The sequence below is a fragment of the Deltaproteobacteria bacterium genome (genome assembly GCA_017302835.1).
Lineage (GTDB): Bacteria > Bdellovibrionota > Bdellovibrionia > Bdellovibrionales > Bdellovibrionaceae > UBA2316.
In genome coordinates this window covers 1-57,671 of the sequence record JAFLCC010000008.1, presented here as the reverse complement: position 1 = coordinate 57,671, position 57,671 = coordinate 1, and the positions used below count along the sequence as shown (strand labels likewise).

Below are 57,671 nucleotides of genomic sequence, written 5' to 3'. Positions count from 1 at the left end.
AGACGAACCAACTACAGGCTTGGACCCCCAATCCAGGCTTTGGTTATGGAATTTTATTAAACAAATAAAAGAGACTAAAGGAACGATATTCTTAACAACTCACTATATAGACGAAGCGGAAGAGCTCTGTGATCGAGTCGCCATCATGGATCATGGTAAAATTTTATGTCTTGATCAGCCAAAAAACTTAATTAAACAACATATTGGCCATGAAATTGTGGAATTTTATGCAAAACCCACCGATCTAAATTATTACCTTAACCGCCTAAAAGAACACCAATTTGAGTATCAAGTTTATCATAATATGGTATTGGTTTTTCTGAAGCTAGGTCAGGAATCAAAAGTTATTTTTGACATTATTAAGAGTGAAAAAGTAACCATCAGAAAACCCACTTTAAATGATGTTTTTTTAAAATTTGCAGGCTACAATTTAAGAGATGAATGAAAATATAAAAATTCTATTAACCTTTCCAAAGATGGGTGATAGCTACAGATTTATCTGGTTCAGAAACTTCCTTCAGTTTAAAAGAACTATTCTAGTTAGTTTATTTTGGGTCATTCTTGAACCTTTAATGTATCTTGGTGCCATTGGTTTTGGAGTTGGATCCTATATTAATAATATTAACGGGCAAAACTATGTTGATTTTTTCTTCCCAGGACTTTTATGTTCGACAGCCATGATGGTTCCTTTTTTTGAAGGTACTTACACCAATTACACGAAACTTACTTATCAAAAGCTCTACAGTCACATGCTTCTAACAAAAATGACCCCCCAAGAAATCGTCCTTGGAGAAATTTTGTGGTCCACAAGTAAGGGTTTTTTTGGAATTATTGGTTTATCCTTTGTTGCCTTAATTATGGGCCTTGTCCAAGACTGGAAATTTATTTTTGTTCTATGGGTCTTGCTCTTAACGAGTTTTCTCTTTAGCAGTGTCGCTATGTTAATTACTTCTTTAGCAAAAAACTATGACTCTTTTATTTACGCCACTAGTGGCTTTATTATTCCAATGACCCTAATCTCTGGCATCTATTTTCCTGTTTCTCAGCAACCTTTTATTTTGCAAATTCTCGCCTATTTGCTCCCACTGTCTCACAGTGTGGAATTATGTCGAACAATTTTATCTGGAAAAATCAATCTTGTTTTTTATCTTCATTTATTTTACTTGATGTTTACTTCTTATGCTTTTTTAAATCTAAGCATCTATAAAATTTCAAAAAAAATATTAAAGTAAGTCAGCGTCCTCATCTGATTTGTTTTCAGAATCCGATTCAACTTCTGAATCTAGTTTAGAGTCAGAATCCGTATCTGATAAAAATGTTTCTAAACGACTCATAGCAATTTGATATTCTTGCTCTTCAATCCGTTGATAATTATATAAATTTTCAATAATGGTTTTAACTCGTGCGTAGGCAAATGGTGTTAATTGATTATTTTTAAATGACTTCGAATATTTTATTGGATTTGGCAGCAACATTGCCAAAAATGAACTCTCTATGACATCAAGTTCAGATGGCTTCTTATTAAAATAATATTCTGCCGCGGCCTTGATTCCATATATGTTTTTTCCAAACTCTATCACATTGAGATATTTTTCTAATATTTCTTTTTTGGTGAGATTCTTTTCAATTTGTAAAGTGATAAATGCTTCCGCTAACTTTCTAATTAGAGACTTCTCTTTCGTTAAATATAGATTTTTTGCTAATTGTTGGGTGATCGTCGATCCCCCTCTTTTAATTTTACCTTTTGTTAAATTTTCCTTAGCTGATTTTTCTATGGATTGCCAATCAAACCCTTTATGCTGATAGAACAGGGAATCTTCAGAAAGGATGATTGCCTTTTGCACGTATTTTGAAATTTGAGAGAGGGGCACATAATTTAATGATCCAGGACACAACCTAACTTCATACATCTTGGTTGTAAAACAGCTCATCAAATCTTTACGACTGGGAATTAGTGAAATGACCCAAAAAGTAAAAAATGTTAGAGTCATACCGCCAGCAATAAGAATGATTAATACAAACTTTATTTTTTTCATATCCAGTGTTGATCTCTCATCCAATCGACACTTTGTTTAATGCCGTAATCAGCGCCCTTGAACTTGATCCCCAATTCTTTTTTAGCCTTCTCATTACTAAACCAGTGAAATAGCGTGGCAGACCATGCGTTTTCACGGCTTATCGTATCCTTAAACCCTAATGAACTTAATTGGTCTCCTACAAAACCCAGAGAATGCACAACACAGTCAGGAAGAAAATACTTTGGCGGAGAAACCTTGGCAAAGGCGGCAATTTTTTCAAATAAAGACTTTATAGTGATATTATCTCCAGAAAGAATATATCTTTCTCCATTTCGCCCCTTCCGCATTCCTTGATAAATTCCCTCAATAACATCTTCAACGGAAATAATACTTACCCCTCCAGAGGTATAAAATTTAAATTTTCCTTTGGCTACTTTAAGCTGAGTTTTTCGGCTTCCTTTTTTAGCGTCAGCTGAGCCATAGATTGTAGATGGATTAAGAATAACACTCTCAATCTGATTTAATTTTGTTTTCTCTTTAACCAAAAATTCTGCTTTTCTTTTGGTTTCAAAATAACCTAAATCCAAGTGAGTTAGATTGTACTCAGATTCCTCATTTAGAATTTCATCTTTTGTAAAACCAGCTCCAACAGCAACAACAGAAGAAACATGAATTATTTTTCTTATATTATTTTTAATCATTGAATCTAATAAATTTTGCGTTCCCTGAACATTGACCTTTTCCATAAGATCTCTTTCAGATTTTTTATACCCCACATACCCAGCTAAATGAAAAATTATTTCTGGTTTGAGTTCAGCCAAAGCCCTATCCAAACTTTCTTGGTCAGTTACATCACCTCTCAAAAATTGCATTTCGTTATTCTTTTTTAAATCGGAGAGGTCACTCGTATTTCGTATGAGTCCACAAACCTGCATTTGTTCTTGAATTAACTTATGGCATAAATGAGCACCCAAAAAACCGTTGGCACCAGTTACTAACACCTTCATTCAATCACCTTTTTTGAATAAAAAATCCACTTTTTAAGAATTAAAATATAAACCGAAGCCATGGCTAACCCTAAAATAGCTCCTAAAATCACATCCGATGGATAATGAACACCATTGTAGACTCGACTAAATGCGATCAGAACGGCTAATAAATAAAATAAAACTCTTCCTACCGGAAATAAAAAACTCATAGCCAAAGCAAAAGCAAACATATTTGCGGCATGGTTTGAAACAAAACTGTAACCTCCGTATGGGGATCGTACATGGACTTGAATTGAGGTATTGTCTCCGGGTCTGGCTCTTTGAAATTGTTTTTTGAATACCCAATTCCCCACTAAATCTGTCGTGCCTAGGGTTAAAATAAAACATAAAAAAATGAGCAGGCCTTTTTTCTTAAACTTCCATAGAAAGGCAAACAGGACCAAAGGATAGACCGTAATCATAAAATAAATACTCTTGTGTAAATCCGTAATAAAAGGAAAAAAAATATCAAAATAATTATTTGATAGAGAACTATTTATAAAATGAAATAGACCAAGGTCCATTTGCCATATCCAATCCAACATCGGATCTACAATAGTTGAGTTTTAGTCATTTCACAAGACTCGAGTTTTATAATTGATGATTGTCAGGCCTGTTTATGACACACTTTTAAGTATGGAATTAAGTACCCTTATCGGGTTAATCATTGGCATTGGTGGCATATTCATAGGCAACCTTTTAGAAGGTGGTCACACCAATTCTTTAATGCAATTTACAGCTGGTTTTATCGTCCTTACGGGCACCCTCGGTGCCACAATGGTGTCATCAAAACAAAGTCATTTTAAATTGGGATTTCTTTTATTGGCAGAACTCTTCAAAGACTCTTCAAAGTCAGACTTTGAATTTAAAGAGACTTTGCAAGAGATTGTTGACTGCACAAAAATTGCTAAACGTGATTCCCTTATGGCCTTAGAATCCAAGGTCGGAAAAGTCAAAAATCCCTTTTTTAAAAAAATTTTGAGCAATGTGGTCGATGGTATCGATATTCAAATTACCCGTGACACCTTTTATGCAGAAATCGATAGCGAAGAAGAAACCTTACTTGCTGGCGCCAAAATCTGGCAGGATGCTGGAGGATTTGCTCCAACAATAGGTATACTTGGCGCGGTGCTCGGTTTGATTCATGTGATGGGAAATTTATCCGATACAGCAAAACTGGGTGAAGGAATCGCCGTTGCTTTTGTGGCAACAATTTATGGGGTAGGTTTTGCCAACCTTGTATTCCTCCCTTTTGCAAATAAACTCAAAAATTATATCCACGAACGAATTAACAATAAAAAAATAGTCTTAGAAGGAGCCCTACTTATCTCCTCTGGCCTCAGCTCCACGATTGTCGATCAAAGACTTAAGGCCTATGTGAATGGAAAATCAATGTCCCTATGATAAGAAAGAATCCCAGGCAAGATCATCATGAAAATAGTGAACGATGGTTGATTTCCTATGCTGATTTTATCACTCTCTTGTTTGCTTTTTTTGTTGTTATGTATGCCACGTCTACAAATAATATAGAGAAGCAAAAAGAATTTGAGAGTTCTGTTCGGGACAATCTTCACCTTGCACAAAAAACTAATCCTTCAGAGTCTGGAAGCGCTTCAACAATTTCAGAATCACTTCATGAACTAAATCATCCCATTGATAATTTTCCAAATAATGGAAGTCCAAGGGAAATTAAAGATTATCTACAAAGAAAAATCGACAATTCAAGTGATAAGCTAATCAAAAACAGTCTGACGTCCTTAAAACATGAATGGTTTGGCGTCCGAATGAGTCTTGCCTCCTCTTCATTTTTTACTCCTGGTTCTTATAAGCTAAAGATGTCTTCCTTAAAACTCATTGATGAAATTGTAAAAAATTTAGAAAAATCCAAACATAAAATTATTATCGAAGGACACACCGACAATATTCCTATCATCAACAGCATGATCGAAAGTAACTGGGAACTTTCCAGCCTGAGGGCCACCACCGTGGTAAGATACTTGCTCAAATATCACCACATGGATCCAACTCAACTAACTGCGGCCGCCTATGCTGACACTAGACCTTTGGTACCAAATGACTCTGAAGAAAACAGGTCTAAGAACAGAAGGATCGATTTTTTAGTCATTTCCGATGAGAAAATCAACAAACAGGGTTTTTGACCTTCTACAACCGCTATTTCGTTCATAACAATTGATTTATGCTGATTTTTTATAATACATCTTTATAACTTCGGCTGTTTTTAAGGCACGTTTTCGAATCATTTCATGTGGATGTTTACAATAGAACTCAATTTTTTTAATTGAAAGATCTAGTTTGTGAATCTCTGGAGGTAAATGGCTCTTATAAAACTCAATGAGCTGCCCAACAATATATATCCCGCTAGAAATAAAAAAAGGATTAGGAGATTTTAAAAATTCTTCAATTTTTATAATTAATGAATCGGTAAGATGTTTTTTAGATTCCACAATGATGGCTTCGGCTGCAATACGATTATACTTTGAATTTATGTTCTCTTTAAACAATTCAGAGTTTGGATCAAATTCACCAAAAGCCGTAATGGTGTTCGCTTTGACTCTGACATCAGGCAAATGATAACACTCATCTAAAATCGAAAACAATTCTTCATCAAACTGATCCACTTGAATTAAATAATAGCTCAATGAAATAATGGAAGAAAGAATAGAATTAAAATTTCTATCTTGATTAAACAAATAGATAGCTCTCTTAAGCAAATCTTTATAATACTGAACCATTCCAGGTGTTGTTTGATCAATCGTTAAGTTTCTTATCTGATAATACTTTGAAAAGAAATGCTCTTTGCTTTTCTCTTCCATAGAGTGCTTTAATAAATCCAGCAAACTGTTTACTAACACTTCATTTGTATTCATAATTGACTATTCGGAATTTAACTCAAAACTTAAATGTCTTTTTAAAAAATTATTTCTCGAAATGATACACTATCGAACAAAAGCAAGGATTGCATCTATGTCTCAAATCGAGGCCGCAGGAGGGAGACGACTGAGGCCTGGCAAAGCCAAGTCGCAGGGAGTCCAACCGACGAGAACGAAGAGTTGATTCATATGTGTAATCCCTGACATCAAAAAGACTATTGACGCTATTTGAGGTTGCAGTTAAGACTATATTAGACACTTTTATTGAAAATTCTAAGAGCGTGTTTAAGAAGTCTTAGGGATAAATAGGACAGGAGTTAACATGGAAATTAAAGATATACTAATGATCGCAGCTATGGGCCTTGCCATTATTACCAAATTCATCTTGCTGATTGTTGGCGGCGCCATGACGATAAGTTTAGTTGCAAGTCTCATTCATCTAGCCTACTAAAGAGCCTGCTCCCAAAAGCGCAGAACGGCCTGAGGTTACTCTTAAAACTAGCTTTGCAAATGATAGAATTTAGTGAACTGGTTTTCATTTTTAACAAGTTCACTAAAGTTTCCCTGTTCAACAATATTTCCATTTTGTATCACATAGATACAATCACAGTTCTGTATGGTTGATAATCGGTGAGCAACAACGATGCTCGTTCTTCCCTTCATCAGCTCATCAATTCCTTTTTGTACTTCTTTTTCACTTGAAGAGTCCAGGGCACTCGTTGCCTCATCCAAAATTAAAATAGAGGCATTTTTAAAGAAGGCTCTCGCCAAACTCACACGTTGTTTTTCTCCACCTGATAAGAGAGCCCCTCGATCTCCGGCTGCGCTTTGATATCCCATTGGCATTTTCATTATAAAATCATGAGCATTTGCATGTTTGGCTTTACTTTCAATCTCCAACTTAGCTTTAGTAAAATCACCAGAATGAATATTGTTTTCAATGGTGTCACTGAACAAAAATACCTCCTGGGAAACAAGAGCTATATTCGCTCTTAAATCTTTTAAATCAAAGTCATTGATATTTATATTATCAATAAAAATTTGACCTTCCGAAGGGTCATAAAACCTTTCAAGCAAATTTACAATTGTTGATTTCCCACTCCCACTTTCACCCACAAAGGCAATAGACTGCCCTCTTTCAATCTCTAAATTGATATTTTTTAACACCAATTCCTTGCCATATTTAAACGAGACATTTTTATAGATGATTTTTTTCCAATCACTTGGAAACGGTTTAGGGCTTTTGGCTTCGACAACTGTATGGGTGTTATCTAAAATTTCAAATACTCTATCTGCCGCAACCACAGTTTCTTGAATTCGAACATAGCTTTCCTGCAGTTTTTTTATGGGTTGATTAATCATCAGCAAAGAAGTGATGTAAGCAAGCACTGCCCCCGTTGTTGTATTTCCTTTTGCCACCTCAATACTAAAATAAAAGAAAATGGATAAAATCAAGGCCGTAGCCACTAGCTCTGTGACCGGCCCCATGATCTCAATTCTTGAATGAACTTTTTTTCTGATTTCTAAGTATTCATTTGTTTGAGTCTGCAATTTATCTGACATTGTTTTTTCAAGATTGAAACTTTGAATGATTCTAACACCATCTAAGGATTCTTTGATAATTGAGGTTATTTTTTCTAAATTTTCTTGGCCAAAAATGACATATTTTCTTAAACTCTTAGAAATTTGTTTTAAGAAAACAAGAATAAAAGGCAACAATGTTAAAATAATAAGAGTTAATTTCCAATTTAAATAAAACAGATTTCCTAATAACAAGATAGCTAACAAAGGTTCGCGAAATAAATCAGCTACCATTCTTAATCCATCTTGAATCACCTTGATATCATTGATAATACGACTAAGTAAGCCACCAGACCCAGATCCATATTGGCCATGAAAAGAAAGACTCAATTGCATGAATTTTTTTTGCAACTTTAACCGAAAAACATTTGTAATTATTTCAGCAACATAGTTCATTGTAAAAATATGAATATATCTGCTCACAGCAACGATAATCGCCATAGAAATAGCAATCAATCCAATTTCAGCGACTCGATGTTGATTTCCAGATTGAAAACTATCATTGATATCTTTTAGAATGAGTGCCAGCCTTGCATACACAGCCGAATAGAGAATTCCAGTGAAGGCAATAACTAGTAACTTTTTTTTATGAGGTTTTATTTCCGATAAAATACGAAGCAGTGTTGGGTACATAGGGATAATGTCTACTTCGTCACGAATCCAGAGTCTAAGTATTTTTTCAAATATTGCCCTGTAAGGCTGTTTTTTTCATTGATAATTTGTTCCAAAGTACCTTGAATAACGACTTTCCCACCCTGTTCTCCAGCATCAGGCCCCAGATCAATAATGTGGTCGGCATTACGTATCACATCTAGATTATGTTCGACAACGAGGACACTCCCCCCAGAGTCAACAAGTTGGTTAAGCACCTTCATTAAAAGGTCAATTTCTCTAAAATGTAAGCCTGTTGTCGGCTCATCTAATATATATAAAGTGGCTTTTTGATTTACTTCAGCTAGTTCTTTGGCAATTTTTAATCTTTGTGATTCTCCACCGCTTAAACTACTGGAAGGCTGCCCTAGTCTTAAATAATCAAGACCTACCTCTTTAAGAACGGATAAAGATTTCCTTATGTTTGGATGAGCCACGAAAAAATCCATACCTTCGGCAACCGTCATACTTAAGACATCATGAATGTTTTTACCTTTATATAATATTTCTAGAATTTCTTGCCGGAATTTTTTGCCATCACAAACATCACAGGGGATAATGACATTATCCATAAACTGCATATCAATTTCTTCATATCCAGTTCCCTTGCAGGCGGGACAGCGTCCTCCATCAACATTAAGACTGAAGGTCCCAGGAGTATAGCCGCGAAACTTTGCTTCTTGTATTTGCGAGAATAAAGTCCGAATCGTATCAAAGGATTTAATATAGGTAATTGGCGAGCTTCTTGCCGACTTTCCTATAGACGATTGGTCTATTAAAATGACGTTTTTTAAATTTTCAGTTCCTTCGATGGAATCACAGTCTTGGGCGTTTAAAAACTCGATATCTAAATTTCTAGCAAGAAGAGGATACAGGGTTTTAGAAATTAATGTCGACTTACCCGAACCACTGACTCCAGTCACGACAACGAGACGATTAAGGGGAATGGTGACATTTATATTTTTTAAGTTATTTCCTCTGGCCCCTTTCAAAGTCAATTTGTACTTTATGGAATCTATTTGTATAGGTCGTTTTTGTGTTGATTCTGATATTTTTTTATCAGGATTTACATAAACTGCAGTTACAGATTCAGGAAAATTAAAAAAATCTTTGGTCTCGCCTGAATACAAAACTTTCCCACCTTGGAATCCCGATCCAGGGCCCATTTCAATGATATAATCACTGTTCTGAATCACATCATGATCATGCTCTACTATGACTAAGGTATTACCTAAGTTTTTTAAGTCTTTTAGAATAGAAATCAATCGATCATTATCTCTGGGATGAAGACCCACTGTCGGCTCATCCAATACATACAAAGTCTGAGACAATCCTGACCCTAATTGATTGGCCAACATAAGCCTTTGATACTCACCTCCAGACAAGGTTCGCGTTTCACGATTTAATGTCAAATAATGAACTCCGACTCTCATTAAATAATCAAGTCTTGATTGAATTTGTTTAAATGCTTCTTGAACGATTTCAAATTCGAAACTAGTTAACTCTAAGCTTTTAAAAAACTTAAATAAGTTTTCAATAGTCATTTTTGAAAAATCGTTAATATTTTTACCTTTAAAAAAAATATGCTGGACTTCCTTTCGTAACCTGGCCCCACCGCATTCAGAACAGAGAGAGGGCGATCGGTATCTAGAGATAAAGACTCTCACATGCATTTTATATTTTATACTTTCAAGCATTTTAAAAAGACCTTCAACTCCCATAAAATCAGAAGTTCCTTGCCAAATTAAACTTTGATGATCACTAGAAAGTGATTCCCAAGGTTGATTTAGAGGGATCTTTTTTTTCTTACAAAATAATAATAATTCTTTGCGGTCACTAGAAGCACTTGGCATTGTAAAGGGATGTAAGGCCCCATCTTGAATTGACAGCTTTGGATTGGGAATCACTTTGGCCCTATCTAGTTTTAAAATATTTCCAAAACCCTTACAGGTGGGACAGGCCCCGACCGGAGAATTAAAACTAAACAATCTGGATTGCAATGGTGGTGGCGTGTACCCGCAAACCCCACAACAAGACTCTTCACTTAAATTTAAGATCTTACCCTCCGTCGTGACCACTTTGGCTCGCTTGTAGGGACCATAATTATTAAGTTTAGAATAAGACTCATAGGCTTGAGTTAAAGAATCGGCAAGTCTTGCTTTTTCTGCATTCACAAATTCCATTCGATCAATGACAACATAAAAGGTTTTACTGGGAATACCTTTTTTAATCACCACAGGATCTGATAAGTCGACAATTTTTCCTAAAAAAGATTCTGAAGAATGAGGAGATATCTTTTTATTATCTTTAGTTTCCGGAATAAAAATTCTAAGGAATCCTTCCTTCAATAAAAAAGAATGCAGTTTCTTTCCTTCGAGAGCGCGATGGGCGCTATCCATTTCGGTAAGAACATAACCCCTTTGTCCCGCAAACTTATTTAAAACAAGGTCTGTCGCCTGAGACACACTTTGCTTTTCTGTTGGAATGAGGTGGGTTGGGCAATAAGGGTTTCCTAGTTTTTCAAAAAGGAGTCTGAAATAATCCACCAATTCAGTCGTGGTTCCCACCGTAGACCTACTGTTTTTAACTGAATTTTTTTGTTCAATACAAATTGCTGGTGGAATATTATTGATTCCCTCAATATCAGGCTTTGGGGCTTTATTTAAAAACTGTTTAGTATAATTGGACATGCTCTCAATAAAACGTCTTTGTCCTTCTGCAAACAAAGTTTCAAAAGCTAAGGAGCTTTTTCCTGAACCGGATGGCCCACAAACAACAGTTAACTTGCCGAGGGGAATCTTAACCTCAATATTTTTGAGGTTGTTTTGTTTGATTCCCCAAATATGGATGAATTTCATGGTGGCCTATTCTGTCATCTCTTGCTTTAAGAAATCAACAGTTTCATCACCTTTGCTACTAGCGGTCGTTGGCTCGGTCCCTTCAATATAAGCTTGCTTAACAACATCTTTAGTTGAAGAGTTTGCTAAGGTACCCGTCTTGCTGTCTACATTGGCAAATACAATTCCTGGAGGCACGGGAAAGGATTTTTGCGGCAAATTTTCGTGAGCAAACTTCATATACTCAAGCCATAGAGGCAAGGCGGCTCGTCCACCCACTTCACCTTTGCCAATAGTTTTTTCTTTATCATAGCCTACCCAAACTCCCGTAGCAATTTGAGGAGTGTATCCAATAAACCATGCATCCACGTAGCCATTGGTAGTCCCCGTTTTACCAGCCACTTCACGTCCTAAACTTCGCGCTCTTCCTGCTGTCCCATTGGGATCTTCAACCACGCCTTTAAGCATGTTGGTCATTAAAAAAGCAGTTTGGGGCCTGATAATTTGATTAACATCTTCAAAAAAGAAAAACTCGTCAGGCTTATTTGGTTTTTTATTTTTAACTCCATTTAGATCAGCAACTCTTTGAGGGTCGATCCCCTCATTGTTTGCATTTCCTTGAGGACTTGTCTGGCTACCTAGGCTTGACGGGTTTAACGGGCTTGCTGGATTTGCCTGATTCGCTGGATCTGTAGGAGCCGCCGTCGCCGCACTTGCTGCTTTTTTCTCCATGAAAAGAGTTCTTCTTTCATCAAAATCCTTATCTATCTCGCCAATTTCTTTTTGAAAACGTATATCCAAGGTGATCTTATTTAAAAGAACTGTATCATTTTTATCTGTCACCTTTTGAATGATGATGGGAAAAATTCTTTTACCTAATCTACCAAATTGAGAAAAGGCCTTTGTCATTTCATACAAAGTTACTGAGGACGATCCCAGAACCAATGTAAAGTCATTATTCAATGGACTGAACAAACCTAACCTGCGGGCATAATCGGTAGACCAATGAACACCCACATCTTCAATAATTCTAACTGATGGCAGATTTAAAGATTGAACCAAGGCATTTCTAAAAGTGATTTCACCCCCAAAGGTTTTTCCATGGTTAGTTGGTTTCCAAACTTTGGTATCATCCTGACCTTCTTCATCTTTGATCGCCTCTTCATAAACAAGGGGAGCATCCATCAATGTGGAAGATGGTGTATAACCTTTATCTAATGCAGAAGCATAGACAAGCGCTTTAAATGCAGATCCCGTCTGCCTTACCGCCTGAATCGTTCTATTAAATTCATTCTTATTTCTTTCAAAATTATACCCACCCACCATGGCTATAACTTCTTCCGTCTCTTGATCAAAAGAAATTAAGGACCCCTCAACTTCAGGAATTTGATCTAATTCAGCTAATACAAATTTTTTAAAATCAAAGGGGATCTTTAGGCGCGGAATAACTACTGATTCATTGATAAGTTTTACCAAAACAACATCACCCACCTTTAAGGCATCAGAAATTTTTTTAATTTGATCTGTTTCAGCTTTCTTACTGCTATCTGGTTTTCTGGCCCATTTCATTGTCTCAAAATCAATAACACCATAAACCCCAGGAAGTTCTAGAAAAACAAGTCCGTTGGCTTCATCTATTTCATAAACAACAGCTTCATAGGATTTGTTAAGGGTTAAATAAATAGGAATTTTTGTTGAACTATTTTGCGGTTGCTTTGCCTGTATCTCTGCAAACATCCCATCGGGCAAGATGGTTCTTTCTGGTGAAGTAGCTAATACCAATTCTTTTGTTTTCGTTTGGATAAATTTATTTTTTTCTTCTTTATCTTGAATATTTCTCAAGGCACCACGATACCCTTGTCTCTTATCTAGGCTCTTCAAACCATTTTGAACGGACTCTTGAGCCGCTTGCTGTTTATCAATATCTAGGGACGTATAAATTTTGATTCCCTTATCTAAAACGACCTCTTCGCCTAATTGTTGGAACAAAACCTGACGGATAGTTTCCAAAAAATACGGTGCTGATTCTTTATAATCCTCTCGAATATAAACTTTTACTGGCTCCTTCACCGCACCATCCGCCTCTTGGGGGGAAATAAAACCCACGTTGGCCATTCGATTTAAAACATAACGTTGTCTTTCTTTAGCTTTTTGCGGATTTGTCACCGGTGAATAGCGGCTTGGGGCCTGAGGCAGGCCCGCCAGAATTGCGGCCTCTGGCAGCGTGATTTTTGAAACTGTTTTTTTGAAATACGTCTGGCTAGCATTTTCTATTCCATAAGCCCCGTGGCCAAAGTAAATTTGATTTAAATACAGAAACAAAATATCTTCTTTACTTAAATTATCCTCCAAAGACCATGCTAAAAAAGCTTCTCGTATTTTTCTTGAAATTGTTTTTTCTGGAGAAAGAAAAAAAGTTTTTGCCACCTGCTGTGTAATTGTGGATCCACCTTGAACATTTTTCCCCGCGCGCATATTAGCCATCATCGCTCTTAAAATAGCCAGAAAATTGATCCCAGAATGTTTAAAGAATTGATCATCTTCCGCAGCAAGAAAGGCCTGTACTACCTTTTCAGGAATTTGATTATAAGGGACTACCGTTCTTCGCTCATTAAAAAACTCACCAATTTTTTTATTATGACGATCAAAAACAGGGCTCACCAATAGAGGTTGATAATCCTTAATTTCCATTATTTTTGGTAATGAAGATTTAATAGAACTTACCCAAATATAAAGTGAAGATATACAAATAACAACCAGGGCACCCGCACCCAAAAGAATTTTCTTTAACACGATCCAGCTCCTGAAAAAAAGACCTTGATAGCATTATCTACTGATATTCCCCATTGGGGAAGCATGTTTTTCAAAGTCTAGGGTCTGAACTCCCTGAACACCCGAACAAGAACCCCTATTGAACGCCTCTAGATTTGGAAGAGCTAGATGTTTTAGACGATTTATCGGTTTTCCCCTTTCTTGCTGTCTTTTCAAAACTCTTACAAAGCTTAGCTCCGCTTCCTTGATAATCATTATTACAACATTTATTATAAAAACTATCTTTAAAATCAGGAAAGTCTTCACAAGCCTCAATTTGTTTTGTCACCGATTTATCCGAATCCGTCGGCGCCGTTTTGTTAGTAAAATGCTGTAGTTTTAACTTGGCAATAGATATCTTTTTTTCAATATTTTTCGTATCATCATCCAGACTTTTTAATTTTGTATCTAACTCGTTTTTAGCATTTTTCTTATCATCTTGAATCTTTAAATATCTAAGCTTTTTAGTTGCCATTTCCTGATTTTGACTCGCATCGAAACTTTTAATTTCATCAGTAACATCTTTGTCTAAGAGTTTTAATTCCTCATCAATTTGACCTAGTACTCTATCATAGGTAACTAACTTTTGTTTCATTGAATTTAATTCATTAAAAATTTGGCGACTTATTCGAACGGCATTTTTTCTTTCTCTATTCATACAAAGATCGTAAGATTTTTGTTTGTACACATCTGCATTTTTTCCAAGCAAAAAGGCACCACTAAAACTTTTACTCACAGCTGGGGCTGCCGTTACATTATTTTTGTTTTTCTTCCCATCCGCCTCCGCTAAGCTATTCAAACATTTATCATGAAGCGCAAACTCAGAGGTATCCACCAAGGCCACAGTTTGCGAATCCACCAATTCATTGTAGGCGCGTTTAGTTTTTAAAATTTCATCATTAATAGCATTGTATTTAGACTGTGCTTCCATTCTTGCCTTTGTTTTCATTTTATCCAATTCTTTTATTTTTTTTTCCCTTTCTATAGGCATTTTTTGCAAATCATCAACAATGCTAATTTCTTCATCAGCCCAATCTTTTAATTTATCCGCAAATTTCTCCTGGGCCTCTTGCCCTTCATCTCTATTTTTTTTCAACTGTTCTTCGAGATTATTAACTTCATCTTTAAGACTTCCCTTTTGTTCCATAAAATCAGACTTACTCAAATAACAACCAGGTTTATCATTCATAGCCGAATAAACTTCCAACATCGTATCAGCACCCTTCACTCCACTTAAAAGAGGCGACACCATATTCAACGTATCACTATCAACAATTTCCGCATCCCCTTTCCCATTACACTTATCCGACATCTTCTCATAGGCTGGCCTACATTCTTTATAATTTTCATTATAATCATCGTATTTATCATCGCAGACTTTAACATCGGAACTGTCATCGAGTTTTTTACCCTGTAAAACTTCAAACTCATTTTTCTTTTTTTTCGCAATCTTTAAAAGATTCGCGCATTTTTCTTTAGACTCAGTTTTTGAACCTAAACATTTTTCCTGGTAATCTTCATCTGCTGCTACATATGCCTCATATGCTGATTTTTGATTTCTTTCTTTCTCTCTTTCCCTTTCTATTATCGCCAATTGTAACGCTAGACTAGCATCGGTCGAACCGGCTGTTCCACTAACCTTCTTATCAGAGGATTCTTTTGGTGTTGTGTCAGTCGGTTTTGGTTCAGCCTTGGATTTATCTGCGGCTTGTGAATTCTCAATCTGCACAAAGTACACTGATAAAAAGAAAATCCATAAAAAAATAAAGGAAAAGATGAATCGTTTTTTAAGCATATAACCCCTTTTGGAACAACTAGCACATACAGTATAAAAGCAAATAGAGTGCCTGCGCTTCTATTGTAAATTGAATTTGGATTTTTTTTTAGTCTAGATTCTCGTCGCATCAAAATGAGAATAGTTTGAGACTCCTACAAACTTCATCGAAATTTCAGTGAGTTATCTGAGTCCGTTTTTTTTACTGTGTTTCTGACTTTTGTCTGGTTTTATGACAGCAAAAGTTTTTTCTGCTTTGTTCGCTAGACGATTTGTTTTTTTAAGACAAAAAGCTAAATATTGTTTCGGCTACCACTTTTTGACTTATATTCTTATGCCTATCACTTTTTTGATTCAAAACTATTTCATAGGGACACTGAAACCAATTTTGGTTAAGAATTTTGATTTTACTTTCTCTAGTCAAAACAAGATCTGGCACCAAACCAATTCCTTGGCCATCGGCAACTAAGCTCACAATCATGTCCCAACTTCCTACGACAAGGTTTGGATTCAAAAGTTGTTTAAAATTTTTATAGTATGATTTTTTAAGCAACTCTGTTTCAAACTTTGGTTCAGTCATTATGAGATTTTTGATGTCATGACTGGCGTCTGCTCGATTGCCTGATTGAATGAGGACAAATTTTCCCTTTTTTAGAATTCTTTGGTTTAGAGTTGGCATTGTTTGTTTTCCAACCGTAATGGCGAGGTCTAGATCACCTTGCAATAATTTATCGACCAGTTCGGAGGTGGTTCCAAATCGAATCTCTATAAATACTTCGGGATATTTTTTTCTTATTTTATCGATGAATTTTCCAAGGAACGCTTGTCCTATGGATCTCGACATTCCAATGGTTACACTTCCCGTGACTGAATTTGTACTTTCCGAAATATGGCTTTCAAACTGTTTTATTGTTTTTAGCAATTCATTAGCTGCTCTGGACAGTTTGTAACCTTCGGCAGTCACTTCGAATGATTTTTTTCTATGCTCTAATAGGCGAATTTTGTAATGGGCTTCAATGGCGCTGATGGCTCTACTCACGGCTGGGTGACTTACCAGATTTCTTTGGGCAGAGGCGCTAATACTTCCAAGCTCAACCGCGTCAACAAAATATTTCAGATGATATGGATTTATAAGTGTCATTAATAATTACATTAAAATCGATTTTAATGTAATTTACAAGCACATATTATTTTTATCAAAAAAGGTTATGGAAACACAAAAAGTAATCAACACCTTTCATTTTGAAGGCTAGCAGTTCTTAAAGGCCCTGTGAGAAGAGTTAACTGCTATGGGTATGGACCTTTCTGATAAGATTATAGATCCCCTTTGTTATCGGGTCCAAAATGAACACCAATATCAAAGCCTTAAAGAACATTTCATTCCCAATAATCTTGTTTCACACGGAGCCGATTTGCTATTTTATGAAACTGCAAAATTCTCCAGCTGGTGAATGAATCGCGAAAACCCTGTGGATTTTTAGTTCCAAAAAATAAGTAAAGTAATTCGCTTACCTGATAAAGTCGAAGCTCTGTGCTTCACAGGTCTCCCGCTTCTCTGTCCTAAAATATGAGAGATCTTATTTGCTGACACTCCGCGAATTTCAAGTGCATCTCCATTTTGGTAAAAAATCTCTGTTCCTGCTCCGATCAAAGAGAGAGTGGTTGCCACCGTAGTCGAAAAATCTTCATGAACTATGTCATAATCTTTACCTACACCTTCCTGCTTCCACCGTATTCGAATCCCACATATGTTAAGACTTCTTTCGGTACCAAAAGCAAGACGGGCAGAATCTATCATTTGTTGTAATGCATTTTCCACATATTTAGCATTATCTCTGGAAATATTAGTCTCGTTTTCAAAATATTCCAAAAATTTTTGCACTATGACCTTATCTTCCACTTGAACGTATTTTTCCGATCCTCGTGAAAGTCGATGACCTTCACTCTTAAGTTGACTTATCATTCCTCTATCATGGGGTTCCCGTGCATACAGCAGTAATTCTCGAAAAGGAGAATTGCTGCTGAGCTCATCAAACAAATTCGATGACCTCTCAAAATTAATTGAAGTAGCCGCAGGGGTAACGACTGCCCCTCGAACTTGCTCCTCAAAAAGAACTCCCGGTTTTAAATTCTTAGTTGTTTTCGCCTGACCAATTATTAGGTCGATATTGTTTCCGAAATTAAACTGAAGGGCCTCAGCCTCAGAAAAGATGCCAGGTCTGGTGACATTTATTTCAGAAAGCGCTTCTTCAATTTCTTGTTGAAGTGGAATTTTAAGACTCACATTTTGAAACGATTTATCCAAATTGACTTGCCCATAAAATCCAAGACAAGCAATTCCAGCAGCTTGACTGATAGCAAATCCTTTCAAAGAAAAGACGAGAAACAAAGAAAAGTAGGCTTTTAAAGTTAAATTAGAAGTTCTCACTGAAAGTATGACTCGCAAGAAGTTTGCCAGAATAGAGCGCCATTAACTATGCAATATACCAAGAGCTCCCGATAAGGGTTAAAACTTTGAAAATACTTAAACTTTTGAACTGATCGTTGGGAACAAAAATCATTTTTTTGAGGTTTTTAAGAAACAGCCATTTTTAACAAAATATCACCCTTCATGTCATTCTTTATGACATCATAGCAAAAATTAGATATATTTAGACAAACATGGACATAATTAAAGTTAAGGAAGGTTGATGGTGGCTAAATTGAACCCTGCATTGAACTACAAATTGAAATCAAGAACAGTTATTTGGAATGGGCTTGCCTTTCTTTACCTCGTTATTCGATTTGGATTTACATCGAATTTAGATTCGCTAGGGGAATTTGCTTCTTATATTTTGGAAGCTCTTCTTGTTGCCTTTTCCATTATCCTTTCTTGGAATTCTTTTCGTGAACTTTTTAAATTTCATCGATCCATTTTTCTTAGTTCTATAGGTAGTTTAATTTTTGGATTTGCAATTTTTAAATTTGCAGTTTTTTCAAATATTCTGATTCCATTTGATTTGCAAGGAGTCCAAACGATTGCATTTCTTCTTTTAATATCGCCAATTCTGGAAGAGCTTATTTTTAGATTCTTTCTCTGGAAGCCGACAGATTCTTTAACCAAGAGACCTTTTTTATCTTGGGTCATCACTTCCATTGTTTTTTCTTATTCACATCTGCATGCCATCTGGTTTGCACCGAAGGAAATACACCCCTTTGTTATGTATCAAACAGTTTATACGCTTATTCTAGGACTTAGTTGCGGGTATTTTGTTTATAAACATAACTCTATTTTAGGAGGAATGTTGATACATTTTTTCTTCAATCTGGGATTTTATCTCGCTTTCTTAGTTTCAATGTGAATTTTTTTGTGCTAACCTTTTTTTATGTTTCATAAGAATGTGTTCTAAAATTTCGAAAAGGAGTCTTTGTGAAAAAAAATGTTGGCAGTATCGATAGAGTTGCAAGAATTGTTGTTGGCATGGCCTTGTTAATTTTTGCGTTTGTAGGCCCAGAAGATTTAAAGGTATGGGGATTTATTGGAATTATTCCTTTGGCAACTGGGTTATTCCATTTTTGTCCTTTATATACTTTGTTTGGTTTAAATACCTGTCCGCTAAAAAAATAATCACGATTCATTTATTTGGTTTTTTGATCTTTGCTAACAGCTTTCGCTAACAAAGGATTCCAGATAAAGGCTTGCGGTAAAATAAAAGAATAAAATAGCTGAGTCTTGGAAGTTTCCAGAGATTCTTTGGCCAAAGCTAAGCATTATAAATAGAACTAAAACAAAAGAAAAAGCTAGTTTTGAAACGAATAGTTGCTTGTTGTTCTTAAGAAATACGCACGACAGAAAAAGGATTCCAATTGTCAGTTCGAAAATTCCAATTAAGTAAAATGAGGATGGAACTAATTCCGGAATTAGATTAATGATGGTATTTTTAAATTGATCAACAAACCAAGAAGGAGTTTTGGGTTCCATTAATTTTGTAATTGATGAATGACTCATGATAATAAAGTAAAAAAAATAGATTAACTGACGACGAAATAATTTTGAAACTAGGATATTAGTTTTCATTTTAGCTCCTTTCAATGAGTGATTATAAAAAATGTACAAACTAACTGTTTATATTGACGAACTATCTGAATAAATAAAGAAAACAATTAACTAAAACTGTTAAATTCAGTGAAGATATCTTTTCCTAAGACCTGTATGTCTTTTGTTTCTAGCTTGAGACGGTTAGTAAAAGTTCTGTTTAAATAAATTCGATTTTTATTTCCTCCAATGATAACGGGTGCTAAGGAAATAAAAATTTTATGAAATAGTTTTTTATCAAGAAAAAAACAAAGGGTTTTAGCTCCGCCTTCGACTAAAACGCGTTCGATCTTTCTGTTTTCCACTTTAGAAATAATACTAAACACTTTAATGAGTTCATTTTTAATTTTATTTTGATCTGATGAAAAATTAAAGTGACAAGGTATAAAATAAACTTTTTCATTCCAACAATCATCTTCCTTTTTTTCTGTAGAGATGATGTAGGTGTTTCGGTCGCCCGTGAGTAATTCTTTTGCGATCTCTTTGTTTTTAATCTGCTTTAACAAGGAATTATTTAAATCCAAAATAATCCTGACAGGTTGTCTTTCTTCACTTTCTAGCTCTACTTTCCTGACTGTTAATTTAGAAAAGTCTTGAATAAAAGTATTTGCCCCAACGAGAACCGCAGAATATTGTTTGCGAATTTCATGAGTTCGAATAAGTTCTTTATCACCAGTTAACCACTTTGATTTGTAATTATCATCACACAACTGACCATCTAAAGATTGAGCCCATTTTAAATCAAATTGTAATTTCATTTTAGCTCCATTGATTTTTTAAAATTGATAATAGAATTTAAATCCAATTTATGGTTTCCTTTTTTGGCCTTTGTCATTAAGTAATTAAAGTTCTCTTTTTTAAGATAAACGCCTGTTTTAACAACTTCCTCTATTTCAATACCTAATTGAATCAACTGGCTGGCTTTCTCTGGATTGTTTGTAAGCAATTTTATTTTATGAATTCCTAATGCCGACAACATTTCTTGCGCCACATGAAAGGATCTATCGTCTGCCAAGTGCCCCAAGGCTTCGTTGGCCTCAAAGGTATCATAGCCTTTATCTTGAAGTTCATAGGCATCAATTTTTGAATACAAACCAATCCCTCTACCTTCTTGTCTTAAGTATATAATGATTCCGCCTTTAATCATCATGGTTTCAATAGCTTCATCCAATTGATCTCCACAGTCACATCGGGAAGATCCAAAAATATCGCCCGTAAAACATTCAGAATGGATTCTCACTAGGGGAGTGGCCCCTGAAATCCTGAGTTCATCTTGTTTAAAGACGAGTGCTATATGTTCTTTTTGATCGGAAAGATCGTTAAAGGTGACAAATCGGGTGTCCCCTTTTTTATTGGCTATAAGTACATTTCTTCTAACGCTTGTTTTTGTCATGTTTCCTCCTATCAACACTATTATTCCCTTTAACTTTCTTTGCATAGATGGTAAATGTGGAAACGGGTGTATCAAATTTGGAAACACTTTTTTTAAAAAAAAACCTTCTTGGTAATCACAGCCAAGAAAGAAAGAAATCGAGAATGCAAGATTCCCTGTATAAAATCACTTTGGCTGAAATGAATTTATTTATTGAGCTTTCAAATATTAAATCCATTCGGGAGTTAGCTAGAAGAAAATCTCTTCATCCGGGGCAGATCTCAAAAGTAATTAAAAGTTTGGAATTGAAATTACAAACAAAATTAATAGATCGCTCTTTAACAGGAATTTTGCTCACGACCCAAGGTCATGAATTCTTAACATTAGCAGATAAAATTATTAAGTTTTCAAAACAATTTCAGGATATCCGACAAGGACCGTTTTCAAAAAAAAGCAAATCCATTATATCCATTGGCAGCCCTTCATTTATTTCGTCCCATTTGGTTGCCAATGCCGTTTCAAAAATGTCGCTCGATTCAAAAAATATTGAAAATTTTCGAATCATCGATTTTTCACCAGATCAACTCATCATGATGGGACTCAAAGGGGCGTTTGAAATTGCCATTCATATTGGTAAATTAGATTGGCCCAAAAGTTGGCAAAGCGAGCTTCTTGGAAATCTGGAGTGGCGTCTTTTAGCAAGAAGAAATCATCCATTACTTCAAAATACACCATTAAATATGGAGAAAATTCTCAAATTTCCTTTTGTGGTTCCCGTTTACTGGACTCAAGAGGGATTGTTTTTCGGTAATGACCATTTCCCAGTAACATTTTCAAAAAGAATTAAGGGGATGGAAACAGCTACTGCGGATGCAGCTATCACGTTGGCAACAAATACAGACCAGTTGGTATTTCTTCCAGAGATTCTGGCGCGAAGTCATGTCTCATATAAAAATTTAGTGGAGCTAAAGATGAAAGGTCTTTCAAAGGTGACGAAACCTATTTATGTGTCTATAAGAATGGATTCTGTTTCGCAATTATTATATAAAAAATTGCTAACCCATTTGCGAAAAGTATTGCTCTTTGAGAGCTAAAATAAATGGGGCAGAGTTCTGCCCCAAACGCAGGAAACAGATCAAGTAAGCTCTAACACAAATTGTGCTTTTCGGGATTCTCATGAGGGTGATCTTGATCTACAAGATCGATCAACCGGGTTCATTTAATTCCTAATAAACCTAATTAAAGGATTAGGAATTAAATGACTTGTTCAAGAGTTGAAGCGCGACATTAGCTTGTGAATTCGCTTGGGCTAATACCGAAGTACCAGCATTTAATAAAATATTATTTCGAGTCATCTCTGAAGTTTCTTCAGCCACGTCCACATCTCTGATTCGAGAATTGGCGGCAGACATATTTTCAACGTTGACTTGAATGTTACTAATTGTAGATTGCAATCGATTTTGAATCGCTCCAAAATCAGCTCTCATCGCGGACACGCTGACAATGGCTGTGTCAATCGCTGCCAATGCATTTTGTGCAGAGGCCTTATCCGCAACGCTCGTCAGATTGACTCCGAGAGCAGCTGAATTCGCATCGGCTTTAGAAGCATCAAAGGAAATTCTATCAATCTCTGGATTGTTTCGAGTTCCCACTTGGAAATCAAGTATGGACCCTACCCCTGCCAGTAACTGAGTTCCATTGAACTCGGTACCTTCAGCAATCCGATCGACCTCGGAAACCATTTGATCATATTCCACATTTAGGAATTGCCTTTCAACGGGCCCGATCGTGTCTGAAGCGGCTTGAACGGCAAGTTCTCGCAGCCTGATGAGGATTGAAGAAACTTCGTTCATCGCACCCTCTGCGACTTGCACTAAGGAAATACCATCTTGGGCATTTCTTGAGGCTTGTTTCAAACCTCGAACTTGAGCTTTTAAATTTTCTGAGATGGCCAAGCCCGCGGCATCATCTCCGGCTCGATTAATCCGGTAACCTGAAGCGAGCTTTTCCATGCTCTTATCAAGTCCCGACTTCGTGCCCCAAAGAACCCTTTGGGCGTTTAAAGAAGCCGTATTTGTATTAATACGCAATCCCATAAATTCCTCCTCCTTGAGTTAATCCCTCTCCATCCTTAGAGAGCGACGGAATCTTAATGATTCCTATGGGTGTTTTATCTCTTAAATCTCAGATCGGGACACTTAAAAAAAACTTGAGCCATAATGAGAAAATCTGGACCTTTAATTTTCAAATTAGTGACTAAATCTAATATAAGGACTTTGAAGCTTAGAAATCTCATGTTATTTAAGAAAGATCTAAATGATCTATTTGACGAGATCTAAAAGACTATTTATCTCAAGGTATCTATCGAGGAAATAATTTATGGAAATTAGAGATCCCCTTCATGGTTCATTATTTTTTTCAGATGCTGAGGTTGCCATACTGGATACTCCAGAATTTCAAAGACTGCGCGCGATCAAACAGCTTGGTTTTTCTGAGTTTAGTTTTCCGGGAGCGACTCATAACCGCTACTTGCATTCCTTAGGAGTTTGTCATATTTCTGGGCAAATTTTTGATGCTATTTTTAGAATTTATCCCTTTACGAAATCGACTGTGAAGTCGGCCTCTAAATCATCGAAGAAAACACAACTTCGTCAGGCTTGCCGTTTGGGTGCTTTATTACATGACCTCGGCCACGGACCCTTAAGCCATACCACCGAACAAGTCATGCCTAAAATTGAAGACCTCAAGATTAAAATCTATAACGACGAAAACAATCAAAACCGAAGAGCCAACCATGAAGATTACACTTTAAAATTCCTGACTGACTCGAGTATTGCAGAGGCTATTAAAAATAATTTTGAATTTACGCCTTACCATGTGGCCTGCTTAATCGATAAGACTTTGCCCGCAACGGATGATTTTTTCATGGATGGTCAGATGGACTTCCGACCCATATTAAGTCAAATAATAAGCTCAGAACTTGATGCTGACAGAATGGACTATTTAGAGCGTGATTCTTACTTTTGTGGAACTAATTATGGAAAAGTGGATATCGAATGGCTGATTCAAAACTTAACTTTTCATATTGTCGATCAGAAACTTTATTTAGCCATCAGTCGCAGGGCCTTATACTCTTTTGATGATTTTTTAATTTCACGTCATCACATGCACTTGATGGTTTACTTTCATCATAAAAGTATTATTTACGAGGAAATGCTAAATAAATATTTGTCTTCAAAGGACTGCCAATTTTTCATACCTGCTGATATATCAGAGTACTTAAAATATAATGACTATAAACTTTATGAACACCTTTCTAATTCAGAAAATCCTTGGGCCAAGCGAATTTCGCAAAGAAAGCCATTTAGGGTCTTGCTTGAACTTCATAATATAGGAATGAATAAGCGTTGTGAAAAGGCCAAGAAAATTATAGAAGCTCAAGGAATCGAAGTCATCTGGGCTTCTTCCCACGCTCGGTTATCAAAATATCATTCTGGTTCGGTTGAGGACAAAGCCATGGATATTTATGTGGTGGATCCCTACGATAAATGGACTAAACCAACACCTATTAATGACTCCACCGAAATTTTTAAAAAATACGAAGGCACCAGGGTCATCGATCGATTGTATGTCGCTCCTGAAAATTACTCTGAAGCCAATCAAATCATTCAGAGTTTATAACTTTAAAAGCTGTCTTATAGAGCCTGTCCCCAGAAGGTCATCTATCCGACTGTTAGATTCTTTCAATAATGATAGATATTCCTTGGCCACCACCGATACAGGCGCTGCCAAGGGCATACTTCGCCTGACGACGGTGTAACTCATATACCAAATGATTCATGATGCGAGTGCCGCTAGCTCCCAATGGATGTCCCAGGGCGATAGCCCCTCCGTTCACATTGGTCTTGTCGGGATTTAATCCCAATTCTGCCTGAACTGCTAAGTATTGAGCCGCAAAGGCCTCATTGACTTCAACAAGATCCATTTGTTCGAGTTTAAGTGAAGCTTTTTGCAGAGCTAGTCGCGAAGAATATGCTGGACCTATTCCCATGATCGTGGGATCGCAGCCAAAAGAGGCCCAAGATATAATTCGGGCCATTGGTTTCAACCCCAGCTCTTTGGCCTTGCTCTCGCTCGTAAGCAGGCTCATTGCTGCTCCATCCACAATCCCCGAAGCGGTGGCAGCTGTCACCAAACCATCTTTTTTAAAGAGGGGCTTGAGCTGACCAATTTTTTCGAGGGTTGATTCTGGTTTTGGATGTTCATCTTTATCCAAAATTTGCGTCCCTTTTTTGCTTGTTATCGTGATGGGAGTGATTTCTGTTTTAAAAAAATCCTTTAACAAAGCGGCGTGGTACCTACTTTGAGATTGTACCGAGTAGGAATCCACCATCGCTCGTGTGATCTGATATTTTTCTCCTAAATTTTCAGCAGTGATAGCCATAGATGTCTGAGAATAGGCATCGGTGAGGGCAGAGGTCAGATAGTCCTCAAGCTCAAAATTTCCCATTCGAATGCCGCCAAACCGAACCCCTCTGGCGATGTAGGGAATTTGCGACATTTGCTCCACCCCACCAGCCAAAACCACCGAAGCCTCACCGGTCAGAATCATCTGCGCGGCACTGACCCAAGACTGGAAACCACTTCCACATAAACGGTTAACTGAAAAGGCGGGGGCGGCCATGGGCAATCCCGTTTTGAGCGCAATATGTTTGGGAATATAAGCCGCATCGGCTCCAGATTGAACGACATTGCCTAAAATTAAATGTTCTACTTTTTCACCACTCAACTGAGCCTGTTCCAAGGTCGCTTTCGCTGCAGCAACTGACAAGTCTGTTGCTGAAACCTCTTTCAAACTTCCACCGAAAGCTCCAAAGGGAGTTCTTTTTCCTGATATAAATACTATTTTTTCCATAAAAAAAAGGGTAGTTTGTGTTTTTTCAAGAGTAAAGGAGAGATCATGAAAATTCTAATTCTAGGACAAGGCGGCAGAGAACATGCTTTTGTCAAAGCCTTTAAAAACTCACCCAGAGTGACGGAAATTCATGTTGTTCCTGGCAATGATGGAATGAAAAAAGAAGCCATTTGCCATTCGTATTCTTATTTAGAAATTGAAAAATTAATTCAACTTTGCCTTCAATCTGAAATTGATTTTGTATTTATCGGACCAGAGGATCCCTTAGTTGCAGGGGTTTCTGATCGGTTAAGGGAAAGAGGAATTTTGGTAGTGGGCCCTAGCCAGCAAGCTGCCATGCTTGAGGGAAGTAAGATCTTTGCCAAAGAATTTATGGTCGAAGCTGCCGTTCCAACAGCCCCCTATTTTGTTGTTACGAGCGTTGAGGAAACCCTAAGTAAAGCTACTTGTTTTAAGCCCCCATATGTTTTGAAGGCGGATGGTTTGGCGGCTGGGAAGGGAGTTTATATTTGCAAAACTCTTAAGGAGCTTGAACTGGCAAGCCAAGATTTATTTGTAAAACAAATCTTTGGCGATGCGGGAAGAAAGGCTCTGTTAGAAAAATTTGAACCGGGATGGGAGTTAAGTTTTATTATTTTAACCAATGGAGAAAACTATGTGTCCTTGCCTTTGGCTCAAGATCACAAAAGATTAAATGACAACAATGAAGGCCCAAACACGGGAGGGATGGGAACCATTGCTCCTCTTCAAATTCCACACGAACTCCGACATCAAATTGAAGAACTGATTTTAAAACCCAGCGTGAACCAACTAAGAAAAAATCAATTTTTATTTAGAGGAGCCCTCTTTATTGGGATTATGGTTACCGAAGAAGGGCCTAAGGTCTTAGAATACAATGTTCGATTCGGAGATCCAGAAACTCAAGTGATTCTTCCATTGATTGACGAAGACCTAGCTTTGGTAATGAGTCATCTATCTCAAGGAACCTTAGACCCTATAAAATTAAAAAAACTCCATGCCGCATGCGTGATATTAGCTAGTCCAGGTTATCCAGAAAATCCAACTAAAGGAATTTCCATCGAAGGCTTAGCTCAAATCAGCGACTCCTCCACTTCCTATGTTATCCATGCGGGAACTAAACAGGAGGGGCCGATATGGAAAACCAACGGAGGCCGTGTTCTTGGCTCGGTAGGCGTTGGAAACACCAAAGAAGAGGCCTTGCGCCAGGCCTATGAACTTAATGAAAAACTACATTGGTCAGGAAAGCTTTTTAGAAAAGATATTGGCAGTTACCTACCATAAATCAAGCCTACCAACTCCAACGTAGCCCCATAGTGCTGTTATTATCTGTCGCATTTTTGGTGTGCGAGATAACAAAATCTTTATTTTTAAATACTTTTTCAGACACTTCGACAGCCGTTTCATTTTTACTAGAATCAATTTTAATTTGGGCGTTGGTGTAGCCCTTGTATTCCATTTTTGCTTGAGACTGTAATGCCAAATATTGGAAAGAAAATTTATGGTCAATAGGAGTCGCTCCTGGCGAGTGCGGAGCCGTTTGTACCGTCGCCTCTACTTTCATTGCATTTTCAACCTGAGTTGCGGCTTTACCAAAACTTGAGTTCCTGACTGCGGGGGAGTTTAGCCAGTTTTGAATGGCCTGATCCCCAAAACGTTTTAAGACCTCTCCCTCATTTTGCGAAGGACCTAGATTTCCTGGAATAGTCCCATTTAAAGTCTTAACATAAGATGACTCTATAGCTATGGGTTTTGGCGCAATAATTTTTTTTGCCTGCAAAAGTTCAATTTTTTTGAGATCGATCTTAATTTTATTTGTACTCATTTTGGTAGGACGTTTCAGTTGAGATTTCTTTGCATATTTTTTTTTCAACATTTTAAAATAATTTTTGTCATTTAAGGGTGAAAGCCCCCTCATTTGAAGAATTTGTCCATTAGCAGAACTTACAAAAACGAGAACACAACTCACATGGAAGGTGAAAGCGCTTACAGACTTAAAAAATATTTTGAACTGATTCTGACCCATTAATTCAATGTTGTTACAAATTCATTGCCATCTGAAAAGAGCTATAGTTTCAACTATTCACGACCAGAGACTATCATCTCAGAATGATTCAATAAAAATTATACACCAACGCTAAAAATTTCGTCACCTTGCCACCCCTCTCTACCCCCTCTTTACCGCCCCCAGAGATCCCTGAGATTGAATATTTTTCATTAAATTAAAGAATTTTGAAAATCAGAAAGTCATCATGGTCTTTTAAAAGACTTAATGCTAAGAACTAAAGGTCCAAAAACGCCATTGGGAGGATTGAATACCGTGAAGTTATCCAAGCAATTAAAGAACAAATCATTTTCTAAAATAGCTAAAATAATGGTCTTATCCCTTTTTACGTTTAATGTTTCCCAAGCTCAACCTCCGGCAACAGGCGGACCTGATGATAATTTGTTCCCAATTGATATTACAAACCCTCAGAGTCCAACAAGTCCTACATCTCCAGTCACCGAGCCCAGTTTTTCCGTTTTACCGAGTGACCCGGTCATAAACCCCATCTTTCCTACAAATCCTGGAATTTCTCCTTTACCTGGAGGCGGTGGTTCTTTGCTTCCCTCTATTGGCGGCATTGGTGGTATTGGAGGGATCGGGGGTATTGGGGGGGGCATTGGAGGCATCGGCGGCTTCGGGGGAAACAATCAATTTCAATTGGCCCAAGTTCCTAATGAGTTTTATTGCCCTTTGTTCGAAAGCAACCCTTATGATTCTATTTTCAGAGGATTGGATGCGATGAGCCAAGCGATGAAAACAAACTACGAGTGCATGCAGCAACAGCAATCTCAGTATACTGATTTTTATTCCGATAGTGAAAAAATTAGAAACATGATTATTCAAATCCAGCAATTTTCGCAGAATCCTGATTATATCAACTCTGCCAACACCCGGGATATCGAAAGAGTTGTCACTGATGCTGTTTATGGAATAAACTCCATTGCTACCAATTTAAGTAGCAACAAATTATTCAACAAAAACTGTAATTCAAGTAAATCCTCCTTAGCTAAAGCCGCTCTTTCTTTGAATGAGGTTTTAAATAACTTAGCACCCGTGGCCTTGGTCATTGCTTCTGTCAACCCAGCTATTGGAATTGCTACCAAGCTGGCTTTGCTTGGCGGAGTTTATGCGACCACGGCAATCAAAGGTTTTCAACAATTTATGGACGCAAATTCTTTGGATCTCACGAACCCCGAGGTGCGAAAAGCCATTTTACAAAACACATGTCAATTCGTTAAAGTAAAACAAAAAATTGATTTTCTACAGCTCGGCGAAGAAGGTCGTTTAGGGGAAATTAAAACTGGTTTATTTAAAAATATTGAGGCCTATCGTGCCAGATATAACAATCCTTCAAGTCAGTTATTGCCCTTGATGCAATATAAATATCAAACTGAAAAAGTAATCACAGATCTTGAGGCTCGCATCGTTGAGGACAAATACAATCTCAATTTTTATCAGGCAAAACTCAAAGCTGCCGGCGAAGATAAAGAAAGAATTTGTCTTATGGGTTCTAGCTTAGTCAAAAGAAGTAAAGACGGTGAAACCTTTCCAGCAAGCGTGATGAGAATATTAGAAACCTCTGTGGAATCGACAAAACTCAGTGGTGGTCAGGTAGATCCACAAGTTCAAACAGAATCTGATGAGTTTAGTATTGCCTTTGGAAAATCTAAAAACCGCTTAACAGCCTTATCTGCTAAGGTCTTAGCCGATGATAGCGAAGAAACGTATAAAGCTATTAATCTCTGCGCCGAAGAAACTAAAATTTGGATTAAACGACTTGCTGATACCATTACTTACTCCAGCAACCTCGTAAATAAAGAGGTCAAAGAAATTGAACAGGCACTAAGTCAAAATTCAGAATTTCAAAATTGGAATGCTGAATATAAGAAATTAAAAGCCGAAGGAAAGTCCTTGAATCGAGTTGTTAAAGTACTTAAAGAAATGTCCCGACCTGATGCCGTCTATATTCGAAGCGAATTAGATCAAAGATCACAAGAGCTGAAGGCGACTCTTTTTAGAAATCAATATTTTTGGTCTAAATCCCCCGTTCTGGCTTGGTTAGATAATAATATTGAAATGCATCAAAGATCTATTGGTCGCTTTTCAGATTTTGTTAAGCTCCTTCAACAAGGAGCCTATGCTATGACAACTGTGGGCCAAGGAAAATACGAAAACATAAAACCAGATCCGACGAAAGCGCCACAGCCATTAAGTCAAATGAACAACATGTCTCGATTAGAAAATTTAAACGCAACGACTCTTCCTTTTGGTAGCAGAGAACATGAAATCGCTTGCCAACAAATGCGAGATGCTTACTTAAAGTTTAAAGCAGCAAAAGACTATTTAGGTGCGGCTCAATTTATGTGTGACATGATTGATCCGTTTCTGAATGATACAAGCGATCCCATCATTCGCAGCTGTCGAGGTGGTAAAACATTTAATTCTCCACAAAAATCAGAGATCACTTTAAATTTTGAAAAATTAAAATTTAAGTCTCATTCACGCGCCGTGAGTCTTGAAGAATATGCCAATATTATTAATCAAAAGAGAATCACGCTCTTATGTCCACTTCCTTCTGTGGATGTCATTGAATAGTACGATGTCTCTTTCTTATCCATTTTTTGGTTAATTTTGATACAAACTGATTTGAATTTATGAAAAATAAATAAATTTTCAAAAAAATTTCATTTTTCTGTAAAGCTTTACGATAGTCGAGCCGAGAGTATACAGGTGAGGTGAAAAATGAAGTTAACTAACTTAAAAAAAATTTTAATATTATTAGTTTTATTTGGAGCCGCCTGCAGCCAGAAAAAAGCAGATGAAGTTGCCGCCAGCACAACCCCTCCTCAAACAGAAGACACAACAAAACCAAGATATCTTTATGTTACATCTGGCACCTGTTACTCTGGAACTGGAAATACGACTTTTACGGCAACAACAGCATCTAATCTAGTCTATAGATTAAGCCTAGCTACGGGAAAAAAAGATATGACCATTGCTGATTTCAACTCTGCCCCAGCCAATGCGGGTGACTCTCCTGTTTGCGCCATTGAACAAGATAAAGATAATCTACTCGTTGCTGTTGAAAGTACTTCAGGCAGAAGAATTGAGAAAGTAGCAAAAGCTGCAAGCCCTTCTAGGGCTATTTTTTCGTCGAATACGGCCGCTTTAAGTGCTGTCCTAAAGTCTATAATTAAAACCCCAGATAATGGATATCTAATAGCTAAGACTGCAGGGATAGAAAAGTTTTCAAGCCAGGGAGTAAGAATTGGATCTGCTGCTTACGTTGGTACAAGCCTTGGAACTATTTGCGGAGCGACCAACACGAATATAATTGGAGCCGTAACTAATTCAAGCGGCAAGATTTTCTACATCAATGCTCTGGCTTCAAACAACAGATGGGGTGTTATTACTTCAACTGGATATAATGGTCTAGATGCCCACTGCCTTGGAGTGAGATCAGCTCCAAATGCCAATTCGTATCCCGTGGCTATTGTCTACCTTCAATCAGTAAACCAAGTCATGGTAGCCTACGCAGGGAATGCAATTACCACGGATCTTAACTCAATTTATGTCTACGATTTTGACGATACGACAAACGCCATTAGCACCGGAGTCAAAATTTATGATTCGAGTACTTATGTGACTACTGGGTACTTACTCTATGGCATTTCTGCCATGACATACGATTCTGTGGATAACAGCTTGTATGTGGCTACGGCTATTTCATCAGCTACAACGGTTGTAAATTACTCGATAGAAAAACTAAGTTATAATCCCAGCGCTAAAACGCTTACACGGGTTGCGAGTGATTTACCTTTCTACAATTACGGCGTAGATACTAAATGTATCTCTTCCTTAGCTATAGCAGAATAATTCAGGATAAAGTGATTGATGAAATCACTTTTGTTACAGGTCCTTATCCTTATTCATCAAGAATGAAATTGATTGGATCCACGGGAACTGAATTTATCCTCACTTCATAATGTAAATGGGGCCCCGTTGATCTGCCAGTATTTCCAACTGCCGAGATAACATCCCATTTGCTCACTCTTTGGCCCACATGAACATAAATTTGAGCATTGTGACCAAATCGGGTTGAGACGCCGAAACCATGATCAATACTAACAAGTTTTCCATAACTTTCATCATAAGATGCAAAAACAACTAAACCATCAGCAGGAGCATAGACCGGAGATCCAGGAGTGGCTGCGATGTCAAGCCCTGCATGCATGGTGTTTTTTCCCGTAAAAGGATTTAGTCGGTAACCAAAACCGGATGTCAACCAACCTCTGGCGGGTTTAATATTGGGAGTTGAGTTAAGCAAACTTTGTCTTTCCGAAAGACCTTCCCAAAGCTCGATAACACTTTGTTCTTTCAGTTGAGTTTCTTTCACTGCTTTATCTATTCGTACCACTAAAGAAGCATAATCTCTGTCGGAGGCTTGTGAAATAAGCTCGCCATTTTGATCGTTCAATTGTTTATTTGTTACAAATAATTTATCTTGCTCTGTCAGCCCCTGGGTATTGAGACGTTGATCCATAGGCTCATAGTCTTCACTGGCTGCGCTATTCGTTGGTGGCTTACTTCCCATGGTCAGCTTAGCGATTCTATCTTCAGCATCCACATTGGTAATTAATTTTAGTTTAGCCGTAAAAGATTTAACTCGTTCCAAACTGTTTTCAAGGGAACTAACCTTCCCCTCCACCACTTGAAATTGTTTTAATAATTGAGCGTTTTCAGATTTAAGCTTTTTGTTTTCAAGAGCCTGCACCAAAAGTCCAAAATAATCAATTAGACCTGTAGCAAAGATCAAAAAAACAGTAGAAAAAATAAAAGCTATTAATTTAACTTTTGTCGAAGAAACAACAAATTTCTTAGTTAGCCCGTCTTGATTAGAAATAAGAAAAAACGTATAACTTTTTTTATTCACAACAAATAGTCCTTATTCAAAGTGTAAAATCAAAACACTGACGTTGTCATCACCACCATTGATTAAGGCCTGTTCCACGCAGTTTTTCAAGGCAATTTCTGGGTTCGAGTTACTTAATATCTCAGATATTTTGTCATCAGGAACTAAACTAGATAGCCCATCGGAACAAAGCAAATAGGTTTCTCCAGAAAAAATCTCGCGCTCGAAAATATCAGCTTCAATGTCTCGTTCATAGCCAACACTCCTAGTAATCACATTTCGGGCAATAATTTGAGAGGCTTGTTGTTCTGTTAAAACACCAGCCCTGATTTGTTCATTGATTAAGGAATGATCTTCTGTTAATTGCCACAGGTAGGGTTTCTTAAATAAATAACATCGAGAATCTCCGACATTCCCGATATAAATATAATTCTTGCGTAAATAACAAAGCACCATGGTTGTACCCATTCCCGAAAGTTCAGGATTTTCTTTGGCTGCCTTGTCAAAAATAGAATGCGAAGCTTCTTCATATGCTTTTGCTATCGCCTCTCGAGGAGAGCGGTCTAAACATTCAGGATCTTTAAACACGCTCTCTGCGGCTTTTACTGCCATTGATGACGCGACTTCCCCCCCAGAATGTCCACCCATTCCATCTGCCACAATAAAAACACCCAACTCAGCGTTAATCAAAGTGGAGTCCTGATTTGTTTCGCGCTTTCTTCCCTTATCTGAAATTACCCAAGCATCAAACTTCATTGGACTATTATGTCATTTTTAATAAGAAACAGTCAAACGGACTATTGGCTTTTTTAATCAGACACCAGGACTCAACTTTAAGCCAGACCCGGCCAAGCAGAATTATTTGAAAATATTTAATTTTTATCTTCATTTTTTGCAGTTCATTCCGATCTTCCATTAGAGGCAAGCTTCGATGAAAAAAAATTCACTCTATGTATTTTTAATAATTTCATTTCTGGTTCACGTATTTCTTTTGGGTGGAATTTCTTTTTTTCCAGTACCTGCATCCAGGCCCCACCAAGTGGAAGTTGATTATGTTTCGCCACCAGCGCTAGAGAGAATTAAACCCGAGACCTTATCTACAGAAAAAAATCTAAAACAAATCGTGGATCAAACGGACAAAAGTTTAAATACGGAAGAATCGAAAAATGCGAAGTACTTAAGCAAAAACACTCAACGTGTTGAAAAAGAAACTGTTGCCAAAAACCGTGGGGAGTTTAGGAATTCTCCACAACAACAACAGCAGCAACGACATCAACGAGCACAACAAGCTCAACAACAAAAAAACCAACTGGCAAAGGGTGTAAAACAAGTGTTCGATCCCTTAGCTGAGGCAAAGAAATCTTTTAAAGATAGAATGGTGGATACCGTTTCTGGAGAAACTCCTTCAAATCCAAGTGCTTCAGGTTCACCTTCGCAAACCCAGGATTATCTAAAGAATACGGATATTGGCGTTGAGACCATTCTCAATACTAAGGAATTTAAATATTATACTTATTTTAATCGTATCCGTCGTCAACTTTCTCATTACTGGGAACCAAAGGTCCGAGATAAACTCACAAAAATGTTTCGCCAGGGTCGCACCATTGCTTCCAATCAAGATAGAATTACTAAACTTCTTATTATATTAAATCCAGTTGGCATTTTAGTAAATGTTCAGGTGCTAAGTGATTCTGGCGTCAAAGATCTGGATGAGGCCGCCATTGAAGCCTTTAGGTCAGCAGCTCCCTTCCCCAACCCACCCCAAGGCATCGTTGAAGACGATGGCACTGTTAAAATCAGATGGGATTTTATCTTAGAATCATAGAGTCTTAGACTCTTAGAATCATAGAGTCCTGGAGTCTTAGACTCTTCGAAGCTTAGACTCTATTGTCTTTAATTTATTTTTCTTGAAATTTAGTCTTTTTCGATTAAATTCAAAGCGAAAATCAGTTAAAGGCGGACACATGACAACATCATCAAAGACGGCAACTATTAAGAACTCTCCTTCAAAAACTACTTTAGATAAGATCGCATTAAGGGCTCATTATTTAGCAACTCAAATGATTTACCAGGCCAATCACCGTACAGATAAGGTGAAAGGGGATCCAAAAATTGGCGGCCATGCCGCTGGTTCCTCAAGTGCCTTACATATTATGGGAGCTTTGCATTTGCTGGTTAAAACTAGTTTTGATTTTATTGCGAATAAGCCTCATGCCTCTCCTACAGATCACTCTTATAATTATTTATTGAACTTATTATTAAAAGACGATTTTTCTAGATACTCTTTAGAGGATTGCAATACCGCCATGATGGGCCTGCGAAAATATTCTCAAAATGGGGAGCCAGTATTTCAATCCTACCATTCAGCTTTTGATCCAGATCATCATCATTTTTTTCCTTCTGGAACCGTTGGTATCCCACCCGTACAGGCAGGTTACCTGGCTTTAGCTTATCGCTACGCTCAAGAACATGATTATGAAGTCCCTAAGGCCCATTTCTGGGCAGTGACAGGGGATTCAGAATTTCGTGAAGGTAGCATGTATGAAGCGGTTCCTGATTTTGCAGAAAGAGAAATTGGCAATTTAACATGGATCGTAGACTATAATCGCCAGTCTTTGGATGGACATCGTATTACAAATAATAAAATCATGGACGGTACCGATGCTGACCGCATTGAGCGAACGATGGCTGCAAATGGTTGGGAAGTCATACAAGTCAGACATGGTCATAAAAGAAAAGAACTTTTTGCCAAGCCTGGTGGTGAAGCTTTTAAAAACTTATTAGAAAATATCTTGGCTGATTTTGATATTCAAGCATTGCTGTTAGTTAAAGACATGAAGGCTTTAAAAAAAGGACTCGTCAAAGAGCACGCTAATTTAAAAAAATTCATGGATCATGTCACCGACGAAGATCTTTATTTGGCGATCAGAGATTTTGGTGGCCATGATATTATGGCTTTATCTGAAGCCATGGAAGAATCAAAAAAATCTAAGCGCCAACCGACCATTATTATTGCCCATACTCTAAAGGGATGGGGATTGAAAATGGCTGCAGCTCCTGGAAATCACAGCGCGCTCCCAAGCGAAGAAGAAATGGAAGAGCTCAGAAAAAAACAAAATATTACGGGAACGACTTTGTTTGCTCGCTTTGACGAGGCGACTCCTGAATCTAAATTTTTAAAAGATCGGGGAGAGGAGCTTTACCAAGAAATTTTAAGCCAGCACTCTCTTAAAGAAAAAAATAAAAAGTTTTTTACGACCAAATTATTTGAACACGGCAATATTCCAGACTCTTTAGATATAAATACAAAATTAACGAGTTTTCCCCATACTCAATGGATGCTAGGACAGCTAACAGCCAAGTTAACTCGGTTAGCTAATACAGCGGCAACTCAAAAAGAAAAACCATTAACTGATTTTGAAAAAACTTGGAAACTCCCAGGGGAATTAATGATCATGATGGCTCCTGATGTTGGAACGAGTACGAATTTAAATCCAGCTATGGATGGAAAAATTTTTGGTGCTCCAGTGATGACTGATACAGAAGCTGAACTCGGAGCTAAAGAAGACAAAACTCCTGACTTAGTTCCCGGTGAAGAAGTTTCCGACCGGTATTTACGATTTGAAATCGCGGAAGGGAACGTGATGAGCTGTGCCGGCTCCTTTGGTAAATTAAGAGATCTTTTGGGAATTCCAATTATACCACTAATGACCGTGTATGATTTCTTTATTAAAAGGGCTCATGATCAATATTTTTATAACTTATACTGGAAAAGTAGTTTTATTGTTGTGGGCACCCCCTCGGGAGTTACTTTATCTCCTGAAGGAGCCCAGCATGGATGGAAGTCAGATTTCCAGATTCCTAATCAAATTACTTGGGAGCCTTTTTTCTGTTTAGAATTGGATTGGATTTTATGTGATGCAATTAAAAGACATTTAACATTTGATAACGAAGGTCGCAATGGGGTCCTTATTCGTGGCGTGACCCGCGGGATTGAGCAAAAAGACATGATGACTTACCTTAAAAAACAGTCTCGCTTTAAAGCTCAGAAAACATTGCTTTGTCGATCTGAATACTCTTTAGAAGGAGCTACCTCTGAAGATCTAGTTGAATGTTTACCTGATTCTGAAGTCTTAGAAGTCATCAAAAAAGAAGTTCTTGCTGGCGGTTATTATTTAATTAATTATCAAGATTATGCCGGTTATGTTCCTGGCGAAAATGTAATTAATATTTTTGTCATGGGAGCGCTTGCTACTGAAGGAATTAAAGCCTCTGAAATTTTATTGTCTAAGGGTATCTATGCCAACGTCATCGTGGTAACTTCTTCGGATCTGTTATGTGGAATTCAAGGACATATAAACAATTATGATTATTTACGAAACCATTTAGGCATAAATGCTAATTTATATTTAAATCAAAAAGGTGAGCTTAATTCTGAAGATTTAGTCATGATGTCAGGCCAAAGAATACCAATTGTTTCAATACATGATGGAGAACCTGGACTTTTAGACAATCTTGGGTCCATCATTGGCACTCGACAAGAATCCTGTGCCGTTCGAAGACATTCCAAATGTGGAAGACCAGAAGAAATTTATCATCTTCATGGACTTGATGCAGAATCTGTTGTCGATGCCTGCGGAAAAGTTCTTTCAGAAACGACTTTAGAAGGTGTTATTGTAAGCAAAAAAGTTCTTCTCAATGCACAACAATCTCAAGTTCCTGAAACCACTAACTGGAGTGAGTTGTGGCCTAAAAATAATCACACTCAAAGACATTAGGATGAAAGATAAGGTTCAAAGATTAACTTCCTGGTACCTCCAAAACAAAAGAAAATTACCATGGCGTCAAAATAGAGATCCTTATCTGATTTGGATCTCTGAGGTGATGCTTCAACAAACAACTGTCGTCACCGTTATTCCTTACTATGAAAAATTTATTACCCAATTTCCTACGGTACAAAAACTTTCCAGTGCGCCAATTGAAAAGGTTTTAGAATACTGGTCAGGGCTTGGATATTACTCAAGAGCCCGAAATTTGCACAAGAGTGCGCAATTAATTGCAGAAAACGGTTTTCCTACATCTTATCAAGCTTTGATGCAACTCCCAGGCTTTGGTCCCTACACCTCCAGAGCGGTCTCTAGCATTGCATTTGATGAATCCACAGGAGTTTTAGACGGCAATGTGATTCGTGTTTTATCTCGAAACTTTGGTCTAAAATCAAAGTGGTGGGAAAATAAGGTACGCGTGCAGTTTCAAAACTTAGTGGATCAAATTGTAGCCCACGGAAAGGCAAGCATTATCAATCAAGCCCTTATGGAGCTGGGAGCCACAGTTTGTACACCTGAAAAACCCCTTTGCTCTCTTTGTCCTTGGAACAAAGATTGTTTTGCTTTTGCGAATGATCAAACAAAGCTTCTGCCATTGAAAAGACCTAGAAAACCAATAACATTGTGGTCCTTTACTCCCCATTTAGTTGAATTTAAAAATGAGATTTTACTAGTCAAAGATCCAGAATTTCCATTTTTGAAGAAGTATTGGTTTTTACCTGGAGAGTTAAAAAAAATTTCTATAAAACCAAGCCATTATAGATTTAAGCACTCCATCACGAATAACTATATCTATATCCAAGATCCTGAAAGATTTTCTCATAAAATTTATTCTGATGTAGACAAGAAGAATAAACTTTGGACAAACAAAAAATCTATTTCCAAGCACTCCCCCTCTTCAATGACAAAGAAAGTCCTCGAACTCCTAGAATAAGACCCTATCTTATGAAAAATTCTAGTCTCTTTAATAAAACTATTCTAGAATAGAGCATGGTCATTAAGTTTATTTCTTTTATCTTCTTACTGTTTTTCTTTTCCAGCTGCCAAAGCAAGATCCCAAAAGTCGTTATCCCCCCCAAAGATACAGCCCTAACCACCCCCTTAAATCCACCCGCAACAGCACCCAACATTGAACATATTTTTGAATGGAACTGTGATGAGCCTTCATTTTCAGATACAGGTGAACAGCTTATATTCTGGTGTTCCATGCCTGGATTTTTAAAACAACAACAGGTTTTTATTAAAGATCTGTCGACGTCTAAAGTTAAACAAATCACTTTTATCAATGGAAGGATTGCCGGCCCACAGATGGTAAAACAGGACGTCATTGTTTTTTCTTCTGATACGGATAAAATAAAAGAGATGCTGACCCTAGATCCAAATGAATTGGAAAAAGACAATTATTTCGAATTGTATATGTACAATTTAAGTAAAGATGAAATGGTTAGGCTAACAAATGATTCTCTTCCTGAAGGTAAAATAAACTTTATTAATCATATCGATCCTAAAATAATCTATGTAAAAACAACCAACAAAAAAAACGAACTCATCCTTAAAAATTTACAAACCTTGAAAGAAAAAACAATTTATACTACTGATTTCCCGATCCTCGAACTTAAGGTGGATACTTTGAATCAAGTGTTAATTACCGAGGAATTTAATGGAAAAAAGATGATTAAACTTCGTCCTATTGAGAATCAAAAATCTTCTTTAAACGCTGACTCTACCTGGCCCTTGTTTGAAAACACTCAATATAATTTCTATTTCAACGGCAACAACAATTCACTGGAATATCTTGAAAAAAAGGGAAATAAAACCTTCTTTAAAGCCTATAATTTTTCAGACAAATGTGAGAACGAATTATTTATTTTTCAAAATGAAAATGTAAGTCTATTGCAAAGGCTTGCAAATGACTCAACAACTTTTGCTTGGGTAGAAAGAGCAAATGGTATCAAAAAAATTAATCTGGGATCCTTATCCCTAAACACAAAATCTTCCTGTCAAAAGGTTAACCAATGAAAAAAGTACTCTTTTTAGTTTTTATCTTCATTGAATTTGCTCATTCAGCGCCCTTCCCAGCCACCTCGACATCCTTACTGACAGATCCTACAGAGGGTAAGTTTTTTTCATTTCACGGATTTCATTTCAATACATCAAAGCTCCCATGGACTCTTGTTGATGATACAAATTCTTCTCTCTTTGAATCCTTTAAATTTGCTCCTATAGACTCTCAGAAACGAGGATCCGCACAGTTAACCCTCAGAAAAGACACTTTAGGACTAAATAAAAATTTACACCAATATGCAGTCAAATGGATGAAAGAATACCCACAGTTTGGATTTGAAGTCTTGACAACCAAAAATATGAATTTAGGAGGGAGTGAGGCCCTTTTAATTGATTTTATTCATAAAGGTAAGGGCCAACAGGTCAGACAGATCATTCTACGTAAAGAAAAAAAAGTGGTTATAATGACCTGCTCTGATGAGATACAAAAATTTAGATCGACAGTAACTGACTGTAATCAAATGATGACTTCCTTTTCATGGCGTTAACTGGATTTATTAAATAACAATTGCTCATGGAAACTAAAATAAATTTTGAAAATGATGTTTTGGATTTTCATCAAAGTTTGCTAAACTATTGCCAATACAAGTCTGAAAGGGTCTGGAATTGTTTTGAAAACAAATGAGATTGCCATTTTTTTAAATTTATCTAAAAAAATTAACTCTCCTAGAAAAGTTCAACAATTCTTAAAAACATTTAACTATAACAAAAAAGATACCTTAAGATCAGCCATAAGCTGTCTTCAAAAAAAAGAGGCCCATTGCATGGAAGCGGCTATGCTTGCAGCAGCCATACTGGAGCCTTTGGGTTATCCTCCACTAGTACTCAGTTTTGAAAGCCAAGACGAGTTGGACCATGTACTTTTCATTTTTAAGGAAAAAGGCAAATGGGGGAGCATTGGAAAATCTAGAGATACCGGACTGCATGGCCGGGCTCCCCAATATTCAAGCCTCAGATCTCTTGCCATGAGTTACTTCGACCCTTACATCGACAAAACTGGAAAAATAACGGCCTTTCAGATGGCCCACTTAGACAACACAAAATCAGATTGGAGATTCTCAAGAAGAAATGTTTGGAAAGCTGAAAGATACTTGCTAGAACTCAAACATATAAAATTGAAGCCTCAGCCCACTCGCTACAAAAAAGTCAAAGCTCAGTATATAAAAAATGGACCTCTTAAATATGGAAAAAACTGGTGGTGAAAACGATCATCACCAGTTAATTTCTGATTTGTTGTGTTTTTTTAAATATTCATTAGCTTGGGAAAAAGGTTTGCTCCCAAGAAAACCTCGATGAGCTGACAAAGGCGATGGATGCACCGATTCGATGACCTTATGTTTCTCTCGATTGACAAAGCTTGCTTTTTTTTGAGCATAGGCACCCCACAAAATAAAAACTAAATTTTGTGATTTATCATTTAATAATTGAATTATTTTATCTGTAAATCGCTCCCAACCTTTTCCCTGATGAGAGGCGGGTAAACCCGCTTCCACTGTTAAAACACTATTTAAAAGTAGAACTCCTTGATCCGCCCAGTAAGAAAGATCCTCTTTTACTGACGGTGCTCTTCCTAGATCAGAATGAATTTCTTTAAAAATATTCATTAAAGAAGGCGGAGGCCGCACAGAAGCAGGCACACTGAAACTCAATCCATGGGCCTGCCCAGGCCCATGGTAGGGATCTTGCCCCAATATCACCACTTTCACTTTATCAAAGGGAGTTCGATTTAATGATTCAAAATAATGAGCCGCTTTGGGAAAAATCATCTTGTTTTGATTTAACTCAGCTTTAAGAAAAGAACGTAAATTCTTCATATAATCGTTCTCAAACTCAGTAGCTAATAGCGTGTCCCAAGATGGATGTAGCTTTCTTTGTGGAGATTTCTGAAGTTCAACCACGGTAACCCCTATTCTCAATATGAGATAACAAATCTATTTATTCTAATTAATTTAGTCTAGGTAAATATTTATTTAAAATAGACTAGTCGAAATTTAACCCCCTAAATAAGTATGATATACTCATCATTAAGGAGGCAATATGTCGACGTTAAAGGCAAAAAAGAGCGCCCCCCACTCAAAGCGATCTAAATTGAGACTTATCAACAATTCCGAGAATAACATACTAAGAACTGAACATATGATTCAGAATAACCTCGATGTGAAGTCGTTTATTTATCAACAAATTGCAGAGTTCCAACCTTTTGTTACCCCAACGACTGTCGCAGCTGTCGTTGCAAAAGATCCATTTAAATTGAGCCATATCGAATTAAATCATGCTAATTTACATCGGATTTCTATTCATTTACGAGATAACGATTCACAAATTCACGAAGAGGCAGTCCACGAGAATATCTTTGAAGCCATTAGATTAGCCAAAGTAAAACTCCTAGGCCGTTTAGTTGAAATACAGGACAAAGTGATCAGCAAAGAAGACCGCATTGAAGAACTTCATTTAGCCTTACAAAATAATCAGAAACATTAGCCCGGACATTTCATCAGATTTCTGCTGCAATATCCGGGTTAGGGGGCTTATTGTTTTACATTTCATGCTTAACGAGGGAACCGATAACGTCCTGAAGATCCTCTAGTGTTTTATTGGTCGCTGGAAGCGAGTCTTTCAATTCCATAGTTAGTACTGGCGTTTTTCTTTCTGACCACATGTAACGTCCTAGGCTTCCAGGAAAATGCCCTAAGGACCTCCATGGCAAATAAGAAAACTTAGGAGGAGAAACTTTAGGTCCATCAAAATCTAACACATTTAACGGTGTATGAATTGAAATAATAAAATCAGGTTTAAAATCTTCTATGTGCTTCAAAGCACATTTTGTTTCTGGCTCACTCGCTGAATTTTCCCCCGGATATCTTCGAGGATTGCTGTTAGAACTGATTTTCCAATACTTCAATGCTAAATCATCCCAATCTTTTGTCGGGAAGTTTCTATTTAAATCGATCTTATTGGCATTGTATCTGGTTTTCACCTTAACACCATCTGGATTTAAAATAGGAACAACTCGCCAGTGGTTTCTGGGCTCTATGGATTCCAACCGATTTAACCAAAATCTTGCAACGGTTCCAGCCGGAGTTTCATCTCCATGAATCAATGAAAAAACAAGAATCTTTTTAGTCTCATTGGTTTGACCCTTTTTTTCATAATGAAAAATCTTTTCGCCCTGAACGCTGATACATTCTGGCAATTGTAATACTTTTTCGCAGGTATTTTTCAATTTCAGCAAATCACTCTGTCCTGGAAACTTTATAAGAGAATCAAAGCAAACTTGTTTCAAATCAAGTTGAGTGTTCTGTGGCGAAACCACTTTGGTTTCGTTTGCAAATACGAATTTAATAGTTGCCGTAACAATAAAAAAAGTAATAAGTGTTAATTTGATATTCATAGCTTCCTTGCACTCTTGAAAGTTCATAATATCCTGCAAACTTAATAAAGTGATAAGAAAAAATAACAAATATTGACACGTTGAATTCAGAAGGGGTGCTGAGGTCCATGTTTAGCTGAAGGTGGGACTAATAGTGTAAACTAGCAGCTTTATTCAATCTTTCTAGAAACCCTTCCCAAGCCTCTGTCTCCATATAGTCTTTTTTTTGAAAAATAAGAATGTCGTCGTTTTTTTCTGAAGCTTCTTTCAAGGTACTATAAAGCTCCCTACAGGCCAGGACAGGGTCTTGATTAAAGATAATTTCGGTCCAATTTTTAATAGATCCCTTTGGTTTTCTAATTTTTACTCCATCAATCTCATCAGGAATTTTATTAAAATCTTTTTCAACATCTTGGATCATTTCTTTAAAATCTAAACGCTGACTTAAAAAAATTAATGGCGTCTGAGGCATATAATGGTGCTTCATATGCCCTGGGGAATTTCTTTTGTCTGTTCCTTCGATAAACTTAAATATTCCAGAAAACTCTTTTAGGGACCTTTCTATCATCGACTTTGTGATAACACCTTTTCTCAAAATGCAAATTTCAATTTGTTTGGTTAATTGATTCTCTTCTAATTTCATGACTGTGGATTCGATACCCACTTGGCAATCTCCTCCATCCAAAATGAGTAGCGACTCAGAATTAAATTCATTTTGTACATGGAGGGCTTTCGTTGGGCTGGTATGACCAAAAAGATTTGCGCTAGGGGCGGCTAAAGGAATTTTAACTTCCTTTAAAAATTGAAGAGCCAAGGGATGGTTAGGCATTCGAATCCCAACAGAATCTAATCCAGAAGTGATTAATGGGTTAACTTGACTCGTTTTGGGAAGAACCAAAGTGAGAGGCCCAGGCCAAAATTCTTGGATTAATTGATGCAAAATAGGTGACTCAAAATGGGTCAAACTTTTTAATTGATCTATATGGTAAATGTGTACAATTAAGGGATCAAAAAACGGTCGTTGTTTAAGTGTAAAAATTTGTTTAATTGAATCAATTTGATCAATTCTTGCAGCCAGGCCATAAACTGTTTCCGTAGGAATTACAACAGGGCTTCCTTCATTAATTTTTTTTAACAGTTTATCAAAGGCTTTTTTACTCGGAGCTAAAATCATCACTTTTTTGTAACATTTTAAGTATTCTCAATCAAGGGCAACTTCCAAAGTCGATTTGTGTTTATATGTTTTTTCTTCTACAATAAATACAGCCAAAGGTAACGTTAGGAGACTTGAGTGAAATTTATAATTCTTTTTTTTGGATTGTTAATTTTTTCTCACACTGCAATTGCCGATCAGTTTTCTTTCAGAAATAGAATTCATTTTACTCAGGGTCGTTTTAAGATTGATAAATTAAAATATAAATATATTAACTCTAAATCCGTCAGCATTTTCAAAGGAAAAAAAAATCAGTCCTTTGAAATTGAGGCCATAAAGTCGAAAGATTTAACTTTTTATACTTTAACTGTAAAACGAGGCGATTCGATCGTATTGATAATTAATGATTTTGCTGTCATGTCTAAAACATCTAAAATTAGAATGCTCAAAGAAGGTTGGATTGAAGATGTTAATAACGACGGCTATTTTGATATCGTTCAAAGAGAAAAAACATTTATTTCTAATAGAAATCCGGCCTCTAACGACTATACTAACGATAAATTAAGAATCAAAGTCTGGGATACCAATGAAAATATATTTATTGAAACGGATCCCTTCGATGCCAAATACAAAGCAGCTCTTAAAAAATATAACTTTAAGTTATATACTCTAAGTAAGGGAAAAATTATATAAGGTTCAGCAAAGTATTCTTAGGTCCCTACTAGAAATAAATTGGACAGTTCCTAACCTTCATTTAAAATACGACTTGATTTCTCTTTTAAAATTTTAAAACTTACGGCCCAACAAAGAATAATGCTGATCAATGATACCCCCAATATTAAGAAAACGGAGTCAGCTATTTCAAAAGTGAATGATGTTTGAAATAGCACCTTTACAAGAATATAACTTATCATAAAACTGATAAGCACTCCTAACAGAGCGGCTAAAAAAGTTATTAAATTAAATTCTAAAACAACATAAAGTAACATATCCCAAAAATTAGCGCCTAAAATTTTTAGAAAATTCATTTCCCATCTACGTTCATGTAGTTGCAAATAAATAATTGATGATAAAATAACAAATCCGGTGATCATTGTAAGTAGAGACATCAATTGTATGGAAAAAGTGATTTGGTCAGCAAGACTTAAAACATCCTTCACAAGCATTCTGACGTCAAAAATAGACAAATTTGAAATATTCATTGAAATATCAGAAATTAATTTATTTGTGGTTGTTTGATCCACATTATTTACAATTCCAATAAAGGACTTAGGTGCATCGGTTAACACACCCTCGTCAAAAGAAATAAAGAAATTAGGCTGAAATGAAATCCATTTAATCCTGCGAAGATTTATAATTTTAGCAACAAGCTCAACCCCTTGAATATCAAATGTAATCCTATCATTAATTTTCAACCCAAGTCGTTCGGCATATTTATATTCTACAGACAAACCAGGAATCTCATCTTTGTATTCACTGAACGGAACTCCTTCAACGATTTCCTCGACTTTAGAAACTTCATGTCGGTAAGTAAGATTGACGCCCCTATTTCTAAACCGAGCTTCCCTTTCTTCTTCCCTAGTTGAAAAAACTCCAGAATTAAGTTTTCTTTCATAGGGATTATCATTAATCTTTATAATTCGAGCTCTGATAAGAGGCGACAAATTATCTAACTTTTTATTATTTTTTATCAATATATCTTGTAATGGTTTAATCTGTTCTTCTTGAATATCTATGATAAACATAGACGGCAAGGAAGAATTTTCAGAAACCATAAATTCATTTTGAATCGATTTCTTTACTTGTGGTAAAATATTTAACAATAAAGCACTTAAAGTAATACAGCTAAAAATAATGATTGAAGACGCCTTTTTTCTAACTATTGATTTGACGCTGTATTTTAATATCCAATTTTCAAAATGAATAAGATTTAGGATTCCAATTCCAAAAAAAGCTAAGGCCATTGAAACAATTGTAACTCCTATAAGTGATAATATAAAAATACCACTCATATAAAATGATCTCGTTAAATAGAAGGAAAGCATACCAATAAGAAAAACACTTAATAATTGTGGTATTCGAGAACGAAAACTAATATTTAAATTCATTTTTTCTTCACTGAATAACTTGGCGGGACTGATTTTTTCAAGAGAAAGCAGAAAAGGAATAGCAACCATAAAGCAGGTCAAGAGCACAATGAGAAAGCTGAGGGCTATCACATAATTTGGGATTGTCACCGTTAAATACATCGATAGTGTTTTTTCGAAAAAAAAACTTAGTACAGGAATAAAGGCTCGGGCGCCTAAGTAAGATAATAAAATGGTTATCATACTTAGGAAAAAAATTTGATACCCAAATAATTTTCTTAGGCTCATTTTACTTAGCCCAAGACTTTTGTATATGGCATAATCTTTGATTTTTTTAAATATGAAAACTTGATACAAAAAATTAGTTCCTAGCGCTGAAAGTAAAATGGAAACAATGGCAATTAAATTTAAAAAATCTGTTAAAAAGCCCAATTGTCTTGCAGAGTCTTTAGACGCTGTTTCTGATGTTTCAATCTGAATAGCCGGGTCTTCAATGGCTTTCAACATTTCATTCAACAAAACTTCTTTATTAAATGGTTCCTTCAATTTAAAAAGATAAGACTCACTAAAGGTACTTCCGAATTTTAATAAATCAGATTTGTCTAAAAGTTTTTGATGAATAAAAATTTTTGGGGCAATCCCTACAAACTTAAATGTCTGGGTTGTGTCCTTAACAATGAAGTCTTCAACGTGAAGATTTAGTTTTCCCAGTTTGACTAATTGAAATCTTTTTAAAGAAAGAATTTCTTGCAACTCACTATATAAAAATATTTTTTCTTCAAGAATTAAGTTTTTATTATTAGAAAACGGACCCGGAGTGTACTTTAATTCTAAGTTACCATATAAGGGATAATTTTCGTCAATAGCTTTAACTGATACTAAATGCGATTTATCTTCCGTTTTAAGCATGGCAATAAATTCAACAAAATAAGAAGTGGCCACTGTTTTTATTTCTAACCTATCTAGTACTTTTTTTGCTTTTTCAATTTCAACAGGGTTAATTTTTTTTCTGGCATTTATTGATAGATCAGCAGAAAGAATTTGTTTCGCGTTTAATTGTATTTTGTTCTCTATGGAGTTTTGAAAAGATAATAAGCTAATAAACCCAATAAAACCAAAAGATAAATTGAAGCTAAAAATCAAACTCCACTGCCATTTTCTAATGATTTCTTTTAATGCATAGATAATCATTTAATTTTCTCGAATTTACCTTGGCTTAATCGATATACTTTATTACATACTTGAGCGAGCTCCATATTGTGGGTAACTAATAAAGTAGTGATGTCATATTTTTCCACAATTTGCATAAAAAGACTCATGACTTTGGCTCCTGTTTCCTGATCTAGATTCCCACTGGGCTCATCGGCTAGTATCACTTTAGGTGTTGTGACTAAGGACCTTGCGATAGCCACACGCTGACATTCTCCGCCGCTAAGTTGAGAGGGAAAATGATCCATTCTTTTTTCTAAACCAACTTCTGTTAATAATTTAACGGCTTTCTCTTTTGCCTCATGGGACTTTGTACGGATGATTTCAAGTGGAAGCATCACATTTTCAAGAGCTGTTAAATGAGATATCAAATGATATTGTTGAAAAACGATACTTAAATTTTGAGATCTAAATTTGGTTAGTTCTTCTTCTGTCAATAAAACAATATCTGTTCCATTGATTTTAATATTTCCTGAATTGGGTTTTTCCAGGCCAGCCATAAGAGTTAAAAAAGTGGTTTTTCCACTTCCAGATTGTCCAACAATGCCAATCTTCTCGCCTTTAACTGCGGTCAAATTTAAATTATTTAAAATGGATATGACATTTTGATTTTGAATAAAACTTTTGTTTAAATCGACGACTTCTATCATTGAATCATGATAGCATCATTATTTTAAATAGGGACGAATAAAAGTATAAACTTCTTCAGAAACTATCTGATGACCTTTTTCGTTTGGATGGATTCCGTCTGGCAAATTCAAATCAGGTTTTCCTGCTATCTTTAATAAAATAAATGGCATTAATATTATGTTATTCTTTTTTGCTAACTCGACAAATATTTTTTTAAAGTTGTCTGAATAGTCTTTACCATAATTTGGAGGAACAAAAATTTCGCCAAGAATAATTGGGATTTTTTCTTTTTTTATAAGATCGATTGCATCCTGGATGTTTTTCTTAACAGATTCAACATTGAGGCCTCTGAGTCCATCGTTTGCCCCCAAAATGACCACAAAAAGAGACGGTCTGTTCTTATCTTTTAAAATCCAGTTAATTCGACCTTTAGCTGAGGCTGTTGTGGATCCACTGATTCCAGCATTAATCACTTTCCACTTCAGTTTTTCAGATTTTATTTTCTCTTGAAGGAGAAAGGTGTAGGTTGAACTGATCTCAACACCATACCCTTCTGTCAACGAATCCCCCAGAAACACAATTTTTTTTTCAATGGAATCTTGGGGAATATTTTGAGCATAAATCAAATTTAGAAGTGGCCAACAAAGGGCCACAACTATTCGAGATAGAAATAATATAAATTTAGTAATCACCTGATCTTGGACCACGGCCACCGCCGCCTCCATAACCTCCACCACGACCGCCACCGCCTCTTGAGCCTCCAAAACCTCCACCGCCACCTCTGCGGGGTCTGTCTTCCTGTGGTCTTGCCTCAGAAACATTCATATTTCTGCCGCTTAAGTCAGTCCCATTTAACTTTTCAATAGCTTGATCTGCTTCAGAATCCACTGCCATTTCAACAAAACCAAAACCTTTGCTTCTGCCAGTTTCTCTATCTGTGATAATTTTAGCTGAATCAACGGCTCCGAATTGTGAAAATGTTGATGACAGCTGCTCTTCGCTCACGGAAAATGATAAATTACCTACGTAAATTTTTTTCCCCATGAATCCTCCCTTTCTCTTTCTTACCTTTTTTTAGGTACACGTTTTGTACACTGCACCTATTTTTCAAATTGTTTTTATTGTTTCTCTTTTTGTTTCACTTTGCGTATTTTTTGTAAAAATAAGCTTGGTTAGGCTACACAAATACATTTGAAAAGTCTATCGCTTTTCAACACTCTAAGACCTCATGTTATTAAACTGCAAGGGAATGGCAAAATTAGAACTTTTAATGACAGCCATACTTGCCTGGAGTTCATCAATGCTTTTTGAAGTGACTCGCACTTTTTCGTCAACAATCTGAGGCTGGACTTTTAGCTTGGCATCTTTGATGAGTTGCACTAAATCTTTTGCCTTTTCTTTTTCGATTCCCTGAATCAAAGTAATTTTTTGTTTTAACATTCTGCCGCCCGCTTCAATAATTTTATCAAATTTTAAGGCCTTAATGTCTATTCCTCTGCGAAGCAACTTTGTTTGCAAAATATTTTTGATGGCATCAACCTTGTATTCATCTTCCGCTGAAATATTAATTTCCTTTTTTTCCCAAAGAATTTCTGCCTTGGACCCTTTAAAATCATATCGCCCTTCAACTTCTTTTCTAGCTTGATTTACAGCATTGTCAATTTCTTGAATCTCAATTTCAGACACAATATCAAATGATGGCATTTACTTCTCCTTGATTTACCTTATTACCTAAATTTAATGATGACTCATATTTCCATGTAATCCATGCGCGTGCTTGTGAGAGATCTCAGCAGGTGTTGCTTCGCGCACAAGTACCACTTCGATATCAAATTCGAGTGATTGTCCAGCGAGAGGATGGTTTCCATCAAGAGTGATCTTCTCTGGAGTCATTTTAATAACTCTTACCACTTTAATTTGATCTTTTAAATCTAATTGCAAATAAGATCCAACTTCTAAATCAGGTATATGTGCAAATTCAGAACGATCCACATCCATAACTAGATTTTCTTTTTGAGGCCCATAGGCTTCCTCTGTCGACAGCACGATTTTTCTTTTGTCTCCCTCTGAAAGAAGTAAAATTTGCTTCTCTAAGGCAGGAATAATTTGACCGGCACCTTCTAAAAAAGGCAAGGGATTGTTTTCATCTGAGACATCCAGAACCTCGCCATTAGCGGATCTTAGCGTGTAACTAAAAGCAATAACTTTAGGATTCATAAATTTTCCTTATCGACAGTCTATAAATCATAGATCCCCCTTGAAATGCAATAGAAAACAGCAGTATAATCAAAGGATACTATGTCATGGGGGTTTAATGAACTTTAGGTCTTTGTTATTGAATTCCAGTTATGAGCCAATGCGTATTGTGACATGGCAAAAAGCAATTGTTCTTTGGTTTCAAGAAAAAGTAGAAGTTTTAGAATACCATTCTTTCTATGCCCGATCCGCAAAATCTAAATTTCCTTTACCAAGTGTTTTAAAATTGAAGTCTTATATCCGACAAAAGAATAGAAATACAGTTCGATTTTGTAGAGAAAATGTTTATTTACGAGATCAATACAAGTGCCAGTATTGTGGCGATTTGTTTCACCCGAGACAGTTAACTTTGGATCACGTCATTCCCGCTTCAAAAAAAGGTGAAAAAAGCTGGACCAACGTCGTAACAGCTTGCAGAGAATGCAATCAAAGAAAAGCAAACCGTACCCCTTCTCAAGCGAAAATGCCTCTCTTGGCAGAGCCAAAAATGCCACATTGGTTACCTTTTGTGGATTACGAATTCAAGCGTGGACAAATTCCAGATAATTGGCTTCAATATTTAAATATAGAATTATCTTTCTAAAAATTCTATATTTAAAAAATGATATCAAACTACAAAATTGATTTTATCACCAAAGAACAAACATTAGATCTTCGACAAAGAAGCTTGAGGCCTTTTTTAGCAAAACCAGAGTGTCAGTACCCTGAAGATGGAAATACTGAAACTAAACATTTCGGTTTGTTTTATAATGGAAACATTGTTTCTATTGCAACCATTTTCCCACAATCTTATTTTGAGTTTTCGTCTGGAAATCCATATCGTCTTAGGGGGATGGCAACGGATTCGAATTTTCGAGGTCAAGGGTTTGGTAGTTTTGTTTTAATGACCGTCTTTGATTATTTAAAAGTAAAACGCTGTGACTTATTGTGGTGTCATGCCAGAATAAGGGCCACTTCTTTTTATAGAAGCAATGGCTTTCTTCCCCATGCACAGGTATTTGATGTTCCTCAAACTGGTCCTCACCAACTGATGTATAAAAGAATAATCCCAAAATAGGAAAAACGATGAGAACACCGCAACAAATTTTAGTTAAGCATCTCACTAATATTATCGGAGAAACTAATGGAGTGAGTCTGAAAAACACTTTAGACTTACTGCTTACTTCTAATTTACAAAAACATCATGATGCCTTTAATTTGGTAAAAGAATTTAGAGAGCTTATCGATTTATTTCAAATAAATAAAATTTCAATCACACAATTACTAGACCATCCCGTTTCAGATGCCTTGTTTGATTTTTTTAAGAATTTTCCCTTAAAATACAAGGAAGAGCATATTCATTTAACGGGTGCCATAACTGCAGATTTTATTTTTCCAAAAATTGAAAAGCTCTTGGACGGTCCAAATAGAAAAATTTACGAAGATAAGCTCAAGGAAGTTTATGGCTTACAAACCCTTTCATTAAATTCTCCCAGTGATATCGACAAGCTCATTCGCCTTAAAGAAGGGGAGGGGTTTTCAACTTATTTAAAAATATTATATTTACCTCAGTTAATTTTTATTACCAGAGAAGTACATGCGGAAGCGGCTTTCCATTTAGCTACTGAACTTTATACGAAATATAATGTTGGACAAGTCAGGCTCAAATTTTCATTATCCAGATCCTCTTCCAGTACCTCTGAACAGATTCCTGGCGTCCAAAATATAACTCCCGAAGACGTGGTTCTGGGCCTATATGATGGTTTTATGAAATTCAAATCAGCTCATCCAGATTTTAATTTTATATTGTCACCTTCTTTCAGAAAAGAATTACATCACTTTGACCCTTTGCGATTTAAATCCAGGAAAGCTCATTTTATGGCCCAAGTTAATGAGTTGGTGCATATGCTTGATAAATATCCCTTTTTAGAACCTTATTTAACTGATGTTGATACCGTTGGCGACGAAAAGGAGTTGTATAGAAAGGAACATTTTAACGAATTACAATCTGGATTTAGAAAACTCCAATACCGTGGTTTCAAAATACGTTCCCATCATGGAGAAACCTTTCATACGCTTAAGAAAGGGATTCAAGCTGTAGATAATGCCATGAATATTTGGCACATTGATACCTTGGAGCACGGAATAAGTTTAGGCATAAATCCAAATTACTATTTTCATCGCCTCTATCAAGAGGTGATCAAAAAAAATAAATCGTCAGAAGCTCTAGATAAAACAGATTCTGTCGCTCATGAACTGGCAGAACTTGATTGGGGAAGTAAACGCACCGTTTTAGATAAACTTATTAATGGAGTTCCCTTGTCTCCAGAAGACGAAATTTTATTTTTAAAAGCAAAGTTTCACACGGCTAGGGAGGTCGAACATTATCAACATGATGTTTTAAATCGACTCTTACAAAAAGGTGTTACGTTAGTATCACTGCCTTCTTCGAATAATAAATTAACTGGAAGATTTACTGACTATAAAGACCATCCCTTTTCCTGGTGGGAAAAAAAGGGGGTTCAATTAGGTGTCGGCACTGATAACTACATCACACTGAATACAAATTTTATTCAGGAAATGCTTATTTTGCTATTTACTGATCCTGATGATTTAAAAATTACAAAGTTGTTAATGGTCACAACCGGTGAACAAAGAAGACCTTACATCAGTCATTTGTTGTGGAAAATGCACAAAATAAATCACCTACAAGCCATCCATTCAATTTAAGGGAAGAAATGTCAGCTACAAAAAAAAATATTATCCAAGAATTATTTAGCAAAAAAATGTTGATCTGTTTATTGCTTGGATTTTCCAGCGGACTCCCTTTGCTTTTGACCGGAGGCACTTTAAAACTATGGCTTGCTGAAGCCAAAGTAGATATTACTACGATCGGTTACTTTAGCTGGGTAGGCATGATGTATTCCTTGAAATTTATTTGGTCACCTTTACTTGATTCCCTTTCCATTGGGAGCTTTGGCCGAAGAAGATCCTGGATAGTCCTAATGCAAATAGGGCTAGTGGCGTCGATATTCATGTTAGGCCAGCTAGATCCTGCAAAATCAATTTCCACAATGGCCTTTGTGGCTCTTCTAGTTGCCTTTTTCAGTGCCACACAAGATATTGCCATTGATGCCTTTCGTAGAGAATATCTAGATGAAATTGAACTTGGACTTGGCTCAACAATGACAATGTATGGGTACCGAATAGCCATGCTGATTTCTGGGGGGTTAGCCGTAGCCATGGCTGATCATTTCAGTTGGCAAATCGTTTATTTAATCATGGCTCTTTTAATGTTTTTGGGAATCATCGCCACTTTTTATGCCCCAGAACCTCCTCCATTTGAAATTAAGGATAAAAGTTTCTATAACTCTGTCATTGGTCCATTTAAAGAATTTATTTCCCGAGACGGTTCCCTTGTCATTCTTCTTTTTGTTTTACTTTTCAAATTAGGTGATGCTCTCTCTGGCTCAATGTTAAATCCTTTCTATAAAGAAATGGGCTTTGAAAAAACCGATATTGGTTTAATTGCTAAAACATTCGGTTTAGCTTCTTCACTCGTTGGGTTATTTATCGGTGGAGTTGTTATCTATTATATTGGAATTCTCAGATCCTTATGGATTTTTGGAATCCTTCAGGCGTTATCTACTGGTTCTTTTGCGCTCATTACTTATGTAGGCCCAGAACGTTGGGCACTGGCCTTAACCGTGATTTTTGAAGATGTCTCTTCGGGTATGGGATCTGCTGCTTTTGTGGCCTATATGGCTTCCATTACGAACCGGCAGTATACAGCAACTCAGTATGCCATCTTATCGAGTATAGCCACACTCGGAAGAAATTTCTTTTCGGGGTTTTCGGGCCATATGGTTAAAGCCCTCGGCTGGGGAAATTTCTTCTATACTTGTGCCTTGATTGCCCTTCCTGGATTAATTTTCTTAGTAATTATGACTAAAAAATATCCCAATAAAGAAGCAACTATTCTTAAGCAGGTATAAATTAAAACTTGTCTTTTTTTTTTGCTAAAGGTAACTACTAAGACGATTTCAATCGGAGGGTTGGGAGAGTGGCTGAATCCGTTCGCTTGGAAAGCGAATTTACGCCAAAAGCGTAACGCGAGTTCGAATCTCGCATCCTCCGCCATTTTACACCTAAGTAAAATGAAATTTCGGACCGCTCGCAGATGACTCAAGTTTCACATTCTTAACTCCGCGAAAATTAAAAAGAAAACAGCAATTACAAAGAGATAAAGTTTAACGAGCGATTCGGTTCGATTTCGTCCATCGTCACGCGAGAATACGCCAAAATTCCTGAGTTATGCTATTTCAGTGCTACTTTTGTGCTACGAAAAAATAGAAAAATTCAGGAAGTTGGAAAGCTGGAAACCACCAGCTAACTTCTCAAAACAACAGCGTTTCGTAGTTTCCAAGTTCGATGTCTGGAAAGCATCAACCAAAGGAGACAAGAAACATGCAGCCAGCAACCAAAAACAAAAATGAAAGTGTCGCAAATGTTCTAAAGCGTTTGCGCGAAAACGCACGTCTGACGACACGTCAGGCCGCCTCTATAGTGGGAGTCACCCACACAACGATTAGCCATTTTGAAAATGGCAAACGCGCCGTTGAAGGTTTTCGAGTGGAGCAAATGGTGCGAGCCTATGGCTACACGATGGAGCAGTTCGACAAGATCGCAGGCAACAAGACAGTTCTCAGTTTTAAAGACGACTGTGTATCAATGATTGGTTTCATGGATGATGAACAACTCGCCGCCATTCGTGCAGTCATGTCTCAGATTTTGAGGCGACCAAAAAGCCAAGGCGTTATCGAAATCAAGGGCGATGTATCGCAAGAAACTCAAACGAACTAACAAAATATAAAATTAAACGGAGCAAACAATGGAATCTAAAAGCACAAAAACAAATTTAAAGTCGAATCAAAAACCCAAATCAATTCGCATCAATCCCGAGGTCCAAAAGAAGGCAGAAAAACTTTTGCTTTCCGCAAATAAGAAGAAAGCCGGTCGCAAGATTAAGGTCGATCAATTGCTAAGTCTTGCACTTGATCTTGTGTCTGACGAACACATCAAAAAGCTGCAAGATCAGTCCTTGTCGAACGAAGACCGCAAAGAGCAACTGCGACATCGGTATATAGAAATCCGTGGACCTATCTCCCGCGATGAGTTCACAGGCTTCATGCTTACAAAAGAATTTTCTGGGTTTCTGGTAGAGCAATCGCAAACTGCGAATGCTGCATAAACGAAAAGGCGGACTGCACGAAAATGCTGTCCGCACTGAATCCTTCCGTCGAGGAAAAAGTAGAAAGTACGCCTCTAACAATTACGATAAACGTAGGTCTGACAATTGTGCCGTGTGAAAGAAAAATCCCCACCTAAATGGAGGTCGCGGGCGTAGCTTTCATAATCAAAATAGTTTTGAGCCCAGGCTGGAAGTTCGCTCAGTTGCCCTGATTCTTCGAGCAGTTTAAATGCGAAGTCAGTCTCAGACTCAAAAGACCCCTGCCACTGTTCTAAAAACATTTCTTCAAGTTCCGAAATTTCAAAGTAGCTACCATCTTGGTTCTGATACCAGATCGAAAATGGTTCGCCATGTGCGACAATCAGTTTTGCAAGAGTTGAAACGCGCTCTATATCGGGACACTCTCTTAGAGAAATAGAATTGAAGCCTTCGCAGTCGTGGACTGCCCACTCTTCGGCGCGGGATTCCGGCGATCTTTCCAACATAGATTTGATGTCGGCCAGAATTTCGTGTGTTTCTCGGTCAGCATTGATCCATTCGCCATGCAGTTGTCCTGCGTTGTAGGCTGCTAAACATGCGACGTAAATTCGAGGACTGGTTTGTTGTTCTTGGTTTTTCATGAATTCTTCTCCTTCTATGGTTTATAAAAACATTTTTCGCCTGCCAGGTACGCCCCAAGCTTGCTTGGCGGGGGAAAAATTAAGAGTGATTGGCGCGGATTGCTCGAATTCTCGCTTAGGCCCGTGAGGGCCGATCATGAGGCATGACAGACTCGAAGGGGCTGGCGGGACTCAGTGAAAAGAGAAATCGAATTTGCAAGACGTGAAAAGCGCGATTCGAAATGAAATCAAAATTGCGAAGCAAGTTTGTCTATTGTGAGTATTTAAACCTGGAAGCAAATGCCTCCAGGTGATCTCGAACCGCTTATGCGGTCTTAGACTTTGGAGTGTATTCGGCTCCAATGATTTGTTTGTAGTAGTTAACATGCTTTGAAATACGAATTCCAAGAACGCTGTGGACAAGGTAATTGCAGTCTTGACTGAGAAAAATCACGGGTCGAGCAACTAAGCCGTAGATATTACGACGAGTGGTCTCTGACGATTGAACTGACTCCTTCTTTTCGAAAGGAAGTCCAAGAATTTTTTTGTAGAGATTGATGGGCATTTCTATTTTTAGATCTGCTCCCAAGCGGTGCGTGATACTGCCACGATCAGAGTTGAGATATACTTGCGGGTTTGCGCTGAATCTTTGAGTGATTTGTGTTGCTTGAACGGGTTTATTTTGAACTATGTTTTCCATGATTTTCTCCTTGTGAAAGTTATTTTGTTTTTGGCTTCGCTCTCTATCGAGTGGGCCTTTCACAAAGGGCAAGGCCACGAAGAGAGAAGTTTGAGAGAGCGAAGGCGTTTGCCCCGACCGACACACGAGAGCACCCGAGAGGTGCGGTAGGGGCAGAGGGCGTGACAGGAAAAAGCCGCTTGGCCCTGGCGCAGACCGATGCGAAGGGAGGATTAGGAAAACGCTATAGCGAGCGATCTTACAAAATAACTTTCCGTGGAGACACTTTTTCAAACCAGATTCAAAACTGCAAAAGGTTCGATGTCATCCAAGCGCTTAAGCTATCTCAGACTGAAGTGAAAAAAATGGTTAGTGCTTGTCCCACAATGTGACTCCTTCTCCTGCATTTCGGCGGGGGTAAAAGGAGATCACATATGGAACAAAATCAAAATAACTACATTACTCTCGAAATGAATTTTAAGTTTCAGATGTTATGTCGAGCACCACATACCATCTGTTATGGTAAGCGCTGGGTTATGTGGACTGTGCTTCTGGTAAAGCTGATTTCAAGTCTTTGCGGCCATTTCACTCCACATAATCCTGATCCCGCACTTCCACCAACAGGCATCTCAGGTTAT

General features: G+C 36.9%; 56 protein-coding genes, 1 tRNA gene and 1 pseudogene (1 of these 58 running past the window's edge). 28 read left to right on the top strand and 30 right to left on the bottom strand.

Annotated features, from left to right (window positions below; all coding sequences use genetic code 11):
• Positions 1 to 445 carry the end of an ABC transporter ATP-binding protein gene (locus tag J0M15_10455; GenBank protein MBN8537462.1) on the top strand. 482 nt of this gene lie to the left of the window's left edge, so 445 of the gene's 927 nt are visible here — the last part of the coding sequence; its start codon lies off the left edge, out of view; its stop codon occupies positions 443 to 445.
• 31 nt (positions 446 to 476) lie between these two features.
• Positions 477 to 1,232, top strand: a complete 756-nt coding sequence (locus J0M15_10450) for an ABC transporter permease (protein MBN8537461.1) — start codon at positions 477 to 479, stop codon at positions 1,230 to 1,232.
• Here the strand turns inward: J0M15_10450 and mtgA are convergent.
• From mtgA to J0M15_10435, 3 genes are read right to left on the bottom strand one after another with little or no spacing between them, the layout of a single operon-like run.
• The gene (gene mtgA / locus J0M15_10445) at positions 1,224 to 1,991 is read right to left on the bottom strand and encodes a monofunctional biosynthetic peptidoglycan transglycosylase (protein ID MBN8537460.1); all 768 of its coding nucleotides are present in this window, start codon (positions 1,989 to 1,991) and stop codon (positions 1,224 to 1,226) included. The two genes, J0M15_10450 and mtgA, sit on opposite strands and share 9 nt — an antisense overlap.
• A gap of 41 nt (positions 1,992 to 2,032) precedes the next feature.
• Positions 2,033 to 3,025 carry an SDR family NAD(P)-dependent oxidoreductase gene (locus J0M15_10440; protein ID MBN8537459.1) on the bottom strand — a complete coding sequence of 331 codons (993 nt, stop codon included), beginning with the start codon at positions 3,023 to 3,025 and terminating at the stop codon, positions 2,033 to 2,035.
• On the bottom strand, positions 3,022 to 3,591 hold the full coding sequence (locus J0M15_10435; GenBank protein MBN8537458.1) for a phosphatase PAP2 family protein: 570 nt from the start codon (positions 3,589 to 3,591) through the stop codon (positions 3,022 to 3,024). Before J0M15_10435 ends, J0M15_10440 begins: the two co-directional genes overlap by 4 nt.
• A gap of 55 nt (positions 3,592 to 3,646) precedes the next feature.
• Between J0M15_10435 and J0M15_10430 the strand changes: the two genes are divergently transcribed.
• Both J0M15_10430 and J0M15_10425 read left to right on the top strand, forming a co-directional pair.
• Positions 3,647 to 4,450 carry a flagellar motor protein gene (locus J0M15_10430; protein MBN8537457.1) on the top strand — a complete coding sequence of 268 codons (804 nt, stop codon included), beginning with the start codon at positions 3,647 to 3,649 and terminating at the stop codon, positions 4,448 to 4,450.
• Positions 4,447 to 5,205: an OmpA family protein gene (locus J0M15_10425; protein MBN8537456.1), complete on the top strand. Its 759-nt coding sequence runs from the start codon at positions 4,447 to 4,449 to the stop codon at positions 5,203 to 5,205. The genes J0M15_10430 and J0M15_10425 overlap by 4 nt, the downstream gene beginning before the upstream one ends.
• Before the next feature lie 36 nt (positions 5,206 to 5,241).
• Here the strand turns inward: J0M15_10425 and J0M15_10420 are convergent, their stop codons facing one another.
• The 8 genes and pseudogenes from J0M15_10420 to J0M15_10385 form a co-directional block, all read right to left on the bottom strand.
• Entirely contained in the window at positions 5,242 to 5,934 is a 693-nt protein-coding gene (locus tag J0M15_10420) for a hypothetical protein (GenBank protein MBN8537455.1), read from the bottom strand.
• Between the two features lie 501 nt (positions 5,935 to 6,435).
• On the bottom strand, positions 6,436 to 8,151 hold the full coding sequence (locus J0M15_10415; GenBank protein MBN8537454.1) for an ABC transporter ATP-binding protein: 1,716 nt from the start codon (positions 8,149 to 8,151) through the stop codon (positions 6,436 to 6,438).
• An 11-nt stretch (positions 8,152 to 8,162) separates the two neighbouring features.
• Positions 8,163 to 11,027, bottom strand: coding sequence for an excinuclease ABC subunit UvrA (gene uvrA / locus J0M15_10410; GenBank protein MBN8537453.1), 2,865 nt, complete (start codon positions 11,025 to 11,027; stop codon positions 8,163 to 8,165).
• A gap of 6 nt (positions 11,028 to 11,033) precedes the next feature.
• The gene (locus J0M15_10405; GenBank protein ID MBN8537452.1) at positions 11,034 to 11,738 is read right to left on the bottom strand and encodes a hypothetical protein; all 705 of its coding nucleotides are present in this window, start codon (positions 11,736 to 11,738) and stop codon (positions 11,034 to 11,036) included.
• Positions 11,733 to 13,799 (bottom strand): annotated as a pseudogene (locus tag J0M15_10400) (transglycosylase domain-containing protein). Before J0M15_10400 ends, J0M15_10405 begins: the two are co-directional and overlap by 6 nt.
• Before the next feature lie 115 nt (positions 13,800 to 13,914).
• Positions 13,915 to 15,612 (bottom strand): hypothetical protein, encoded by a 1,698-nt coding sequence (locus tag J0M15_10395; protein MBN8537451.1) that lies wholly within the window; start codon positions 15,610 to 15,612, stop codon positions 13,915 to 13,917.
• 259 nt (positions 15,613 to 15,871) lie between these two features.
• Positions 15,872 to 16,732, bottom strand: a complete 861-nt coding sequence (locus J0M15_10390; protein ID MBN8537450.1) for a LysR family transcriptional regulator — start codon at positions 16,730 to 16,732, stop codon at positions 15,872 to 15,874.
• Between the two features lie 336 nt (positions 16,733 to 17,068).
• Positions 17,069 to 18,019, bottom strand: a complete 951-nt coding sequence (locus tag J0M15_10385; GenBank protein ID MBN8537449.1) for a hypothetical protein — start codon at positions 18,017 to 18,019, stop codon at positions 17,069 to 17,071.
• Positions 18,020 to 18,281: 262 nt separating this feature from the next.
• Between J0M15_10385 and J0M15_10380 the strand changes: the two genes are divergently transcribed.
• Together J0M15_10380 and J0M15_10375 are read left to right on the top strand one after the other, a co-directional pair.
• A complete protein-coding gene (locus J0M15_10380; GenBank protein MBN8537448.1) occupies positions 18,282 to 18,932 on the top strand; it encodes a CPBP family intramembrane metalloprotease in 651 nt (216 codons plus the stop codon).
• 68 nt (positions 18,933 to 19,000) lie between these two features.
• The gene (locus J0M15_10375; GenBank protein ID MBN8537447.1) at positions 19,001 to 19,198 is read left to right on the top strand and encodes a DUF2892 domain-containing protein; all 198 of its coding nucleotides are present in this window, start codon (positions 19,001 to 19,003) and stop codon (positions 19,196 to 19,198) included.
• A gap of 33 nt (positions 19,199 to 19,231) precedes the next feature.
• Here the strand turns inward: J0M15_10375 and J0M15_10370 are convergent, their stop codons facing one another.
• The 3 genes from J0M15_10370 to J0M15_10360 form a co-directional block, all read right to left on the bottom strand.
• The gene (locus tag J0M15_10370) at positions 19,232 to 19,648 is read right to left on the bottom strand and encodes a hypothetical protein (GenBank protein ID MBN8537446.1); all 417 of its coding nucleotides are present in this window, start codon (positions 19,646 to 19,648) and stop codon (positions 19,232 to 19,234) included.
• A gap of 86 nt (positions 19,649 to 19,734) precedes the next feature.
• Positions 19,735 to 20,424 (bottom strand): RibD family protein, encoded by a 690-nt coding sequence (locus tag J0M15_10365; protein MBN8537445.1) that lies wholly within the window; start codon positions 20,422 to 20,424, stop codon positions 19,735 to 19,737.
• Positions 20,421 to 21,059 carry a GTP cyclohydrolase II gene (locus J0M15_10360; protein ID MBN8537444.1) on the bottom strand — a complete coding sequence of 213 codons (639 nt, stop codon included), beginning with the start codon at positions 21,057 to 21,059 and terminating at the stop codon, positions 20,421 to 20,423. Before J0M15_10360 ends, J0M15_10365 begins: the two co-directional genes overlap by 4 nt.
• 56 nt (positions 21,060 to 21,115) lie before the next feature.
• On the opposite strand from J0M15_10360, the gene J0M15_10355 reads away from it, so the two are divergent.
• The gene (locus tag J0M15_10355; GenBank protein MBN8537443.1) at positions 21,116 to 22,132 is read left to right on the top strand and encodes a LysR family transcriptional regulator; all 1,017 of its coding nucleotides are present in this window, start codon (positions 21,116 to 21,118) and stop codon (positions 22,130 to 22,132) included.
• Positions 22,133 to 22,285: 153 nt separating this feature from the next.
• Here J0M15_10355 and J0M15_10350 read toward each other — a convergent pair whose 3' ends face one another.
• Positions 22,286 to 23,134: a flagellin FliC gene (locus tag J0M15_10350; protein MBN8537442.1), complete on the bottom strand. Its 849-nt coding sequence runs from the start codon at positions 23,132 to 23,134 to the stop codon at positions 22,286 to 22,288.
• Positions 23,135 to 23,417: 283 nt separating this feature from the next.
• Between J0M15_10350 and J0M15_10345 the strand changes: the two genes are divergently transcribed.
• Positions 23,418 to 24,719 carry an HD domain-containing protein gene (locus J0M15_10345; GenBank protein ID MBN8537441.1) on the top strand — a complete coding sequence of 434 codons (1,302 nt, stop codon included), beginning with the start codon at positions 23,418 to 23,420 and terminating at the stop codon, positions 24,717 to 24,719.
• 52 nt (positions 24,720 to 24,771) lie between these two features.
• Here J0M15_10345 and J0M15_10340 read toward each other — a convergent pair whose 3' ends face one another.
• Entirely contained in the window at positions 24,772 to 25,953 is a 1,182-nt protein-coding gene (locus tag J0M15_10340; GenBank protein ID MBN8537440.1) for an acetyl-CoA C-acetyltransferase, read from the bottom strand.
• A 45-nt stretch (positions 25,954 to 25,998) separates the two neighbouring features.
• Between J0M15_10340 and purD the strand changes: the two genes are divergently transcribed.
• The gene (gene purD / locus J0M15_10335; protein MBN8537439.1) at positions 25,999 to 27,255 is read left to right on the top strand and encodes a phosphoribosylamine--glycine ligase; all 1,257 of its coding nucleotides are present in this window, start codon (positions 25,999 to 26,001) and stop codon (positions 27,253 to 27,255) included.
• Between the two features lie 7 nt (positions 27,256 to 27,262).
• Here the strand turns inward: purD and J0M15_10330 are convergent, their stop codons facing one another.
• Positions 27,263 to 27,997: a hypothetical protein gene (locus J0M15_10330; protein ID MBN8537438.1), complete on the bottom strand. Its 735-nt coding sequence runs from the start codon at positions 27,995 to 27,997 to the stop codon at positions 27,263 to 27,265.
• A 246-nt stretch (positions 27,998 to 28,243) separates the two neighbouring features.
• Between J0M15_10330 and J0M15_10325 the strand changes: the two genes are divergently transcribed.
• On the top strand, positions 28,244 to 30,613 hold the full coding sequence (locus J0M15_10325; protein MBN8537437.1) for a hypothetical protein: 2,370 nt from the start codon (positions 28,244 to 28,246) through the stop codon (positions 30,611 to 30,613).
• Between the two features lie 147 nt (positions 30,614 to 30,760).
• Positions 30,761 to 31,894: a hypothetical protein gene (locus tag J0M15_10320; protein ID MBN8537436.1), complete on the top strand. Its 1,134-nt coding sequence runs from the start codon at positions 30,761 to 30,763 to the stop codon at positions 31,892 to 31,894.
• A gap of 49 nt (positions 31,895 to 31,943) precedes the next feature.
• Here J0M15_10320 and J0M15_10315 read toward each other — a convergent pair whose 3' ends face one another.
• On the bottom strand, positions 31,944 to 32,951 hold the full coding sequence (locus J0M15_10315; GenBank protein ID MBN8537435.1) for a M23 family metallopeptidase: 1,008 nt from the start codon (positions 32,949 to 32,951) through the stop codon (positions 31,944 to 31,946).
• A 12-nt stretch (positions 32,952 to 32,963) separates the two neighbouring features.
• Positions 32,964 to 33,686 (bottom strand): Stp1/IreP family PP2C-type Ser/Thr phosphatase, encoded by a 723-nt coding sequence (locus J0M15_10310; protein ID MBN8537434.1) that lies wholly within the window; start codon positions 33,684 to 33,686, stop codon positions 32,964 to 32,966.
• A 175-nt stretch (positions 33,687 to 33,861) separates the two neighbouring features.
• On the opposite strand from J0M15_10310, the gene J0M15_10305 reads away from it, so the two are divergent.
• The 6 genes from J0M15_10305 (at position 33,862) to J0M15_10280 (ending at position 41,022) form a co-directional block, all read left to right on the top strand.
• Positions 33,862 to 34,755 carry an energy transducer TonB gene (locus J0M15_10305; GenBank protein MBN8537433.1) on the top strand — a complete coding sequence of 298 codons (894 nt, stop codon included), beginning with the start codon at positions 33,862 to 33,864 and terminating at the stop codon, positions 34,753 to 34,755.
• A 235-nt stretch (positions 34,756 to 34,990) separates the two neighbouring features.
• A complete protein-coding gene (locus J0M15_10300; protein ID MBN8537432.1) occupies positions 34,991 to 37,708 on the top strand; it encodes a pyruvate dehydrogenase in 2,718 nt (905 codons plus the stop codon).
• A 1-nt stretch (position 37,709) separates the two neighbouring features.
• The gene (locus tag J0M15_10295; GenBank protein ID MBN8537431.1) at positions 37,710 to 38,690 is read left to right on the top strand and encodes an A/G-specific adenine glycosylase; all 981 of its coding nucleotides are present in this window, start codon (positions 37,710 to 37,712) and stop codon (positions 38,688 to 38,690) included.
• A 56-nt stretch (positions 38,691 to 38,746) separates the two neighbouring features.
• A complete protein-coding gene (locus J0M15_10290; protein ID MBN8537430.1) occupies positions 38,747 to 39,775 on the top strand; it encodes a hypothetical protein in 1,029 nt (342 codons plus the stop codon).
• Positions 39,772 to 40,308 carry a hypothetical protein gene (locus J0M15_10285; protein MBN8537429.1) on the top strand — a complete coding sequence of 179 codons (537 nt, stop codon included), beginning with the start codon at positions 39,772 to 39,774 and terminating at the stop codon, positions 40,306 to 40,308. Before J0M15_10290 ends, J0M15_10285 begins: the two co-directional genes overlap by 4 nt.
• A 123-nt stretch (positions 40,309 to 40,431) precedes the next feature.
• Positions 40,432 to 41,022, top strand: coding sequence for a hypothetical protein (locus J0M15_10280; protein MBN8537428.1), 591 nt, complete (start codon positions 40,432 to 40,434; stop codon positions 41,020 to 41,022).
• A 9-nt stretch (positions 41,023 to 41,031) separates the two neighbouring features.
• Here J0M15_10280 and ung read toward each other — a convergent pair whose 3' ends face one another.
• Entirely contained in the window at positions 41,032 to 41,718 is a 687-nt protein-coding gene (ung, locus tag J0M15_10275; GenBank protein ID MBN8537427.1) for a uracil-DNA glycosylase, read from the bottom strand.
• A 238-nt stretch (positions 41,719 to 41,956) separates the two neighbouring features.
• On the opposite strand from ung, the gene J0M15_10270 reads away from it, so the two are divergent.
• On the top strand, positions 41,957 to 42,301 hold the full coding sequence (locus J0M15_10270; protein ID MBN8537426.1) for a hypothetical protein: 345 nt from the start codon (positions 41,957 to 41,959) through the stop codon (positions 42,299 to 42,301).
• Between the two features lie 55 nt (positions 42,302 to 42,356).
• Here the strand turns inward: J0M15_10270 and J0M15_10265 are convergent, their stop codons facing one another.
• Together J0M15_10265 and J0M15_10260 are read right to left on the bottom strand one after the other, a co-directional pair.
• On the bottom strand, positions 42,357 to 43,211 hold the full coding sequence (locus J0M15_10265; protein ID MBN8537425.1) for a DUF2817 domain-containing protein: 855 nt from the start codon (positions 43,209 to 43,211) through the stop codon (positions 42,357 to 42,359).
• Between the two features lie 127 nt (positions 43,212 to 43,338).
• Entirely contained in the window at positions 43,339 to 44,364 is a 1,026-nt protein-coding gene (locus J0M15_10260; protein ID MBN8537424.1) for a threonylcarbamoyl-AMP synthase, read from the bottom strand.
• 117 nt (positions 44,365 to 44,481) lie between these two features.
• On the opposite strand from J0M15_10260, the gene J0M15_10255 reads away from it, so the two are divergent.
• Entirely contained in the window at positions 44,482 to 45,036 is a 555-nt protein-coding gene (locus tag J0M15_10255; GenBank protein MBN8537423.1) for a hypothetical protein, read from the top strand.
• Positions 45,037 to 45,086: 50 nt separating this feature from the next.
• Here the strand turns inward: J0M15_10255 and J0M15_10250 are convergent, their stop codons facing one another.
• From J0M15_10250 to J0M15_10225, 6 genes are all read right to left on the bottom strand, one after another.
• On the bottom strand, positions 45,087 to 47,621 hold the full coding sequence (locus J0M15_10250) for an FtsX-like permease family protein (protein MBN8537422.1): 2,535 nt from the start codon (positions 47,619 to 47,621) through the stop codon (positions 45,087 to 45,089).
• Positions 47,618 to 48,289 carry an ABC transporter ATP-binding protein gene (locus J0M15_10245; protein MBN8537421.1) on the bottom strand — a complete coding sequence of 224 codons (672 nt, stop codon included), beginning with the start codon at positions 48,287 to 48,289 and terminating at the stop codon, positions 47,618 to 47,620. The genes J0M15_10250 and J0M15_10245 overlap by 4 nt, the downstream gene beginning before the upstream one ends.
• Before the next feature lie 18 nt (positions 48,290 to 48,307).
• Positions 48,308 to 49,042 (bottom strand): arylesterase, encoded by a 735-nt coding sequence (locus tag J0M15_10240; protein MBN8537420.1) that lies wholly within the window; start codon positions 49,040 to 49,042, stop codon positions 48,308 to 48,310.
• Positions 48,951 to 49,313 (bottom strand): RNA-binding protein, encoded by a 363-nt coding sequence (locus J0M15_10235; protein ID MBN8537419.1) that lies wholly within the window; start codon positions 49,311 to 49,313, stop codon positions 48,951 to 48,953. The genes J0M15_10240 and J0M15_10235 overlap by 92 nt, the downstream gene beginning before the upstream one ends.
• A gap of 174 nt (positions 49,314 to 49,487) precedes the next feature.
• A complete protein-coding gene (locus J0M15_10230; GenBank protein MBN8537418.1) occupies positions 49,488 to 49,973 on the bottom strand; it encodes a YajQ family cyclic di-GMP-binding protein in 486 nt (161 codons plus the stop codon).
• Positions 49,974 to 50,006: 33 nt separating this feature from the next.
• Entirely contained in the window at positions 50,007 to 50,486 is a 480-nt protein-coding gene (locus J0M15_10225; protein MBN8537417.1) for a peptidylprolyl isomerase, read from the bottom strand.
• 97 nt (positions 50,487 to 50,583) lie between these two features.
• Between J0M15_10225 and J0M15_10220 the strand changes: the two genes are divergently transcribed.
• From J0M15_10220 to J0M15_10190, 7 genes are all read left to right on the top strand, one after another.
• Positions 50,584 to 51,108, top strand: coding sequence for an HNH endonuclease (locus J0M15_10220; protein MBN8537416.1), 525 nt, complete (start codon positions 50,584 to 50,586; stop codon positions 51,106 to 51,108).
• Positions 51,109 to 51,126: 18 nt separating this feature from the next.
• Positions 51,127 to 51,582 carry a GNAT family N-acetyltransferase gene (locus tag J0M15_10215; GenBank protein ID MBN8537415.1) on the top strand — a complete coding sequence of 152 codons (456 nt, stop codon included), beginning with the start codon at positions 51,127 to 51,129 and terminating at the stop codon, positions 51,580 to 51,582.
• 8 nt (positions 51,583 to 51,590) lie between these two features.
• Positions 51,591 to 53,234, top strand: coding sequence for a hypothetical protein (locus tag J0M15_10210; GenBank protein ID MBN8537414.1), 1,644 nt, complete (start codon positions 51,591 to 51,593; stop codon positions 53,232 to 53,234).
• A gap of 8 nt (positions 53,235 to 53,242) precedes the next feature.
• Positions 53,243 to 54,499, top strand: coding sequence for an AmpG family muropeptide MFS transporter (locus tag J0M15_10205; protein MBN8537413.1), 1,257 nt, complete (start codon positions 53,243 to 53,245; stop codon positions 54,497 to 54,499).
• Positions 54,500 to 54,553: 54 nt separating this feature from the next.
• Positions 54,554 to 54,644, top strand: a tRNA-Ser gene (locus J0M15_10200).
• Positions 54,645 to 54,971: 327 nt separating this feature from the next.
• Positions 54,972 to 55,367: a helix-turn-helix domain-containing protein gene (locus tag J0M15_10195; GenBank protein ID MBN8537412.1), complete on the top strand. Its 396-nt coding sequence runs from the start codon at positions 54,972 to 54,974 to the stop codon at positions 55,365 to 55,367.
• A gap of 28 nt (positions 55,368 to 55,395) precedes the next feature.
• Positions 55,396 to 55,755, top strand: a complete 360-nt coding sequence (locus J0M15_10190; GenBank protein ID MBN8537411.1) for a hypothetical protein — start codon at positions 55,396 to 55,398, stop codon at positions 55,753 to 55,755.
• A 74-nt stretch (positions 55,756 to 55,829) separates the two neighbouring features.
• Here the strand turns inward: J0M15_10190 and J0M15_10185 are convergent, their stop codons facing one another.
• Both J0M15_10185 and J0M15_10180 read right to left on the bottom strand, forming a co-directional pair.
• Complete coding sequence (locus tag J0M15_10185; GenBank protein ID MBN8537410.1) at positions 55,830 to 56,375, bottom strand: antirestriction protein ArdA; 546 nt, start codon at positions 56,373 to 56,375, stop codon at positions 55,830 to 55,832.
• 304 nt (positions 56,376 to 56,679) lie between these two features.
• Positions 56,680 to 57,054 carry a hypothetical protein gene (locus J0M15_10180; GenBank protein MBN8537409.1) on the bottom strand — a complete coding sequence of 125 codons (375 nt, stop codon included), beginning with the start codon at positions 57,052 to 57,054 and terminating at the stop codon, positions 56,680 to 56,682.
• A gap of 161 nt (positions 57,055 to 57,215) precedes the next feature.
• On the opposite strand from J0M15_10180, the gene J0M15_10175 reads away from it, so the two are divergent.
• Entirely contained in the window at positions 57,216 to 57,425 is a 210-nt protein-coding gene (locus J0M15_10175; GenBank protein ID MBN8537408.1) for a hypothetical protein, read from the top strand.
• 42 nt (positions 57,426 to 57,467) lie between these two features.
• Positions 57,468 to 57,671, top strand: a 204-nt coding sequence (locus tag J0M15_10170) for a hypothetical protein (protein ID MBN8537407.1), incomplete at its 3' end; no start/stop codon positions are given.

Coding starts and splice junctions, on each gene's coding strand:
- J0M15_10340 (MBN8537440.1), bottom strand. CDS start 25,953: ATGGAAAAAATAGTATTTATATCAGGAAAAAGAACTCCCTTTGGAGCT.
- J0M15_10285 (MBN8537429.1), top strand. CDS start 39,772: ATGAAAAAAGTACTCTTTTTAGTTTTTATCTTCATTGAATTTGCTCAT.
- J0M15_10420 (MBN8537455.1), bottom strand. CDS start 5,934: ATGAATACAAATGAAGTGTTAGTAAACAGTTTGCTGGATTTATTAAAG.
- J0M15_10295 (MBN8537431.1), top strand. CDS start 37,710: ATGAAAGATAAGGTTCAAAGATTAACTTCCTGGTACCTCCAAAACAAA.
- J0M15_10430 (MBN8537457.1), top strand. CDS start 3,647: ATGATTGTCAGGCCTGTTTATGACACACTTTTAAGTATGGAATTAAGT.
- J0M15_10290 (MBN8537430.1), top strand. CDS start 38,747: ATGGTCATTAAGTTTATTTCTTTTATCTTCTTACTGTTTTTCTTTTCC.
- J0M15_10325 (MBN8537437.1), top strand. CDS start 28,244: ATGCTAAGAACTAAAGGTCCAAAAACGCCATTGGGAGGATTGAATACC.
- J0M15_10180 (MBN8537409.1), bottom strand. CDS start 57,054: ATGGAAAACATAGTTCAAAATAAACCCGTTCAAGCAACACAAATCACT.
- J0M15_10250 (MBN8537422.1), bottom strand. CDS start 47,621: ATGATTATCTATGCATTAAAAGAAATCATTAGAAAATGGCAGTGGAGT.
- J0M15_10220 (MBN8537416.1), top strand. CDS start 50,584: ATGAACTTTAGGTCTTTGTTATTGAATTCCAGTTATGAGCCAATGCGT.
- J0M15_10450 (MBN8537461.1), top strand. CDS start 477: ATGGGTGATAGCTACAGATTTATCTGGTTCAGAAACTTCCTTCAGTTT.
- J0M15_10320 (MBN8537436.1), top strand. CDS start 30,761: ATGAAGTTAACTAACTTAAAAAAAATTTTAATATTATTAGTTTTATTT.
- J0M15_10405 (MBN8537452.1), bottom strand. CDS start 11,738: ATGGAGAAAAAAGCAGCAAGTGCGGCGACGGCGGCTCCTACAGATCCA.
- J0M15_10360 (MBN8537444.1), bottom strand. CDS start 21,059: ATGACAAAAACAAGCGTTAGAAGAAATGTACTTATAGCCAATAAAAAA.
- J0M15_10300 (MBN8537432.1), top strand. CDS start 34,991: ATGATTTACCAGGCCAATCACCGTACAGATAAGGTGAAAGGGGATCCA.
- uvrA (MBN8537453.1), bottom strand. CDS start 11,027: ATGAAATTCATCCATATTTGGGGAATCAAACAAAACAACCTCAAAAAT.
- J0M15_10345 (MBN8537441.1), top strand. CDS start 23,418: ATGGAAATTAGAGATCCCCTTCATGGTTCATTATTTTTTTCAGATGCT.
- J0M15_10370 (MBN8537446.1), bottom strand. CDS start 19,648: ATGAAAACTAATATCCTAGTTTCAAAATTATTTCGTCGTCAGTTAATC.
- J0M15_10270 (MBN8537426.1), top strand. CDS start 41,957: ATGATTCAGAATAACCTCGATGTGAAGTCGTTTATTTATCAACAAATT.
- J0M15_10415 (MBN8537454.1), bottom strand. CDS start 8,151: ATGTACCCAACACTGCTTCGTATTTTATCGGAAATAAAACCTCATAAA.
- purD (MBN8537439.1), top strand. CDS start 25,999: ATGAAAATTCTAATTCTAGGACAAGGCGGCAGAGAACATGCTTTTGTC.
- J0M15_10195 (MBN8537412.1), top strand. CDS start 54,972: ATGCAGCCAGCAACCAAAAACAAAAATGAAAGTGTCGCAAATGTTCTA.
- J0M15_10440 (MBN8537459.1), bottom strand. CDS start 3,025: ATGAAGGTGTTAGTAACTGGTGCCAACGGTTTTTTGGGTGCTCATTTA.
- J0M15_10230 (MBN8537418.1), bottom strand. CDS start 49,973: ATGCCATCATTTGATATTGTGTCTGAAATTGAGATTCAAGAAATTGAC.
- J0M15_10425 (MBN8537456.1), top strand. CDS start 4,447: ATGATAAGAAAGAATCCCAGGCAAGATCATCATGAAAATAGTGAACGA.
- J0M15_10210 (MBN8537414.1), top strand. CDS start 51,591: ATGAGAACACCGCAACAAATTTTAGTTAAGCATCTCACTAATATTATC.
- J0M15_10235 (MBN8537419.1), bottom strand. CDS start 49,313: ATGGGGAAAAAAATTTACGTAGGTAATTTATCATTTTCCGTGAGCGAA.
- J0M15_10305 (MBN8537433.1), top strand. CDS start 33,862: ATGAAAAAAAATTCACTCTATGTATTTTTAATAATTTCATTTCTGGTT.
- J0M15_10395 (MBN8537451.1), bottom strand. CDS start 15,612: ATGCTTAAAAAACGATTCATCTTTTCCTTTATTTTTTTATGGATTTTC.
- J0M15_10365 (MBN8537445.1), bottom strand. CDS start 20,424: ATGAAATTACAATTTGATTTAAAATGGGCTCAATCTTTAGATGGTCAG.
- J0M15_10265 (MBN8537425.1), bottom strand. CDS start 43,211: ATGAATATCAAATTAACACTTATTACTTTTTTTATTGTTACGGCAACT.
- J0M15_10225 (MBN8537417.1), bottom strand. CDS start 50,486: ATGAATCCTAAAGTTATTGCTTTTAGTTACACGCTAAGATCCGCTAAT.
- J0M15_10380 (MBN8537448.1), top strand. CDS start 18,282: ATGGTGGCTAAATTGAACCCTGCATTGAACTACAAATTGAAATCAAGA.
- J0M15_10260 (MBN8537424.1), bottom strand. CDS start 44,364: ATGATTTTAGCTCCGAGTAAAAAAGCCTTTGATAAACTGTTAAAAAAA.
- J0M15_10310 (MBN8537434.1), bottom strand. CDS start 33,686: ATGAAGTTTGATGCTTGGGTAATTTCAGATAAGGGAAGAAAGCGCGAA.
- J0M15_10205 (MBN8537413.1), top strand. CDS start 53,243: ATGTCAGCTACAAAAAAAAATATTATCCAAGAATTATTTAGCAAAAAA.
- J0M15_10350 (MBN8537442.1), bottom strand. CDS start 23,134: ATGGGATTGCGTATTAATACAAATACGGCTTCTTTAAACGCCCAAAGG.
- J0M15_10215 (MBN8537415.1), top strand. CDS start 51,127: ATGATATCAAACTACAAAATTGATTTTATCACCAAAGAACAAACATTA.
- J0M15_10245 (MBN8537421.1), bottom strand. CDS start 48,289: ATGATAGAAGTCGTCGATTTAAACAAAAGTTTTATTCAAAATCAAAAT.
- J0M15_10190 (MBN8537411.1), top strand. CDS start 55,396: ATGGAATCTAAAAGCACAAAAACAAATTTAAAGTCGAATCAAAAACCC.
- J0M15_10330 (MBN8537438.1), bottom strand. CDS start 27,997: ATGGGTCAGAATCAGTTCAAAATATTTTTTAAGTCTGTAAGCGCTTTC.
- J0M15_10390 (MBN8537450.1), bottom strand. CDS start 16,732: ATGACACTTATAAATCCATATCATCTGAAATATTTTGTTGACGCGGTT.
- J0M15_10435 (MBN8537458.1), bottom strand. CDS start 3,591: ATGTTGGATTGGATATGGCAAATGGACCTTGGTCTATTTCATTTTATA.
- J0M15_10185 (MBN8537410.1), bottom strand. CDS start 56,375: ATGAAAAACCAAGAACAACAAACCAGTCCTCGAATTTACGTCGCATGT.
- mtgA (MBN8537460.1), bottom strand. CDS start 1,991: ATGACTCTAACATTTTTTACTTTTTGGGTCATTTCACTAATTCCCAGT.